Here is a 56,330-nt window from a genome sequence, read left to right on the forward strand (position 1 = left end):
CGCGACCGCATCGACCACGAGCTCGGCTGGACGGCCGTCGTCCCCCGCTCCGGCGAGGCCGTCCTGGTCCGCTGACCCGGGCCCTTCGGCCCTCCCGGTGCCTGCCCGCCGCGCGGGAACCTGTGGGAGAAGGGCGGCAGGCCGGCCGCTTCCGCGTCGGCGCGGAACCCGTGGCCTGCGCCCGGTGAGGATGCAGCGCCATGAGCACACGACCGTTCACCGTCGCCGACCTGATGACCAGGAAGGTCGTCGCCGTCCTGCCCGGCGCGGACTTCAAGGAGATCGTGACCACGATGGAACGGTGGAGGGTGAGCGCCGTACCGGTCGTCGAGGGGGAGGGCCGTGTCGTCGGCATCGTCTCCGAGGGCGATCTGCTCCTCAAGGAGGAGTTCCAGGACCATCGCCTCGGCCTCATCGAACAGATGCGGCGCCTCGACGCCACCGCGAAGGCCGGTGCCCGGCGCGCCCGGGACCTGATGTCGTCGCCCGCCGTGACCGTCGCCCCCGAGGCGTCCCTGTCGCGGGCCGCGCGCCTCATGGCCGCCCACCGCGTCAAGCGTCTGCCGGTCGTCGACGCGAGCGGCACGATCCAGGGGATCGTCAGCCGGGCCGACCTCCTGAAGGTCTTCCTCCGCCCGGACGAGGACCTCGCCGCAGAGGTCCGCGCCGATGTCGTCGAGCCCCTGTTCCCCCTCTCCCACCGGCAGGTCGAGGTCCGGGTCGACGCCGGTGTCGTGACCCTGTCCGGCGCGGTCCACGACGGCGGGCTGATCCCGCTGGCGGCACGCCTGACGCGCGCCGTCGAGGGCGTGGTGGACGTGGAGTGCCGCCTCGCGGTCGGTCCGGGACCGGACGGCCCTCCCCTGCGGGGCTGAAACGGACCATCCTGAGAGACGGGGTCCTTCGAGGAGAGCGCACGGCTCCCGGGCGACGGGCCCGTGCGGGGAAGTGACGATCATGGAGACACAGCACGCCCCCTATCCGCCGGTGTCGGTGACGGCCGACCTCGACGCCCCGCTGTCCCGCTGGCTGTGGCTGGTCAAATGGATCCTGGTCATCCCGCACTGGATCGTGCTGATCTTCCTCTGGATCGCCTTCTTCGTCGTGACGGTGATCGCGTTCTTCGCCATCCTGTTCACCGAGCGCTACCCGCGAGCCCTGTTCGACTTCAACCTCGGCGTCCTCCGGTGGTCGTGGCGCGTGTCGTACTACGCGTACGGCGCCCTCGGCACCGACCGCTACCCGCCCTTCAGCCTCGGCCCGGAACCCGACTACCCGGCCCGACTGGACATCGCCTACCCGGAACGGCTCTCGCGCTCGCTCGTCCTGGTCAAATGGTGGCTGCTCGCCATCCCCCACTACCTGATCATCGCCTTCCTCACCGGCGGCATGCGCGCCGGCTGGTGGAGCGGCGGCCTGATCACCCTGCTCGCCATCATCGCGGGCTTCGCCCTCACCTTCACCGAACGCTATCCGCGCGACCTGTTCGTCCTGATCGTGGGACTGAACCGCTGGGTACTGCGCGTCGCCGCGTACGCGAGCCTGATGACGGACGCCTACCCGCCCTTCCGCCTCGACCAGGGCGGCGAGGAGACGGGCGTCGTCCACTGACGTCGTCACCGGCCCGCCGCAGCCGGTGACGTGCGCGTCGGACCGGGGCGTCGGTCCGGTCAGGCATCGTCGTCGTCCGGGCCGCTTCCCCGCCGGAGCCGGCCGGACCAGACGGGCTCGACCTGCTCCCACTCCCGCTCCCAGGCCGCGAGCCTGTGCGGTCCGACCCGCCGTCGGACGAGGACGACCGCACCGACCTCCAACGCCGCCACGACACTGGCGACGGAGATGCCGCCCGCGAACGAGGTCATCGCGCGTTCCGACGTACTCCCCGGCAGGCGGGCGGGGCTGCCGGTGTCGTCCACCCAGATCGTCACGGTGTGCCCCTTCGGGGTCGCGGGCGGTACCTGGACGGTTCCCGATCTGCGGACGTTGTCGGGGTACTCCCAGACCGCCGCCGCGACGGACCGCGGCCCGGCACCCTGCCGTACGGCGACCGGCGGGTCCTCGGCCCGTCCCGTGGTGACCGCCTGCACCTGGTGCCGGTGGGCGGCGCGTTCACGGTCGGCCCGGACTCCGGCGTTCCACACCATCCCGGTGGCCACGGCACCGAAGAGCAGAGCGACGGCCACGATGACGGTCACGGTGACGCGACCGAAACGCCCACGGTCCGCCGGCTCGCTTGGGGTCATGTCGTACCTCCCGGTGGGCTGGCCCGCCGGACGTCTCGACGACGTCGTTCATGGTGTGGCGCCGAGCTCCCTTCCGATGTGATGCGCCCACTCCTGGATCCGCGCCGGATTGCGGAAGTCTCCGCCCTTGCCATGGTGGACCATGGACCGGGCAATGCGCCCGGGCGTCTCGGCGGTCACGGCACCGCCGAAGGTGATGTGCTCGCGCGCGCCGATCTTCTTCATACGGCGGGCGACGCCGGGCGTCGGCGGAATGTCGTGCTGCTCGGCGGTGCTGTCGACGGGGCCGCTGCTGAAGAACCAGACGGGCCGACGGCGGAGCTGGTCGGCGTTCCGCCGGGCGCACCGACGCGCCTTGCCGTTCCACCGCCCGGCGTACAGGGCGCCGCCGAGAACGACTCCGTCGTAGTCGGTGACGTCCGTGACCTCGTCGGCGGGGAGGACGACGGCGTCGATCCCGTCGTCCCGCAGGGCCTTGCCGATCTCATCGGCGATGCCCGTGGTCGAGCCGTGCCTGCTGCCGTACGCGACCAGGACCCGCTTGGCGTTCATGACCGCTCGCCCCCGGCCTTGTCGCCGGCTCGCCGCACGGGGATGGTCCGTCGGGTCTCGGCCTTCTCCTCGGGCATCGGGACCCGGATGGTGAGGATGCCGTCCTGGTACGAGGCGTCGACGTCGTCCGGGATCATCACCGGCAGTCGTACCGTCCTGCGGAACGATCCGTAGCGGAACTCCGAGTGTTCCTTGTCCTCCGTGCTCTCGCTGTGCTCGGCGCTCACCGTGACGAGGTCGTCGTCGACGGTGATCGCGATGTCCTCGGGGTCCATTCCGGGCAGTTCGGCCCGGAGCACGTACGCGCTCCCGGCACTGGTGACCTCCACCGGGATGGAGTGCGCGGCGGAGCCGGGGCGCCATCCGGGCAGCCCCGGGAACTCGCGGTTGAACCAGTCGTTGAAGTCGGGGAAGCGGCTGCGCCTGCGTTCCACCTTGTCTCCGGTCATCGTTCTGCTCCTCGTCTGCGTGTTCCGGGGAAGCCGCCGGTCGGCGGCGGATCCGCGTGGGCTGTGCTCCTCCTCCCACCGTGCCGCCCGACGCCGCGCGCACCCAGTGCCGAGGGGGTCAGCCCTTCGGGGCCGGTCGGTCCGTCGGGGACCGGGTCCGGTCGGCCCCGGAAGAGGCGTCGTCCGTCTCTCCCCCGCCGGGAAGGGGCACGGTGATCACGGGGCAGGCGGCGTGGTGCAGCAGGCCGTGGACGGTGGAGCCGAGCCGCATGCCGGAGTAGCCGCCTCGTCCCCTGCGTCCGACGACGACCGCGAGGGCCTCGCGGGAGGCGCGGGTGAGTTCCTCGACGGGGTGCCCGCGCATGATCACCTGTTCGATGTCGACGTCCGGGTGGCGCTCGGCGCAACCGGCCACCGATTCGGCGAGCAGCCGGCGGTGTTCGGCCGGGCCCTCGGACTCGTCGCCCCGGGCCAGCAGCGGGCGCGGCCAGACCCAGACCGCCATGAGCCGCGCCTCGCGCAGGCTCGCCTCCGCCGCGGCGAAGGCGACGGCGGCCCGGCAGTCCCTGCTGCCGTCCACGCCGACGACGACCAGTGGCGGGTGGACGGCCGTGTGCTCCGGCTCGCGGATCACGACGACCGGGCAGTGGGCACGTGCGGTGAGGGGGACGACCACGGAGCCCTCGCTGAGGACTTCGGCGGCCCTGCCGAGGCGCCGCGAGCCCACCACGACGAGTGCGGTCCCCCGCGTCCTCTCGTACAGCACGGTGGCGGGGGTCCCGTCGACGAGTTCCGTCGCGGTCCACAGCCCGCTGTGCAGCTCCTGTACGAGGTCTTCGGCGTTGGCGAGCGCCGACTCGCCCCGGATGCGCAGGGAGCTCCGGTGGCCGGTCGCGCCGTACGCGAGCCGGTCGTGGACCGGGGGGGACGGCGGCGACCAGGCGCAGCCGGGCACCTCGGCGTTCGCTTTCGTCGGCGGCCCAGACGAGGGCCGGGACGGACAGGTCGCGGGGGTCGATGCCGACCAGGACGTCGCTCATGGCTCCTCTTCCCGGGAGACGAAGGCGGCCGGGATGATCTCCACCGGGCAGTGGGCGTGGTGGATCAGAGCGTGGGCGACGCGGCCGAGGGACGGGCCGACGCCGAGGGGGCGGCGTCCGCGGCCCATCACGAGCAGGTCCGTGTGGGCGCTGGCCTCGGTCAGGATGCCGGGGGTGCTCGTGCCCGTCTCCACGTGGTGCCCGACGATCAACTGGGGGTAGACCTCGCGGACCCGGTCGGCGAGTGCCTTCGTCTCGTGGACGCGCCGACGGGCGATCGCGTCCAGGTCGTCGAGCATGGTGGCCACGCTGCCGACGTGGGTGAGGACGTTCCACACGCTCACGATGCGCAGCGCCGCCTTGCGCGCGTCGGCTTCCGCCGCGGCGAGCAGCAGCCAGTCCAGGTCGGCGGGCTCGCGCACGGCAGCGGTCACGGAGCCTGTCCGGGGCCGGTCGTCCTCCCCTCGTACGACGACCACGGGCACCTCGGCGCGCGCGGCGACGCCCAGTCCGACGGAGCCGAGCATGAGGGCGGAGAAGCCTCCGAGACCCCGGTTGCCCACCACGATCGTCCCCCGGTCGCCGGCGGCCTCCCGTAGACCCGACACGGCTTCCTTGCGGCCGAGCTCCCTGGTCACGGCGAGGTCCGGATGGCGCTCGTGGACCGCTTCCGCCGTCCTGATCAGCAGGTCGCGGCCCGCCTCGCGCACCGCCTGCATCGTCTCGGCATTGGACCAGTACGCGCGCCGGTCGGTGTCGGCGGCGTGCACGAGCCGCAGGCGACGGCCCCTGCGGTCCGCCTCGGCGGCGGCCCAGAGCACGGCCGTGTGCGCGGAGGGGGACCCGTCGACTCCCACGACCACGTCGCCGAGCTCCGGCCGGACGGAGTTCTCGCTGGTCATGGTTCCTCCTCCTGAGTACGCCCCGGACACCGGCGACGACGTCCCGGGAGCGACATCTCCCACGCTGGCACCGTGGTGGCCCTTCCGGGATGGGCCGTTCGGTCCCCGATCGAGACCTGCCCGGCCCCTCCTGCGCCGGGGCCGCGGGCACCAGCCTGATGTCCTGGAGGCCGTGCGCCTTCCGGCTCCCGGAGCCCATGGCACGGCCCCTGAGGAGGAGGCAGGTCATGACAGCCCAGGTCACCGTCGGTCTCGACGGCTCGGAGGAGAGCATCGCCGCCGCGCGCTGGGCGGCGAGGGAAGCGGTGCTCCGTGAAGTGGCGCTCCGGCTGATCCACGTGGACGAATGGCCGAACGTGCCGGAAGTCCCCCTTCCGGACGCCCTCGCCCGCGCCGAGGCCCTGGTGCGGGACACGGCGGAACAGGCGCGGAAGGAGCACCCCGACCTGGAGGTGTTCGGCGAGGTGGCACACGGCAGGGCCACGGACGTGCTGGCCGCCGCCGCGAACGACTCGGATCTGACGGTTCTCGGCTCGCGCGGGCTGAGTGGGCTCCTCGGTTACCTCGTCGGCTCGGTGTCCCTCGCCGTCGTGGGCGCGGCCTGGATGCCCGTCACCCTGGTGCGCGCGGAGAGCGGGCGGTCGGCGCGATCGCACACCGGGATCGTCGTGGGTGTCGACATCCAGCACCCCTGCGAGGCTCTGCTGGGGTTCGCCTTCACCGAGGCGGCCCGCACGGGCCTGCCCCTCCGGCTCCTGCACACCTGGACGCTCCCCGCCTCGTACGGCTACGCGTCCGTCGTGGACCCCGGGATCGGCGAAGAGCTGGGCGCACAGCTCGCGGGCGGCCTGGACGAACTGCTGCAGCCGTGGGAGAGGCACTACCCGGGTGTGGACGCCACGGCCGAGCAGGTCATGGGCTCCGCCGCGTACCAGCTGGTCGAGGCGTCACGGAACGCCGATCTCGTCATCGTGGGACGCAGGAACCGGAAGGTCCCCCTGGGCCCGCATCTCGGTCACGTGGCCCACGCCGTCATCCACCACAGTCCCGCGCCCGTCACCGTCGTCCCCCTCGGGTAGACCAGCCGGTTCAGCGTCCGGACCGGGCGACTCAGGGCTCCGAACCGGACGGTGTGCCGGGCGCGCCCGGCGTCAGAATGCGCCGTCCGGACACCCGGCGGGGGGACAGCAGCACGACGGAGTCCCGCTCGGCGCCGGCCCACGGCGTCGAGTACGCCGCGTTCTTCAGCCCCCGGGCGGCGTCCCGGTCCGACACCTCTCGTACGGGGCCGACGAGAAGGACGCTCCATCCCTGGCTGAAGGCCTCGTCCACGTGGTCTTCCTCGAACGCGATCTCCGCGCCGGAGGCCGCCGCCCGCGCGAGTGGCGTGTGCTCCGCGGTCATGAAGAGGATCTCCCTGCCCACGACCTGGTAGTTCAGGGGGAAGATCTCGGGCCCGTCGTTCCCGGTGACGGCGACGCGGCCGACGCCGTGGTCGTCGAGCAGAGCCCAGCATTCCGCCTCGTCGATCTCGTGCATCCGGGCGCCACGTCCGGCCCGGGCTGTTCCGGGAGCGACCTCCGCGGTGTACCCGGTCAGGTCCTGGACGGTCGTCTCCAGAGCGTTCGCGAGCCGCACGAGGAACTCGATCCCGGGACTGGGCAGCTGCTCCTCCAGGACTCCGATGTAGCCGGGTGTCGATCCGGCCCGCGCCGCCACCTCCTCGCGGGAGAGGCCGAGACGCGTGCGCCGTGCCTCGATGCGGCGGCCGAGGTCGCTCATGTGGTGCCGGTCGGTGGGGGGCATCACCGGTCTCCTTCCGAGGCGGCGGGGTCGTGCCGTGGGACGACGGCGACCGGGCACGAGGCATGGTGCAGAGCGCGGTGCGCGACCCTGCCGAGCTCCAGGCCGACCAGGCGGCCCTGGCGTCGCGCCCCGACGACCAGCAGGTCGGCGGCGGCGGAGCGCTCGGTCAGCACGCGGTGCGCGGGACCTTCGACCGTGCTTCTGCGCAGCCGGACCCGGGGGTACGCGCGCGCCACCGGTTCCAGGGCTTTGTCGAGGAGCTGCGCGGCTCGTTGCTCAAGGGCCGAGCCGTGCTCACCCGTCAGGGGCTGGTGGCCCACCGGCTCGTGGGCGGGTCGTCGCCAGGTGCTGACGACGTCGAGTTCCGCGTCCCGTGCCGCCGCCTCGCGGAAGGCGAACCGCACGGCCGGCGCGTCCACCTCGTGGTCGCCGACGCCCAGCAGGACCCGCTGATGGCGCGCCTCCAGGGCATGCCGGTCCCCGCGGACGACGACGACCGGCCCGGGGGCCCGGGCCGCCACCACGAGGCCGACGGATCCCAGCAGGAGGTCCTTCAGCTCTCCCCGCCCGCGCGACCCGACGACCAGGACCATGGCCTCCTGCGCCTCGCGGAGCAGCGCACCCGATGCGTCCTCGGCGAGCACGTCCGTGCCGAGGGCGAGTCCGGGTGCACGCCGCCGGGCCCGGTCCGCGGCCGTGCCGACGATGTTCTCGGCGAGGACCTGACCCGAGGGCCGGTCCGTGCTCCAGGCCGGCACGACGCCTTCGTACCGCTCCCAGAGCGAGGCGTGGACGATGCGCAGCGGCGCTCCGTGCCGTACCGCTTCGTCGACCGCCCAGTCCAAGGCCGTGAGACCGGCGTCGGACCCGTCGACGCCCACGACCACGGGACCTGCCACCGCGGGTGATTCCATCGTCCCCACCGCCTTCCGCGTACGAAGTGGCTCCTCGCCACGCCGGCACCGGGGGCGGTGCCGGGTAGGGCCGTCTCCTCCGGGGGCACGATCGCGGAGCTGCGATGCCTCCGCGACGGCTCTTGCCTCCATGGTGCGGGCGAGCGGGTCTGCCTCGTAGGGGCCAACGGTCCCGGAAGGGGACCGTTCGGCACTCCTTCCGGGGAGGGCCCGCACCGCAGGGTGGACACCACGGGGGCCGCCTCTCCCGAGAAGGAGCGCGTGATGCGTCACCGAAAGATCGGCGAGCTGATGACCCGCGAGGTGGTGAGCGTCGGCGGCGACGCTCCCTTCAAGGAGATCGTGCGGATCCTGTCGCAGCACCGTGTCACCGCGGTTCCGGTGGTGGACGGCGAGAACCGGGTGATCGGGGTCGTCTCGGAGGGCGATCTGCTCCGCAAGGCCGCCGACCAGGCCGCCGCACCGGGAGACGTACCGGCCGTGCCCGGGCTCGAGGCGTGGGAGCGGGCGAAGGCCGGGGGCACGCGCGCGGAGGAGTTGATGTCGGCGCCCCCGGTGTGCGCCCGTCCCGACTGGACCGCGGTGGAGGCAGCGCGTCTGATGGAGGTGCAGGGGGTCAAGCGGCTCGTCGTCGTCGACGAAGCGGATCGGCTGGTCGGCATCGCGAGCCGCAGGGACCTGCTGGGGATCTTCCTCCGGGAGGACGAGGACATCAGCCGCGAGATCACCGAGGACATCCTCACCGGAACCCTCGGCCTGGACCCCGCCGGTCTGTCCGTCGAGGTGCGCGACGGCCGTGTGGAGCTCAGCGGCGAAGTCCCGTACCGGGGCATGATCCCCGCGATGGAACGCATGTGCGCGATGGTCGACGGAGTCGTGTCGGTCTCCCGCACCCGGCTCCGCTACGAGAAGGACGACACCCGATCGGGAGGTGGACGGTCATGACACAGGGCGTCGTGGTCGGCATCGACGGTACGAAGCAGGCGGAGGCCGCCGCCGCGTGGGCGGCGGACGAGGCCGTCCTGCGCGGCACCGGGCTGCGTCTGGTGCACGCGAAGGAGCCTTGGCCGGAGTCGGACGAGCCGTGGGCCGAGCAGCTTCTCGCCCGGACCGCCGACGGACTCCATGCACGGCACCCGGGCCTCTCGGTGACCGTCGGGCTCATCCCCTCGGGTCCGGTCCCGGGCCTGGTGGCAGCGGCCGAGGAGGGTGAGCTCCTGGTCCTGGGGTCGCGTGCCCTCGGCAGCGTGGCCGGCTATCTGGTGGGCTCGGTCGGCCTGTCCGTGGCCGGTGTCGTCGAACGGCCCGTCGTCCTCGTACGCGACCACGGCGACGTATCGCCGCGCGGCTCCGTCACGGTCGGGGTCGACGCGCAGCAGCCCGAGGACGCCGTCCTGCAGTTCGCGTTCGAGGAGGCCGAACGACGGCTCGGCTCCGTCCACGTCGTCTACGCCCAGCAGCTCCCGCCGTACGGCACGCTCGGACCGGCCATGGTGTCGGACGTCCGGCTCGCCGTGTCCCCCGAGATCGAGCGCTCCCTCGACGACCTCCTCGAACCGTGGCGGACCAAGCATCCCGACGTGACGGCCACCGCCCGCGTGACGATCGGATCGGCCGGCCTCGAACTGGTGCGGGCCTCCGGCGACGGCGCTCTCGTGGTCGTCGGCCGGCGCACCCGGCGCTCGGTCCTGGGCGCGCGTCTCGGCAGCGTGGCCCACGCGGTGCTCCATCACAGCCGCGCGCCGGTCGCCGTCGTCCCCCACGACTGACCCTCCGGTGGGCCGGGGCTCAGTCGTCGGAGGCCGTCGGCCGCACCCGTACCGCCGTGACCTTGTACTCCGGGCACGAGGTCACGGTGTCGGCGTGCTCCGAGGTGAGGGAGTTGACGCCCTCGTCCGGGAAGTGGAACGCGCAGAAGACCTGCCCGGGGGCGAGGTCCGCGCCGACCCGGGCGATCAGCCGCGCCTGTCCGTGGCGGCTGTCGACGACGACGGGGGCGCCGTCCCGCACCCCGTACCGCACGGCGTCCTCGGGGTGCAGGTCGAGCCGGCCGCGGGTGTCCAGGAGGAGGTTGCCGCCGCGCCGGGTCATGCTGCCGGAGTTGTAGTGGGCCCAGCGGCGTCCCGTGACGAGCAGGAGCGGGTAGTCGGCGTCCGGCTCCTCGCCGGGCGGCAGGTAGGGGGCGGCGGAGAGGTGGGCGCGGCCGTCGGGGGTCGCGAACTCCCGGGCGTACAAGGTCGCCTCGCCGGGCCGGTCCGGTGAGGGGCAGGGCCAGGGAACGGCGCCCTCTCGGTCGAGGCGCGCGTGCGAGAGTCCGGCGAAGACGGGCGCCACCCGCCCGCACTCGGCGAGGGCGTCGGCCGGTGTGGGGCAGCCGAGGTAGGCGCCCGTCGCGGCGGCCACGGCGTGCACGACCTCGAAGTCGGAGCGCGCTGTACCGGGCGGAGTCACCGCTTGCCGCACGCGCTGGAAGCGGCGGTCGAAGTTGACGAAGGTCCCGTCCTTCTCCAGCCAGGAGGCGACGGGCAGGACGACGTCCGCGTGCCGGGCGGTCCCGCTGAGGAAGAGCTCGTCGACGACGACCAGCGGGCAGGCGTCGAGGGCCTCCGCGACGCGCCGGCTGTCGGGGTCGGTCGCGCAGACGTCCTCGCCGATGACCCACAGCGCCCGCAGCCGGCCCTCCCGGGCCGCCGCGAACATCTCGGGTATGCGCAGTCCCGGCGTCGGCGGCACCGGTCGGCCCCAGACCGCCTCGGCGCGAGAGCGGGCCTCGGGGTCGGTGACGTGGCCGTAGCCGGGCAGCAGGTCGGGCAGGGCGCCCATGTCGGAGGCGCCCTGGACGTTGTTCTGGCCGCGCAGCGGGCTGATGCCGAACCCGTGGCCGGTGCCGCCGACGGCGCCCCGGAGGATGGGGAGGTTCGCCAGGGTGCGGACGCCGTCGGTGCCGTGCAGGTGCTCGGTGACCCCGAGACCGTAGAGGACGGCCGGACGCTCGGCCCGGCCGTAGAGGCGGGCGGCCGTCCTGATGTCGTCGGCCGGGACTCCGGTGATCCCGGCGCCCCGCTCGGGCGGGTAGTCGGCCAGGAGCTCGGTGAGTCCGTCCAGTCCGGTGGCGCGGTCACGCAGGAAGCTCGGATCGGTCAGGCCTTCGTCGACGAGGACGTGGGCAAGCCCGTGGAAGAGGGCGACGTTCGTACCGGGCCTGGGTCGCAGGTGCACGTCGGCGTGGCGGGCCAGGCCGACGTTCCTGGGGTCGGCGACGACGAGGGTGGCGCCCGCCAAAGCCCGTTGGAGGAGGCGGGCGCCGACGACGGGGTGCGCCTCGACCGGGTTGGCTCCGACGACGAGGAGGCAGTCGGCGGTCTCCACGTCGTCGAAGGAGTCGGTGCCGCCGGCGTGTCCGAAGGAGGCGGTGAGTCCCGCGGCGGAGGGGGCGTGGCAGAGACGGGAGCAGTTGTCGACGTTGTTGGTGCCGATGACGGTCCGCAGGAACTTCTGGACGAGGTAGTTCTCCTCGTTGGTGGCGCGGGCCGAGGAGATCGCGGCGACCGCGTCGGGACCGCCGTGGCCGACGGCGGCTCGCAGTCCTTCCGCGACGACGGCGATCGCCTCGTCCCAGCTCGCCGGAGTCAGGATCCCGCCGCGGCGGACCAGGGGTTCGGTGAGGCGTTCGGCCGAGGTGAGGTAGCCGTACGAGAAGCGGCCCTTGACGCAGGCGTGCCCGCGGTTGACCGGGCCGTCGCGGGCGGGCAGCACGGCGGCGACCCGTTCGTCACGGACGACGACGTCGAGGGCGCAGCCGACTCCGCAGTACCCGCACGTGGTGCGGACCCGGTCGGGATCCGCTCGCCGGGAGGTGAGTCCCCGGCCGGCCCCGGGCTGGGTGATCGTCCCGGTGGGGCAGGTGTCGACGCAGCCGCCGCAGGCCACGCAGTCGGATGCGGCCCAGGGACCGCCGGTACCGGGGGCGACCACGGTGTCGGCTCCGCGTCCGGTGAGGGTGAGGGCGAAGGTGCCCTGCACGTCGGCGCACATGCGGACGCGGCGGCCGCAGGCGATGCAGAGGTCGCGGTCGAGATGGACGTAGGGGTGGCTCTCGTCGCTCCCGCGCGGCGGTGCCGCGCCGGAGTCCGTCGGAGCGATCCCCGACTCGTGGCAGGCTTCGGCCAGTTCGCTGGGCGAGTCGTCGGCGAGCGCGCGCGGTGGGAGCACCGAGGCGATGAGGGCGACGGCGTCCCGGCGCAGCTCGCGCACCTCCTCGCCGACGGTGTCCACCGCCATGCCGGGCTCGGCGGGTGTGACGCAGGCGGCGACGGTCCGGCCGTCGGCGTGGACGAGGCACGTCCGGCAGGAGCCGGCGGGCCGGAGCCGGTCGTCGTGGCAGAGGGTCGGCAGCTCGGCGCCGGCGGCCCGCACTGCGTCGAGCAGGGTTGCTCCGGCGGGCAGTTCGACCGTGACGCCGTCGACCTGGAGGCGGGTCATCGGTCCCACCCGGCCAGGGCGGTGCCGTAGGCGCGGGCGAGGCTGCGGACGGCGGCCGGCACGCGACGGCCGAAGGCGCACAGGCTCGCCTCGCCCATGAGCCGCGCCAGCCGTTCGTACGCCTCCCCCGGCGCGCCCCGGTCGTGGGCGAGCCGGAGCCCCCGCCGGGTGCCGAGCCGGCAGGGCGAGCAGGCTCCGCAGCTCTCGTCGGCGGCGAACTCCCATACGTGCCGCAGGAGTTCCCGGGGATCGGTGTCGGCGTCGAAGGCGACGAGGCCGGCGTGGCCGAGTGCGGCGCCGCGGTCGGCGAGCGCGCGGGAGGTGAGCGGCACGTCGAGTGCGTTCCCGGCGAGGAAGCCTCCGAGGGGGCCGCCGATCTGGAGGGCGACGAGGTCCCGGCCGTCCTTGAGACCGTCTCCGTATCGTGTGACGATCTCCCGTACGGTGGTGCCGAGTTCGATCTCGTAGGCGCCCGGCCGGGCGAACCGCTCGGAGAGGCAGACCAGCTTCGTACCGCTCTCGCCCGGTACGCCGCGCCGGGCGTGGGCCGCGCCGCCGTGGCGGATGATCCAGGGCACGGCGGCGAGCGTCTCCACGTTGTTCACCACGGTGGGCGCGTCCCACAGCCCGTGGTCGGTGGGGTACGGGGGCCGGGGGCGAGCGACGCCACGGGCGCCCTCGAGGCGGCGGGCGATGAGCGCGGTCTCCTCCCCCGCCACGTACGAGCCCGCCCCTTAGAGGACCTCGACGAACGGCTGCGGCCCGGCGTCCTCGACCGAGGAGGCGAGATCCCCTGCCGCCACCGCGTCCCTGACGGCCCGCCGCAACCGGGCCGTCGCCCTGGGGTACTCGGAGCGCACCAGGACGATCCCGTGCCGGGCGCCGCAGGCGGAGCAGGCCAGCGCCAGCCCGGCGAGAACCCGCGCGGGGTCCTCCTCCATGAGCAGCCGGTCGGCGTACGAGCCCGGGTCGCCCTCGTCGCCGTTGGCGACGACGAACGGGTCCTGCCCGCCCGCCACCGCGGTCCACTTGGCCGCCACGGGGAACCCTGCGCCGCCTCGTCCACGCAGCCCGGAGGCGGCGACCTCCTCGCGCACGTCGTCGGGGCGCACCCCGGTCACCGCGCGACGCCGCACGTCCCACGCGGGCTCCCCGAGGACGACCCCGGCGAGGAGGACGGGCGCGCCGGTGGTGTCCGCGGCGGGGATGCCAGGCGCGCGAGGCTCCGCACGTCCGACGAGCTGGTCGGCCAGGTCGTGACCCGCGCGGGCACGGGTGCCGTCGAGGGCGGCCGGGCCCGCGTAGCAGTAGCCGAGGCAGCGCACGCCCTGCAGCGAGGTCCGGCCGGCGGCGTCGACGTGTCCGACCGCCACGCCGAGCGCTTCCTCGGTCTCCCCCAGGTGCCGTACGCCCCGTGCGGCGAAGCACGCCGTCGCGGTGCACACGCGCACGTGCCGCTCGCCGTGCGGGGCGGCGAGGTCGGCGAAGTACGTGGCGGAACCGAGCCCCGCGGCGCCGGGCAGTCCGGCCGCCCCCGCGACCTGCGGCGCCCATTCCTCGGGCCCGGCGGCGGTCGAGGCCCTGATCCGATCCAGTGCGGCCGGCAACGGGCCACCGCGCTCTCCGTGCCGTGCGGTCAGCTCACGGAGCGCGTCGCGGTGCCCACCCGACTCCGCGGGCATCCGACCGGCCATGGTCCCAGCGTGGCCGCGTGCGCCTGCCCCCGCATCCCGGCGGCACGCCATGGCGGAGAGGCTACGAGTCCCCGCGTCTCAGGGCGCTCAGGCGCCTGCGGTACTCCTCCTCGTCGATCTCGCCGCGGGCCAGCCGCTCGCCGAGGATCTGTTCGGCCGCCGCGGTCCCCTGACGCGGGGGCGGTCCCGCGGCACGGTCGAGGGTGCGGAAGATCAACACGACGGCGGTGATGAGGAGGCCCCAGAACAGCACCATCCCTGCCGACACAGCGAACCAGCCCCATCCGTTCATGCCGTTTCCGTACCAGAACATCATGGCCGTTCACGCTCCCGGCGGCCGGACCGCACGAGTGGGGGCGTCCCCGCTCCGGGTCGGGCCGGACACCCTCACGGTCCCGCGGCCGGGGCACGGCGCACAGGGCCTTCCGGACCCCCGATCGGGACCGGTCGGCCGTGGAAGGGGACGGGTGGCCCCTGGCACCGGGACGGGCGCTTGCCGAGGGTGGACGCGCAGGGCTCCGTGCCGAAGGCGCGGGCTGCCGACGGGAGGCGCCATGTTCCCCGGCACCGGGAGAGCGCGCGCCGCGGACGGCACGCTCCGGCCTTGGCAGATGCTGGTCCTGACCACGACCGGGTCCGCCCCCTGTTTCTGGGCCTGGGCGCTGCTCGCACCGCTGGGTCCGCGGCTGCGGGACGAGCTCGATCTCAGTTCGTTCGAGCAGTCCGTGGTGGTCGCCGTGCCCGTGGTCGTCGGCGCGCTCGGCCGGATCCCGGCCGGATCCCGGCCGGAGCGCTGACGGACCGGTGGGGTGCTCGCCGGGTCTTCCCCCTCGTCGCCCTGCTGACGACTCTGCCGGTGCTCTATCTGGGGCACCTGGCCGACTCGACGGCGGAGGTGCTGGCGGGCGGCTTCCTGCTCGGGCTCGGAGGAACGGCCTTCGCGGTCGGCGTCCCGTTCGTCAACGCCTGGTACCCGCCGGCGCGCAGGGGTGTCGCCCTCGGGATCTTCGGCATCGGCACGGGCGGCACCGCCCTCTCGGCGTTCACCACCGTTCAGCTGACGGACGCCGTCGGGCGCGCCTTCCCGTTCGGTCTCGTGGCCGGCTGCCTCGCCGTGTACGCCGTGGTGGCCTGGTTCCTGCTGCGCGACCGACCGGGACGCGCGACGGCGACGGGGTCGCTGCTCTCCCGTACCGCACTGGCCGTGCGCACGCCGGCGACCTGGCATCTGGCGTTCCTGTACGCCGTGTCCTTCGGCGGGTTCGTCGCCTTCAGCGTCTACCTGCCGACCTACCTGACCCGGGCCTACGAGCTCGGCCGTTCGGATGCCGCGCTCCGCACCGCCGGGTTCGTCGTCCTCGCGGTCGCGATGCGGCCCCTGGGCGGCTGGCTCTCGGACCGCACGCATCCCGTGCCCGTCCTGACGGGGTCGTACGGGCTCGTCGCCGTGTGCGCGCTGGTCGCCTCGTTCGAGGCGGATCTGGTTCCGGTCGGGACGGCGGCGTTCCTCGGCATGGCCGCCGGTCTGGGGGCCGGCTCAGCGGCGGTCTTCGCCCTCGTCGCGCGTCTCGTCCCGGCGGAGCGTGTCGGCTCGGTGACGGGCGTGGTCGGGACCGCCGGCGGCCTCGGCGGCTTCTTCCCACCGCTGGTGATGGGGGCCGTCGACAGCGTCGCGCACGACTACACGGGGGGGATTCGTCCTCCTCGCCGTCACCGCGGTGATCGCCCGCGCCCTGACCCCCACGGTCGTCCGCCGACGTGCGCGTGCCGCGGGCGTATGGCCTGTCCCGGTTCCGGATGGGGCCGGTTGTCCCCTCGCACGGACCCGGATGGCCGTCGCCACGGCTTCCTTCCGGGTTTCGTATGGGAGACATGGACAGCGACCGCCCTCTTCTGGTCGCCACGGGAGTCCGCAAGACCTACCGGACGGGCTCGGTGGCGGTCACCGCCCTGGACGGCCTTGACCTCGTCGTACGCCGGGGAGAGCTCGTCGGGGTCATGGGACCGTCCGGATCGGGGAAGACCACTCTCCTGAACTGTCTGTCCGGGCTCGACGACATCGACGGCGGCCGGGTGGAGATCGACGGCCACGATCTCTTCGCGATGTCGGACGCCGCGCGTACGGAGCACCGTGCGCGGACGATGGGCTTCGTCTTCCAGTCGTTCAACCTCATCCCGGTCTTCTCCGCCGTGGAGAACGTCGAACTCCCCCTGCTGCTCGTCGGCACCCGGCCGCGCGAGGCACGGCGCAGGGCCCTGGCCATGCTCGACCGGGTCGGCCTCGCCCACCGGGTCGAGCACCGGCCCAGCGAGCTGTCCGGCGGCGAACAGCAGCGGGTGACCATCGCCCGCGCCCTCGCCGGACGGCCCGCCATCGTCTGGGCGGACGAACCGACGGGCAACCTCGACACCACGATGGCCGACCAGGTCATGGACCTGCTGTGCGAACTCAACGCGCGGGAGGGCCAGACCATCGTCCTGGTCACCCATGACAGCGCCATCGGAGCCCGCGTCCCCAGGCTGGTCCGGATGCGCGACGGACGGCTGGTGGAGGACCTCCGCCGGCGCGTCCCGGACCCGGCCACCGATCTCTCCCGGGGCCGGTGATGTATCCGAACCTCCTCGCCCCGCTGCTCGTCGCACTCGCCGTCGCCTGGTCATGGGCGAGCAGAGCATGCGCCTGCTCTTCGACGGCCAGGCCCAGAACGCCTCCGCCCTGGTCAGCACGAGCCCGGGGACCTCTCCCGACGCCCTGGCGACCCAGTTGCAGGGCGAGCAGCTGTCGTCCAGCCTGGTCGCCACCCCGATCGCCTCCGAGATCCGGCACCAGTTCGACTCCAGCACCGCCTTCTTCTGCCTCATGCAGGGTTTCCTCGCCCTGGGCCTCGGCGTGGGCATCACCGGCCTCGGCGTCGTCATGGTCCGCGCCGTACGCGAACGCCGGCGCACCATCGGCATCCTGCGGGCCCTCGGCTTCCGGGCGCGCACGGTGCGACGTTCCTTCCTCTGGGAGAGCGCCTTCGTCGCCTCGGAGGGAATCGTGCTGGGATCCGTGCTCGGCGTCCTCACGACCTGGCTCATGTACCGCAACAGCGTGGCGTTCGAGGGCCTCGAAGGCAGTTTCCCCGTCGAGTGGACCAGCATCTGCGTCCTGGCCGCGGCCACCTTCGCCGCCTCCCTCCTGGCCACGCCGGGCCCGGCCCGCCGCGCCGCCGCGATCCGCCCCGCGCAGGCGGTCCGCGTCGCGGACTGACCGATCACGAGCGGGGCGCTCGGGAAGGTCGCCGGGGCCTCCGGCGCCCGCCTCTGGTCGAGTCCTGCGCATGGCACGGGCATCAGCGGCGACACCGCGCCCCGCTCCAGCTCCGTTGAGGTGACAGAGCGTTCACCCGACAGGGTTGAACTGGGGCAAATGCGTCTGAAACGCCTAAGGTCCGAGCATGCACACGGTGAACTCCCCCGTCAGCAGCGCCCCGCCCCGGTACGTCCCGGACGGTGACCGCACTCCCCCGCCCACCGTCCCGCCGAGCCGCCTCGCCACGGCGGGCGCGGTCCTCGTGCCCGCCGCCGTCATGCTCGGCATCGCACTGTGGGGCCTGAACCGCGGCACGATGTGGCGCGACGAGTCCGCGACGTTCCAGATCGCCCGGCGCTCGGTGCCGGACATCTGGCGTCTTCTCGGCGAGCTCGACGCCGTCCACGGCCTCTACTACCTCCTGATGCACGCCGTCCTCGCCGTCCGGGCCGACGAGGTGATGCTGCGGCTCCCGTCGGCGCTCGGCGCGGCGTGCTCCGCCGGACTGGTCGCCGCGATCGGCTGCCGGCTGGCCCGTCCCCGGGTGGGCCTGTGGGCCGGACTGCTGTACGCGGCCACCCCGTTCACCTCCTTCTACGCGCAGGAGGGCCGCTCGTACGCCCTCGTGGCGGCCGGCGCCGCGCTCGCCACCTGGTGCCTGGTGAGCGCCGTCGAGCACGACTCGGCCGGGCGCTGGGCCGGGTACGCGGCCGCCGTCGCCGGCACGGCCCTGCTGCACGAGTTCGCCGTGCTGATGTTGGTCGCCCACGGGGCCACGGTGCTGGCGGCCGGGTCCCGTCCCGGGGCCTGGCGGCGGTGGGCGACGGCCGCGGGCGCGGCGGTCGTGCCGCTGGTGCCGCTCGCGCTGGTCTCCTCGCGCCAGGGCGGTCAGACCTCGTGGATCCAGGAGCCGGGAGTGGAGGAACTGAGGCTGCTCGCCCTGCAGTTCGCCGGCCCGGACGTCCGGGTGCTGACGGTCGCGGCGTTGCTCGCCGGGCTCGCCGCGCTGTCGCCTCTGCGGCGCACCGGCCGTGTCGGCCTGACCGCGGTGGCGCTGCCGCTCGTCGTCCTGCCGGTGGCGGTGCTGTTCGCGGTCTCGCTCGTGAAGCCGCTGTTCGTCGACCGCTACCTGTTGTTCGCGTTCGCCGGATTCCCTCTGCTGGTCGCCGCGGGCCTGGAACGCCTCCTGGGCACGCTGCGCTCCGCGCCCTGGCGGCCGGTGGTGACGGCGGCCGGCGTCGTGGCGGTCGCGGCCGCGTTCTGGTGCCAGCTCCCGTTCCAGGAGCAGGAGCGCGGCAAGGACGGCCGCGTCGACGACCTCCGGGAGGTCGCCGCGTACGTGGCCGCGCAGACGCGCCCGAACGACGCGGTGCTGTTCGTCCCCTCGTACCAGCGGCACATCTTCCTCACCTACGACCGGGAGTTCGCCGGCCGCCGTGACATCGCCCTCGATGCGGGCGCGGCCGCGTCGGGCACGTTCTACGGCCAGGAGTTCGACGCGGCCCGGATCCGAGCGCGCATCGGCGCGGAACGGCGGGTCTGGGTGGTGGCCTGGCCGAGCGCCTGGAGCGAGCAGTGGTTCGACGAGGACCCGAAGATCATCGCCCTGCGCAAGGGATTCGAACTCGCCCGCAGCACGCGGCTGAAGAGCGGCCTGGTCCAGTTGTACGTACGGGAGTGAGCAGGCGGCCGCGCGCGGCCGGTCTCCGGGCGCGCGCAGCCCGCACTCACACATGCGGGTGACGGTGACCCGCAGGCCGTACGACAGCGGCGGCCCTGGAACTGGGGAACTTCCCGGGGAGACGGTCACCGAAGAGATCGGCCGAACAGCCGAGCCGCCGGAATTGCCTCCGAAACAATGACTATGTACGGCCATACGCTTTTCCTTACTTTTCCCGAGAGTGCTGCGTTTATCGGCTCGCCCGATCAGCATTTCTCCGGCCGTCACGCCAGCGGGGCGTGAGGCCGTTTCCGCTTCTCATTCCTGGAGAAACACATGCGCGTGGCCGTGACCGGTGGCGGTGGTTTCCTTGGGTCGCATCTCTGCGAAGCGCTCTTGCGGCGCGGTGACTCGGTGGTGTGCCTGGACGACTTCTCGACGGGTGATCCCGAGAACATCGCTCCGCTCCTCTCCCACCCGGGTTTCGTCTTCCAGCACGCCGACGTGAGCGTGTCGGCGGAGGTCGCCGGCCGCGTCGACGCCGTGGCCCATCTCGCGTCCCCCGCCTCGCCGCCCGACTACCTGCGCCGGCCGCTGGAGACCCTCAGGGTCGGCAGCCGCGGCACGGAGAACGCCCTGCGCCTCGCCCTACGCAATGACGCGCGTTTCGTCCTCGCGTCGACCAGCGAGATCTACGGCGATCCGCTGGTCCATCCACAGGAGGAGGCGTACTGGGGAAATGTGAATTCCATCGGCCCGCGCAGCGTCTATGACGAGGCGAAACGATACGCCGAGGCGGTCTCCGCGGCGTACCGCCGTACCCACGGCCTCAACGTCGGCATCGCGCGCATCTTCAACACCTACGGGCCGCGGATGCGCCCGCACGACGGGCGGGTGGTGTCCAGCTTCATCACCCAGGCCCTCACCGGTGAGCCCCTGACGATCTACGGCGACGGCAAGCAGACCCGCAGCTTCTGCTACGTCGACGACCTGGTCCGCGGTCTCCTGGCGCTCCTCGACTCCTCCGAGATGGGCCCGTTCAACCTGGGCAACCCGGTCGAACGGACCGTCGCCGAGCTCGCCGAGGCGGTCCTGGCCATGACCGGGTCGACCTCCGAGGTGAAGCACCACCCGCTGCCGGTCGACGATCCGGTCCGCCGCCGCCCGGTGATCACCCGGGCCCAGGAGGTACTGGGCTGGCAGCCGGAGATCGACATCACCGAGGGCCTGCGCAGGACCGTCGCGTACTTCGCCGCCCGGCCGGACCGGCTCGGCGCCTCGGCCGCGGCGATCCGCGGCGGCCAGGACGAGACGGTGCCGCTGACCGCGGTGACCGGCGCCACCCCGGCGGCGCAGACGATCCCCGGCCCGGCGGCCGAGACCACCGGTGCGACGCCCGCGACGGCCGGCCCGTCCGGCTCGGGCGGCTGATCCGCGCGACGCCCGCGCCTCCCCCGCCGCACCGTCCAGGGGCCTCCCGCCCTTCCGCCGCCGGCTCTTTCCCCGACTCCCCCTCCTCCGTATCCCACGGCCCGCTCACGCACCGCCTGGAGAACTCGCTGCCATGACGTCGTTGGAGCAAGGTCCCACCCTCGCCACCGGGACCGTCCCGGATCCCCCGCTCCTCTCCCCCGTCCCCGGCTCCCCGGAGGAATGGGAGGCGCTGGGCGCGGAGATCCGAACCCTGTCCGGCGGATCCGTGGCCTCCATCAGCCCGGACGGCCCGGTCCTCGCCGGGCCGCCGCGCCGGCTCGACACGCTCCCGTCGAGCTTCGTACGCGCCTTCTCGCGCTTCGACCGCTTCCTCGTCGTCCTGCTGTCCCTCGGCTGGGCGGCCTGCCTGGTCTGGTTCTGGGTCTGGTGGCTCCAGCCGTCGCACCGCATCGGCTGGCTCGGCCTCGTCGTCAACAGCGCCCTGCTGCTCTATCTGACCTACCTGCCGGTGCACTTCCTCGTCGCGCTGCTCCGGATGCGCCGCTTCGATCCGGCCGTCGGCGTGCCGGCGCTCCACACCGCGTTCGTGGTCACCCGTGCCCCTTCCGAGAGCTGGGACATCGCCCGCACCACCCTGGAGGCGATGCTCGCCCAGGACTTCCCGTACGACTACGACGTGTGGCTGTGCGACGAGGACCCGACCGAGGAGATCCTCGACTGGTGCGAGGGCCACGGTGTCCACGTCTCCTGCCGGCGCGGCCGCGCCGACTACCACCGGGCCGAGTGGCCACGTCGCACCCGCTGCAAGGAGGGCAACCTCGCCTTCTTCTACGACCACTGGGGATACGCCCACTACGACGTGGTCGCCCAGCTCGACTGCGACCACGTGCCCGGCCCCCGGTACCTCTCCGAGGTCGTGCGCCCCTTCGCCGACCCGGCCATCGGCTACGTCGCTGCTCCCAGCGTGTGCGACTCCAACGCCGCCGAGTCCTGGGCGGCCCGCGGCCGGCTGCAGCGCGAGGCCATGTTCCACGGGCCCGTGCAGCTGGGCCACTCGGCCGGCCTGGCGCCCGTGTGCATCGGCTCCCACTACGCCGTCCGCACCCAGGCCCTGCGGGACATCGGCGGCCTCGGACCCGAGCTCGCCGAGGACTTCTCGACCACGTTCCTGCTCAACTCGGCCGGCTGGCACGGCGCGTTCGCGATCGACGCGGAGGCGCACGGCGAAGGACCGCTCACCTTCGGCGCGATGATCACGCAGGAGTTCCAGTGGTCCCGCAGCCTCGCGGTGATGCTCCTGGGGATACTGCCCCGCCACCTCGGCCGGATGCCGCTCAAGCTGCGCGTGCGCTTCGCCACGGCGCTGATGTTCTACCCGCTGCTCGCCGCGGCCACCGTCATGGGCATCGCCCTGCCGCCGATCGCCGCGATCACCGGCGTGCCCTGGATCAACGTCGACTACGGGGAGTTCCTGGCGCACTTCTGGAGCATGTCCGTCTGGCTGATCCTGCTGACACTGCTCTGCCGCCGCCGCGGGCTGCTGCGCCCCCGGGACTCCGCCGTCCTCAGCTGGGAGATCTGGCTGTTCGGCCTGTCCCGTTGGCCCTATGTGGCCTGGGGCGTGCTCGCCGCGGTGCTGCAGAAGCTGCGGCCCCGTCAGGTCACCTTCAAGGTCACGCCGAAGAAGCGCGACGGCCTGGAGCCGCTCCCGCTGCGCACCGTCGCCCCGTACCTGCTGATCACCACGGTCCTGTCGGGCTCGGCGCTCGTCGGCCAGTTCACCGGCCCCGCCGTGGGCTACGTCTTCCTCTGCCTGCTCGGCGCCGCCTCGTACGCCGCCGTGACCTTCGCGATCGGCGTGCTGCACGTCAAGGAGACCGCCCGCGCCACCGGCGTCTCCGTGTTCCGGGCACTGCGCACGGCCGCGCTGCCGCTCTCCTGCGGCCTGCTGTGCGCGGTTCCCCTGGCGCTCGCGGTCTCCGTCTTCCCCACCTATCTCACCGGCTACTACGCCTGGTGACGACCCGGCCGGCCCGCACGGCCGGCCGAGAAATGAGGTTCCCCGTGCCCCGTACGGTCCTTGTCACCGGCGGCGCCGGTTTCATCGGCAGCCACACCTGCGTCGAACTGCTCGCGTCCGGCCACGAGGTCGTCGTCCTCGACGACCACTCCAACAGCTCCCCCGAGGCCCTCGAACGCGTCGCCAAGATCGCGGGCCGTCCGATCGCGGCGGCCCATGTCGGGGACGTACGCGACCGCCGGGCCCTGGACGCCGTCTTCACCGCCCACCCGATCGACGCGGTGATCCACTTCGCCGCGAAGAAGGCCGTCGGCGAGTCGGTGCAGATCCCGCTCACGTACTACGACATCAACGTCGGCGGCACCACGGCCCTGGTCGCGGCCATGCACGACCACGGGGTGCACCGGCTGGTGTTCTCGTCGTCCTGCTCGGTCTACGGCGACACGACGACCGTCCCGCTGACCGAGGCGTCCCCGGCCGCGCCGACGAACCCGTACGCCGCCGGCAAATGGACCTGCGAGCGGATCCTGGCGGACGTCTGCCGGCACGTGCCCGAACTGCGGGTCCTGGCACTGCGGTACTTCAACCCGGCCGGGGCCCACCCCACCGGGCTGCTCGGCGAGGACCCGCACGGCGTGCCCGGCAACATCATGCCGTACCTCGCCCAGATCGCCGTGGGCCGCCGGGAGGAGCTGAGCGTCTTCGGCGACGACTACCCGACGCCCGACGGCACCGGGATCCGCGACTACATCCACGTCGTCGACGTCGCCGAGGGGCACCGCGTGGCCCTCGACCACATCGACGACGAACCCGGCATGCGGATCCTCAACCTCGGTACCGGGCGCGGCGCGTCGGTCCTGGAACTCGTGCGCGCTTTCCAGGAGGTGTCCGGCCGGCCGATCCCGTACCGCGTCACCGGGCGCCGCCCCGGCGACGTCGCGGAGCTCGTCGCCGATCCCTCGAAGGTCGCCGCGGCCTGGGGCTGGACCGCCCGCCACGACCTGACCGCGATGTGCCGCGACGCCTGGAACTTCCAGCAGCAGAACCCGTACGGCTATGCCCCCTGAGCCTCCCCCCATCCTCAGCTCTCCCTCACCTCCCCCGCGCAGACAGGAGCACAACGCATGCGGTTGACCGTCATCGGTACGGGATATCTGGGAGCCGTGCACGCCGCTTGCATGGCCGAGATCGGACACGACGTCCTCGGTGTGGACGTCGACCCCGAGAAGGTGGCCGACCTCGCCGAAGGCCGGCCCCCCTTCTACGAGCCGGGATTCGAGGAGGTCCTGACCCGGGCACTCGACTCCGGCCGACTGCGCTTCACCACCGATCTGCGGGAGGCGGCGGCGCACGGCGAGGTCCACTTCATCTGCGTCGGCACCCCGCAGCAGGCCGGCTCCCGGGCCGCCGACCTGCGGTACGTGGACGCCGTCGTCGACGGACTGGTCCCGAACCTGTCCGCGCCCTGTCTGCTCGTCGGCAAGTCCACGGTCCCCGTGGGCACGACCACCCGGCTGGCCGCCCGCGTCGCACGGCTCGCGCCTCCGGGCGCGCGCGTGGAACTCGCCTGGAACCCCGAGTTCCTGCGCGAGGGCTTCGCCGTCGACGACACGCTGCGGCCGGACCGGATCGTCGCCGGTGTGACCGGCAAGGCGGCGGACGAGACGCTGCGCCGCGTGTACGCCCCGATGCTGGCGGCGGACGTCCCGTACCTCGTCACCGACCCGAACACGGCGGAGCTGGTCAAGTCCGCGGCCAACGCCTTCCTGGCCACGAAGATCTCCTTCATCAACGCGATGGCCGAGGTCTGCGACGCCACCGGCGCGGACGTCGCCACCCTCGCCGACGCGATCGGCCACGACACCCGGATCGGGCGGCAGTTCCTGAACGCGGGGGTCGGCTTCGGCGGCGGCTGCCTGCCCAAGGACATCCGGGCGTTCACCGCCCGCGCCCAGGAGCTCGGCGTCGGGCCCGCGGTGGCGTTCCTCGGCCAGGTCGACGAGATCAACCAGCGGCAGCGGAGCCGGACCGTCGCGCTCGCCCGGCGACTGCTCGGCGGCGACCTCACGGGCCGGCGGGTCACGGTGCTGGGCGCCACGTTCAAGCCGAACAGCGACGACGTACGGGACTCGCCGGCGCTGGCCGTCGCGGCGGAGCTGCACCGGCAGGGCGCGCGGGTCCGGGTCCACGACCCCGAGGGCGCGGCGAAGGCCGTGCTCGCTCAGCCGGAACTGCGCTGCGGAGCTGACCTGCTGACGGCGTGCCAGGACGCCGAGCTCGTGCTGCACCTCACCGAGTGGAGCGAGTACCGCGAGCTGGATCCGGTCAAGCTGGCCCGCGTGGTCCGTACCCCGGTGCTGATCGACGGGCGCAACGCGCTCCCGCACGACGCGTGGCGCGCCGCAGGCTGGACCGTGAAGGCGCTGGGCCGTCCGGCACCGCCGCCGGAGGAGCCGCGGCAGGCCGGCGACCGGCCCGTGGAGACCCTGCGCACCCTCATCGCGTCCCCGGCGGCGTCCGGTTCGCAGGCATCCGGAGTGCCGTCCCCCGCGCTTCCCGTCAGTGGGACGTAGCGAGCCGGCGGTGACCAGCGGCGCGCTGCCCGGACCGGTCTCGGCCGGCCGGGCGGCGCGCCGCACGGTACCGGGGCAGGCTCAGTCCGTGGCCCCGGGCTGGACGGCCCCGACCACCGGAGTCTGCGGAACCGGGTGGCCGAAGTAGTCGACGGGACCCGGGTCGATGCCGAGGGCCCGCGGATCCACGCCGAGGGGCACCAGGCCCTCGCAGCGGGGCGCCAGGTTCTCCGGACCGGCGGCACCGTCCGTGACCGGCGCGGTCAGGCCGCTCAGACACGGGTCGTCGCTGAGACCGGTCGGACCGCCGTCCAGCGTCTCCTGGCCGGACGCGACACGCCAGCCGTCCAGGGACGTGTAGCGGTGCACGCCCCACTCCAGGGCCCAGTCGCCGGTGCTGTAGTAGTCGTTGCCCGCGAGCCTGACGGTGCTCTGGCCGTACGCCGACTGGGTGTCGATCAGGGGGCCGCCGTCGGTCGCGAAGACGTTGTTGGCGACGCGCACGCCGACCATGCCGTCGCGCAGCCGCAGGGCAGGGGGGCGGATGCCCGCGGCCGCCGCGGAGGCGAGGCCCTCGGTGCGCATCACGACCGTGTTGTGGTGGATGTCCAGGTTCTTCATGCGGGTGCCGTAGGCGACGATGCCGCCGTACTCGGGCAGCTTCCTGGCGTCGTCCCAGCTCATGTTGAAGCGGACGACGTTGTCGTGGTGGGCGCCGGTCGGCTGACCCGAGTAGACGAGGAAGCCGGGACCGTCGTTGCCATGGGCGAGGTTGTACTGCATGACGGAGGAGGACACGTTGTTGTCGAGGCCGAACCCGCCGCCGTCGACGCGTGATCCGGTGCGGTTGCGGTACGACCTGTTGTGCTCCAGGACGACGCGGGAGGAGTCGTAGACCCAGATGCCCTCGGGGCCCTCCTCGGCGTCGGTGGCCGACCTCGTGCCGTTGTCGTGGGCCACCGAGCCCACCACCTTCGCGTCCAGCACGCTGCCGAGCGAGATGCCGCTGCCGGTGTTGCGCTGGTCGCTCTCCGGATCGCCGGTGTTGGCGTACGCTTTGACGCCTTCGATCCTGAGTCCGGAGTGCGCGTAGGCGGGGCGCGCGGCCTGGAACGCGGGTCCGTAGACGACGAGTCCGGTCTCGAGGTTGTCGTGCACGGAGACGTCGGCGATCCGTACGTCGCCGAAGCCGGCGCGCGCCTCGCCCTCGGCGCCGACGCTGATCCCGTTCTGGAATCCACTGGCCTCCACGTTCGTGATCCTGACGTGGCTGAGCCGACGGGTGCCCGGCAGGTTGTTGCGCAACGCGATGCCGACGCCCTCGCGCCGTGACTTCCTGTCGCCGACGAGGGCGATGTTCCTCACCTCCACGCCGGCGGTGTCGCGCACGGTGATGCCCGACGTCCCGCGTGGGGCGATCGTCGCGCGCCCGGAGCCGTACGACTCGATCACGACCGGCTTCGTCGCGCTGCCCGCCTCGTCCTCGTCCAGGGTGATGCTGCCGGCGAACCGCTCGCCGCCCTTGAGCCGGAGACGGTCGCCCGGCTGGAACCGCACGGTGTTCGCGTGGTCGAGGGTCCGCCACGCCGCCGCCGGCGACATGCCGTCGTTCTCGTCGTCACCGTCGCGGCTCACGTAGAACGTGAACGGACCGCCCGTGGCGGGGCGGGCCGGCCGGTAGACACCGGGTACGTCGCACCCCGTCAGCAGCAGAAGCACCACGGCCGAGGCTCCGGCGGCGGCCCTCGACGTCCGGCTTCGGTTCTCCGCGTTCACGCACACCCCTTATGGACTGTTTTCACATGACATACCCCCATGCGCGAACAGAGTGCCAGAAGGCGGACGCACGAAACGCCGACGACGCACGGAAACCGCGCCATGCACCGGGCGATCACCGACGACACCCCGGACCCGGCGCGGCAGCCGCGGAGGCCGCACGCCGGCCTTCGGCAAGCGGCCCAGGCACTTCACCCGCTTGAAACAGTGGCGCGGCATGGCGACCCGCCACGACAGGACAGCCGACCCCTACCAGGCAGCCGCCACCCTCGCGCCGCTGCCGATGCAGGCCTGAACGAGGACGCCGAGGGCGCACCGGGCGAGCTCGCGCCCAGCGTGGAAGACGGGACGTCCGGCGCGCACTGCTGCACACCGACCGCCCCCGAGGCCCTCGACCGGGGTATCTGCACACGCCGGCCTCCCAGTGCTGAAGTCCTCATGGCGGCGATGTCGACGACGCCCCTCCGTCCACAGCAGCACCGAGCAGCGGGCGTCACGCCCGGACCGGATTCACCTGCGGCCCCCGCCACCCCGAGCGCACGGACCATCCGCGCTCGCACTCCTCGCCCTGGCCGTCGGCGCCTTCGCGACGATTCCGCAGGTAGGGCACTCATCAGGCTGCCGATACGGTGCCGATAGAGCCATCGGCCGATTCCGCCATCCCGTTCCTCGAGCGCCTGCGACTTCCGGTGCCTCCGCCGGATGCGCCCGTCAGGGCCCGGAGGAAGTCGGCACGGGTCCGCAGCCGGCGGGGATGCGGACCGCAGCTCGATCGTTCCCTGGATCCAGGATCCGGGCCGTACCCGGGCCGGGTACGGGAACGCGCTGCTGGTGCAGTTCGGGGTGGCGGTGACGGGGCTGCTGAATCCGCCGCTGCCCTGGGTGGTCGGCCGAGAGCCGAGCGGGACCGAACGCGCCCAGTACGGCGGGCCGAGTCCCGATACGGAAAGGGGCCCGGACCGCGCATCGCGGTCCGGGCCCCTCTTGCGGTGCCGCCCTGCGGCGGTGCGTCAGCTCTGTGCGGTGTCGTCGCCCGTCTGCCCGGTGCTCTCGGCCACGCCTGTCTTCTCGCGCATCTTGCGCACCAGCTCCGCCTTCTTGTCGGCTGCACCCTGGCGGTCGAGGTTGCGGTGCGGACCGTTGTTCTGCCGTTCGGCGCGGGACAGCCTCTTCCGCTGGCCGCCGCCCTGGCCCACGGGGTTGTTGATGTTCTTGCTGTCGGTCACGGGTTCTCCCGGTGGTGATGTGAAGTGGTCTACGGATTCATCGGTGGGGGACGGGCGGCGACGTCGAAGGACGTCCGCAGGGGCCCGTCACTCTCTCACTCGTAAATCGGCGTCTGGAAGAACATGACAAGGACGTTACCCTGTCCCGCCGGCCTCGCACGCCAGCCTCTTCGCCGCCCCGGTGCCGACCGGGCCTTCGGCGAGCAGCCGGGGTCAGCCCTTTCCTTCTGGGCGTCTCAGCACCGTCAGTACCCGCCGGTGGTCCGCCGCCCGCCCTGGGCAGGTCCGGACGGGCGTTCCCGGGCCGCCGCGGGCGCTGTCGGAGGTCATCTCATTCGGCTGCCGGCAGCATGGATTATCGCTGGTAGAGACGTCTCGATCGTTGTTGAATGCCCTGGTGAGCGACTTCTGGACACCAGCCCATCACGCGGTCGAGCACGAGGATGCGGAAGCCCTGGCCCGCTTGCTCGCCAGCGGTTCCGATCCCGATGAGGTCTTCAGCAACATGACGCTGCTGACGCACGCGATCGACACCGAGGGGGACAGCACACTGCAGAGTGGCCGGCCGTTGACTGTGCACACCACTGCCGTGCTGCTGGCCTTTGGCGCGGATCCTGAACTCGCAGATCCCGACGGTCGCACCCCCTTGGGCGTGGCCGCTCACTACGCCCATGACCTGGCGGTACAGCTGCTGCGTGCCCACATCAGCAGGCGAGTCGGCGGTAGCAGATGAGAGTGCAGGCGATGCCGGTGAAGGCGAGGAAGTGGATGGCGTTGCGCTCGTAGCGTCGACACAGGCGCCGGCAACCGGCGAGCCAGGCCCTGGTGCGTTCGATGGTCCGGCGATGACGGCCCAACCGCTGCGAGGACTCGACGCCCTTGCGGGCGATGCGGTGCGTGATACCGCGCTCGCGTCACCATCGCCGCAGGTGGGAATGGTCGTAGCCCTTGTCGCCGTGAAGCTTTCCCGGCTTGCGCCGCCGGGGCCCGCGGCGGGACCGGATCGGAGGCATGCCCTTCACCCGCGGTATCGTCGATCGCGCAGCGCGACCAGTCCAGCTCGGCGCGGGATTTCAGCCCGTCGAGGACCAGGCGGTAGAACTTGGCCCACACCCTGGCCTTCGAGCACTCCGAGAAACGCCGGTGAGCCGTCGCTCCCGACGGCCCGAACGACGCAGACGGCAACTGCCGCCACGTGCAGCCCGACGTGGCCACGACCACGATCGCGGCCCGATCGCGGCCCTGCCGGGTCAGCTCGCGGCGCTTCGCGACTTCTTGACCTTGTTGCCGCAGGTGTTCATGGAGCACCAGCGGCGGTTGGCTCCGCGGCTGGTGTCGAGAAAAAGCCCCGCGCATCCGGGGCCTTCGCAGTTCTTGACGCGTCCGCGGTCGGGGCCCCCGAGGACGCGGATGGCATCCATGGCCAGAACCCCGAGGGCGTCAGTGACGGGGGTCGTCTCCGTCAGGTGCCATCCTGCGCGTTCGTGTTCCAGGGCAGCCTTCGCGTGCCCAGCGGCAGCGATCGTGTTGAGGGTACGGACATCCTTGGATTCCGGCTGTTCACCTGCGGCGATCGCCGACCCTATTCGGTAGATCGCCTCGCGCAGTTCGACGGCGTCTTTCAGATCGGTCGGCGACACATCTGTGACGTCGAGCTCCGTGGCCCCCAGCCACATCTTCAGTCGTGCGGGATCGGTCAGCCGCTCCCTCGGTGTCCGGCTGGCGCGATCGCTGACGGTGGCGGTGAACCGGAACGCCAGGACCTCGTTGTCCATCCGGAACACACGACGTACGTCCTCGGCCATTCCAACCTCCGCAGGGAGCAGCAACACGCACCGAACCGCTTCAGACGGTTCGCTGTGATCGTAACTCCATGGCATCCTTGAACCGCCTTAGACGGTTCAAGGAAAGGGGTGCTCGGCGTGAACAGCATTGCGGTCATCGGTCTGGGAGCCATGGGGAAACCCATGGCACGCAACCTCCTGAAGGCCGGCCACGACGTCGTGGTGTGGAACCGCTCCGACGAGCCCGCGGTCGAACTGGTCGCAGCGGGTGCCCGTCGTGCCGCCTCGGTCGCAGAGGCCATGCAGGCGCCAGTGGTCTTCTCGGTCCTGTCCGACGACCGGGCCGTCGCTGAGACGTTCATCGACTCCGGTGCCCTCGCTCAGACCCCGGACGGGACTGTTCACGTCAACCTCGCCACGGTGAGTGCGGGTCTGGCTCGCCGGATCGGCGCAGCGCACGCCGAGCATGGTGTCGGATACGTCGCGGCACCGGTCTTCGGCCGTGTTCCGGTCGCCGAGGCCGGGGAACTCGACGTCCTTGCGGCCGGTGAGCATGCACTGCTCGACCGCGTGCAGCCGTTCTTCGACGTGATCGGCTCGCGGACCTGGAGACTGGGCGACCGTCCGGAGCAGGCCAACATCGTGAAGATCCTCGGGAACTACCTGATCGCGTGCGCGATCCAGTCGCTGGGCGAGGCCGTCAGCCTCGCGGAGGGCGCCGGCGTCGACTCCGGGCAGTTGGTCGAGCTGCTGACTTCAACGCTCTTCCCGGGACCCGTCTACACCGGCTACGGGTCGATGATTGCTGAACGGCGCTACCAGCCGGCCGGATTCACCACAGTCCTGGGCCGCAAGGACCTCCACCTCGCGCTCGACGCAGCGACCGACCAAGGCATTCCTCTCCCGATCGGTCAACTGCTGCGTGCCGTCTTCGACGAGGCCATCGCCGACGGTCGCGGGGCGGATGACTGGGCGGTCATTACGGAACAGCAGCCGCGGTGACCGCCGACGACCAACGGCGCGGGTCAGGCCCCGGGCAAGCTCGCCCTCGATCCCTGGCGCCAGGGCCGCCTGTGCTTCACCGCAACGCTCCGCTGTCCCCGAGGGGCGGCTGCGCCTCGTGAGCGTTGTCAGCACCGCCCGATCGCCCATGTGGCGGCCGAGACGGGCGTCTCCCGCGCCTGCGCGTCGAAATGGGTCAACCGCTGCCGTCGGCACGGTGAACTCGGCCTCCTGGACCGTTCGTCAACACCCCGATGCCAGCCGACGGCGACGGGCTCTGACGTGGTGGCCTGGATCGAGGCACTCCGCCGTGCCGAGAAATGATCGGCAACCCGGATCGCATGCGAGCTCCAGGCCGAAGGGATCTCGCTCAGTCGCCGCACCGTGTCGCGGCATCTGCTCGCCCTCGGCCTGAACCGGCGCCGGTTCATCGGTCCCAGCGGCGACACGAACCGGGAACCGCGGAAGATCACCGCTCGCCGTCCGGGACACATGGTCCACATCGACCTGCCTGCTGCCCCCGGTCCGATACCCCGACTGCAGGTGGTACGTGAGGATGGGGCCGGCGATGCAGCCCTTCGTGAAGGAACTGCCGACGGCACGGGAGACACTCGACCGGTGCGCACGGCAGAGGGTCACACCGGCGCAGTCGGACGCCTCGCCTCGACTGTCGTCCTGGACCAGGAAGGGGACTTCCCCCTCCCGCCGGAGACGTTCGCTCCTGCCGTGGAGTCCCTGGCACGACCGGATCGCCCCTGCTGTCTGAAGCCGCCCTTCGGCCTGTGCCGAGCTCTCGGCGAGAACGCGCGTGACCGGTGGCGGCGGGACGACCCGGTCGGCCCCGCGTGGGCCCTGGCCGAGTTCCGCGATGCTGTGCAGAGGTCAGGTACGGAGCGGGAGGGTCAGGCCACGCCGTCCTGCCACCACCAGGACTGCGACCCGTAGGGGTACTCGACTCGGGAGTCGACGTGCTGCCACGAGACCGTGTAGGTCTCCAGGCCCGAGTAGCCGCAGGTCTCGGCCTTCTGGTAAACGGTCTTCGTGGACAGGCCGGAGACGGCGACATCCGCGGCGATTCCGTACAGGTGCATGGAGTTGGCGGCACCACCCACCGACGCGTTGTGGGAGATGCTGCGGAAGCCGGAGTTGACCGTGACGGCCAGGTCGCCGCACTTCTTGCGAAGCGCCTCCAGCTTGTACATGTTGCGGCGCACGTTCTCCTTGACGGTCGTGGCGCCCACCTTGCCGCCCGAGAAGCCGGAGCCGTCCTTGCTCTCGAACTCGGAGAAGTCGAAGTGCGCGGTCGATCCGTCGGAGCTCTCCAGGGCGTCCAGCCGGCTGAACGTCTGCGCCCCGGCCACACCGTCCACGGTGAGTCCGTACGCGGCCTGGAACCGGCGGAGCGCCGCCTCGGTGCCGGGACCGAAGTCGCCGTCCAGGGAGACGAAGGTCTGCTGGGCCGAGCCGGCGGCCCAGCCGGCGATCCGTATCTGGAGCTCCTTGACGGCCGCACCGCTGGAGCCCTGGGAGAGCTGTGAGGGCCAGCTGTAGGCGGCGGCCGGGCCGGCGAGGGTCAGACCGGTGCCGACGGCCAGACCGGTGGCGGCCACCGCGCCGGCACCGTAGCGCAGCAGCGAGCGTCGGGAGAGGTCGGATGTCATGGTCAAGTCCTCGTTCTCTAGTACCAGTTGTGGGACTGCCAGAAGGACCACGCGGCGCACGGGGTGCCGTACCGCGACTTGATGTAGTCGAGGCCCCACTCGATCTGGGTGGCCGGGTTGGTCTGCCAGTCCGCTCCCGCTACGGACATCTTGTCGCCGGGCAGGGCCTGCGGGATGCCGTAGGCACCGGACGAGGGATTGGTCGCGTACACCTTCCAGCTGCTCTCGCGGATCCAGAGGTTGTCCAGGCAGTCGAACTGGCTGCTCACGGACCAGCCGTGCTCAGTGATCTTCCACTGACCGGTGATCTTCACGGTGCGGGCGATGCGCATCGCGTTCATGGTCGCGGGGCCCGTGACGCCGTCGGCGGACAGGCCGTTCGCCTGCTGCCAGGCCGTCACCTTGGACTTGGTGCCGTCGCCGTAGGCGCCGTCGGCGGTGGTGCCGACCTTGCGCTGCACCTCCATCACCTTGTTGTGCAGCGCGAGTTCGGTGCGACTGCCGTAGTCGCCGTCCTCGGCCAGCCCGTTGTCGTGCTGGAAGGAACGGACCGCGGTGCTGGTCTGGGAGCCGTAGACGCCGTCGATGCCGCTGTACGGCAGGTAACCGATTCCCGCGAGATTGCGCTGGAGCCAGGTGGTGGAGTCCAGGGCGTGTGCGGGGGCAGAGAGCGCCAGCATGGCGAGCAGGGTGGCGAACAGCACGAGTGCCGCGCGGGCGACGGGCAGCCGGGGGGCCGGCACCCGGGAGGCCGGAAGGGCCGTACCGATGGGTATCACTCCGAGTCCTTGTCTTCGCGGGTCGATGCCGATGTCTCGACGGATGCACGCCGAGAGGGCCAAGTCGCATGTGTACAAGCGACTTGGTGACTGAAGCCATGGTGCCGTCGGGGTCCGCGGTACGGGAGCCCCTTGGGAGCGATGCGGGACGGGACGGGACGCGCGGGACGCGCGGTGCGCATGGGACGGGAAGGTGTGGGACGGATTCCCTCAACAGCCGCCGCCCATGGCGTACATCACTCGGGCGTGCTTCGAGGGTCTGTGACTCTTCCGTGTCGCCGGTGCGCGGGTGAGACGAAGTCCTGCCCGGCAGGTAGCGAGAAGTCGTCGGTGAACTCCCTTACTGATGGCGGGGGTTCATGACGGGATGTGCTTCGAACGGCTGCTGTCGTGAAGCAGGCCCGGGACGAGCAGGGGCGGGACGCCGAGCTCGACTCAGGGCGACCCGCTGGGCCTGCCCGCCGGACAACTGCTCCGGCCCGCGACACCCATGCGACCACCCGTCGCCGCTGCGGAGTCAGGGCGGTGACATCGGTGCCGCCGAGAGGGATCCGCGTGGGCCCCAGGAGCGCCCGCAGAAGAGTGGTCTTCCCGGCCTTGTCGGGGCCGCCGACGGCGATGGTGGTGTCGGGCTCGGCCTCACGAGTGAGCCGGGTGGAGCCGGTGACCTCGGCGTGCAGGGCCCAGCGTTCGCCGGGTGCCGCCATCGGCACGGCTCCGAAGATGTGGAACGGCAGAGTGATGCCGAAGGTGTGCTCCAGCCACGGCCCGAGGAGTCCGCGATGCCCGAAGGCGAGGAGCAGCGCGACACCACCGGCCGTCGGCGGCAGGACGAGTGAACGGACGAACGCCTTGCCGGGGAAGGGCAACCCGGGCGAGCAGCCGGGCCAGCGGGACACCGAGCAGCAGAGACAGCCCCAGCACCCGGAACGAGGGCGCAGGCTCCCTCCAGGCCGCGGCCGCACTGCGGCGTCACGCAGGGGTGTCGGCATGTGCGAACCTGGGCCGCCGATTCGACTGGCGCATATGCCCTTCGAGGCGGGAGGCCGGCCCCTGTGAGGCCGCGGCGGGTCTTCTCGACTGCTCGCTCGACCGGGCGATCGCGCGCCGGACCGCCCCGTACGCGCCGCCACCACGGGGGCGTGATTGGCCAAATGCGCTGGGACCGCGCCCCTTGACGGACGCCGTCGCAGTCCCCCTCGCGCCTCGCGACGGTGCCGCTCCGGACCCGGACGCGCAGGGGGCCGACACCGCCCGCCACCATGGCCTGCACCCGCGGCGCACCGACCGGCGGCCATCGTTCCGGCCGCGCGGCGGCGGCCTCCGGACCGGGCCGGGCACCCCCGGAATCCCGCTCGACGATTGGCCGGTTCCGGTAGATCCCGGACGGACCGCCTCCGGTGGATTCTGTAGCCCCGTGCACTTCCGACGAATCGTAGGAGGTACCGCATGTCCATCATGTCCACCACCCGCGCGGATGAGATCGTCACCGCCTGGCTCCAGGGCGCCGAGACGGCCTTCGGCGCCGACAACCCGGCCGGCCCGCTCTACGTGGGCGGTGCGGCCGGAGAGGCCGCGCTGACCGACGGCACCGAGGCGCTGCTCACCGGATGCAGCAGCTGTACGGGCTCGCTGCACAGCTACTGCTGCTGACGAACCGCCGTACGGCACCGGACGCACCACCCGGGGAGCCCTCAGGGGCTCCCCGGCCCGACGAGGCCCGACCAGGCCCGGCCACGCGCAGGCCGGCCCCCGTGTGCGGAAACCCGACCCAGGCGTCAGGAGAGGACTCAGCATGGTGGAACCGGTGGCAGCGGCCCGCGCGGCCGACGGACCGCCGCCCGAGGGATGGTTCGCGGGCCCCGTGGACGCCTTCGCGGCCCCGCTGTTCGCGGATCTGGACGACCGGATCCCAGGGATGACCGGGCTGGCCTCCGACGAGCGGGAAGTCCTGCGCGAGGCGACGCGCGAGGCTCTCCGCCGTACCCTCCAGCTCCGGCTCAACCGGGTGCTCCTGCTGGAGCTGCGGGCTGCCGCCCTCACCGGCGACCTGCCCGGCACGGACCCTTCCGCGCGATGGGACGCCTTCCTCCGGCAGGCCTCCGCGCCCGGCTTCTCCGAGACCCTGCACCGGCGCTACCCGGCGCTGCGCCGACGGGCCTTCGCCTCCGGACGCCTGCTGACCGAAGGCGCCCTGGAGCTGGGCGCGCGGCTCGCCGAGGACCGGCGGGCCGTCGCCGGCCTGCTCGGGGGCGATCCCGGACCGCTGCGCGCCCTGGAGCTCGCCCGAGGGGACACCCACCACGGTGGCCGGGCGGTGGCGCTGCTGGTCTTCGAGACCGCCTGCGTCATGTACAAGCCGCGACCGGTGGAGGTGGACGCCGCGCTGCGCTCCTTCGTCGCCGCCGTCCCCGGCGCCGAGGACCTGGGCGTGCCGAGGGTGGTGGTACGGGACGGCTACGGCTGGGCCGAGCACCTCGGTCACCGCCACTGCCAAGGCGAGGCGGAACTCGCCCGCTTCTACCGTGCCCTGGGCGGCTGGCTGGCGGTGATGCGGCTCCTCGGCGGGACCGACCTGCACGCCGAGAACCTGGTGGCCCACGGCCCGGTACCCGCCGTCGTCGACGCCGAGGCCCTGTTCACCCCCGATGTCGAGGTTCCGCCGAGCGGACGCGGCGACGCCGTGGACCGGGCGGCCCGGACGATCCGCAACACCGTGCTGCGCACCGGCATCCTCCCGCTGCGCACCGACGGCTACGCCCTCGCCGGCGTGGACCTCTCGGCCGCCGGTGGTCTGCCCGGTCAGCAGCCGCAGATCCGCGTCCCGGTCATCACGGACGGAGGACGGGACACCGCCCGAATGGAGATCGCCGCGGTGGACCTGCCGCCGGCCCGCAACCACCCCAGCCCCGAGCCGGTGCTGATCCGCCACTGGAACCAGGTGCTGACCGGCTTCGACGGGCTCACCGCGGCCCTGGCGGAGCTCGACGCGGGCGGTGGACTCGACGCACTGTTGCGGGTGTTCGAAGGCTGCCGGGTCCGCAGGATCCGGCGGCCCACGCAGACGTACACGGACATCGGCCGGATGCTCTGGCACCCGGCTTCGCTGCACGACCCCGACGCCGCCCTGGCCCGGGCCCGGGACATCCTCCACCGCAACGCCCTCGCCGCCCCGGGCGCGCCCCGCGAACCGGCCGTGATCGACCAGGAGATAGCGGACCTCCTGGTCGGAGACATCCCCGCGTTCGGCGAACGGGTGGACGGACAGCGGCTGGACGCCTTCCTCGCCGGGTGGCGGCGGGCGGACCTCACCCGTGAGCGCGACACCATCCGCAGCGCCCTGGTCGGCGCCTACCTGAACGAGCGCAGGCTTCCCGACCGGGTACGGACGCCCGCCCGAGCACCGCACGCCGAGGACCTGGACCGGCGGCGCCGCACGCTGGCGGCCGAGGCCGTGCGGACGGTCTGCGAGGCGGCCGTGCGCGGCGCCGACGCCACCGCGACCTGGATCAGTCCCGTGCTCACGGACTACGGCTGGGCCGTCCGCCCGCTGGGCGCGGACCTTTACACCGGGCAGGGCGGCGTCGCCCTCGCCCTCGCGGAGTACCAGCGGGAGCAGCGGGCCGGTCGAGCCGATCCGGTGGCCGGTGTCGAGTCCGTGCTGGCCGGCACCCTGGAGGTGCTGTCCGCCACCGAGGACACCACGCCGACCCGTCAGCTCGGCGGGTTCACCGGCATCGCCTCGCAGGTGTGGACCTGGGCCGCGCTGCACCGCCTCCTCGGTACGCCCGGGCTGCTCGACCGCGCTCGCGCCAGGGCCGCGCTGCTGACCCCGGAGGCCATCGCCGAGGACCGTGCCCTTGACGTGCTCAGCGGCGTGGCCGGCGCGGTCGTCCCACTGCTCGACCTCGCCGAACTCACCGGCGAGGAGCGGTGGTCGGAAGCTGCCGCGGAGGCCGGTCGGCATCTGGAGCGGACCGCGGTCGTCGACGACCGCGGAGCACGGTGGTCCACGGTGATGTTCCCCGAGGGCATCGGCGGATTCGCCCATGGCGCCACCGGCGCCGGGTGGGCGCTCACCAGGCTCGCCCTCTCGTCCGCCGGGAGCCCGGCCGACCGACGCCGGTGGTACGAACTCGGCACTCTGGCGCACGACTTCGAGGAGTCGCTGTACACGCCGGAGGCAGGCGCCTGGGTCGATGCGCGGATCGGAGGTGACGTCGACCATCCCACCGCATGGTGCCACGGCAGCACGGGCATCGGCCTGGCCGCCCTCGACCTCTACCGGCGCACGGGCGATCCCCGCCACCTGGACACCGCGCTCCGCTCGGGGCCGGCCGGACTGCGCGAGGGGTTCGGCTGGAGCCACACCCTCTGTCACGGCGACCTCGGACTCTGGGAGCTCCTGCACCACCTGCGCGGCCTGAAGGGGTACGAGGGACCGTCCGCCGCACAGGCCGACGCAGAGTTGATCACCGGCATCGAGCAGCGCGGTCCGGTCGGTGGCCTCGCCAAGGAGGCGTTCGCACCGGGTCTGCTCCCCGGGCTGTCCGGGGTGGTGCACCACCTGCTCCGGATGCACCCCGACGCACGCCTGAGCTCGCCTCTCCTCCTGGCCCACCCCGAGAGGCCGGACACCGCCTGACGCGATCTCCCGCCTCGGATGTCGAACGGCGGCGGACTCCGCGAGCGGGTCCGCCGCCGGCGCACGGGAGTGACCCGCTCCCGGATCGGCCGTCGTTCGACAGAGCCGTAGTCGGTCGGTGGCCTCGCCGTACCATCGGCATGGAACCCTTCCGCCGTCGGCGCGGCAGGCCGAGCTCCGTACCCTGTCCGACACTCCTGCTGCTTCGCCGAGGGAGGGGACCATGAAAGGGAGACGCTCGGCGGGGACGCGGCCCGTGGAGACGGGGCCGGTGAGGATGGGGCCGTGGCGGTTCGTGCTGTGGTTCGGCACGGTCAGCCTGCTCGCCGACGTCGTGTACGAGGGGGCCCGCTCGGTCACCGGGCCGCTGCTGGCGTCGCTGGGGGCCTCGGCGCTGGTCGTCGGCGTGGTCACGGGCGCCGGTGAGGCGGCGGCGCTCGGGCTGCGGCTGGTGTCGGGCCCGCTGGCGGACCGCACCCGCCGCTTCTGGGGCCTGACCATCGCCGGATACGCCCTGACCGTCGCCTCCGTGCCGCTGCTGGGTGCGGCCGGGGTGCTGTGGGTGGCGTGTGCCCTCGTGATCGCCGAGAGGGTCGGCAAGGCCGTCCGCTCCCCGGCGAAGGACACCCTCTTGTCCCACGCCGCGGCGGCGACGGGACGGGGGCGAGGCTTCGCCGTGCACGAGGCGATGGACCAGGTCGGCGCCCTGATCGGTCCCCTGCTCGTGGCCGGAGTGCTGGCGCTGACCGGCGGCGATTACGGTCCGGCGCTCGGCGTGCTCGCCCTGCCCGGCCTCGCGGTGCTGGGACTCCTGTATCGGCTGCGGGCCCGGGTGCCGGAGCCGGAAGCCTACGAGCGCGAGGCGGCCGCCACGGCCGTACCGGCGTCGGATCATCAGGCGGGGGACCGACGTCTGCCGAGGGAGTTCTGGACGTACGCCGCGTTCACGGCCACCACCACGACCGGGCTCGCCACCTTCGGCGTCCTCTCCTTCCACCTGGTTCAACGGCACCTGCTGTCCGCCGCGTGGGTGCCGGTGCTGTACGCGGCGGCGATGGCCGTGGACGCCCTGGCGGCGCTGGCCACCGGATGGCTGTACGACCGCCGCGGCCCCCGCGTTCTGATCGCCCTGCCGGTGCTCACGGCGGGTGTGGGGATGCTGGCGTTCACCGACACGCTGGGGATCGCGGTCGCCGGATCGCTGGCGTGGGGTGCGGCCATGGGCATCCAGGAGTCCACCCTGCGCGCCACGGTCGCGGACCTGGTGCCCAGCGGCCGGCGGGCGACCGCGTACGGCCTGTTCGCCGGTGTGGTCGGCGCTGCGAGCCTGGTCGGCGGCGCACTGATCGGCGGCTTGTACGGCTACTCGGTTCCCCTGCTGATCACCGTGGTCGTCTCCGTCCAGGTGCTCGCCGTGGTGTTGCTGATCGTCACCCGCGCTCCGCGGCGTTGACTGCGTCGACGCCGCGGGGCCCGCGTCCGCCGGGAGCCCGACAGCCGTGCTCGTCCATCCGGCACACGCCATCGCCCAGGCGGCCTCATCCGCGTCCCCCGTCACGCTGACCCTGCGGCGCGCCGCAGGGTCAGCGCCGGGCGGCACCGGTCCTAGTGAGGGGGACAGGAAGTCCCCGATCCGTCGGAGAACACCATGCATCAGCGCGGCCTCGCAGCCGTCTCGCTCGCCGCCGTCACCCTGTGCACCGCGGTGTGCGGCGGCTGCTCCAGCAGCACGAAGACCACCGGTCAGGCCAGCTCGTCCCCCGCGACCACGCAGTCCGCGAGCTCGTCGCCCAGCGCCTCCACCACGGCGGGCGGAGGGACGAGCGTCGCGGTGGCATCCGTCGGCAAGTTCGGCGACATCCTGGTCGACTCCCAGGGCAAGACCCTCTACCTCTTCGAGAAGGACACCTCGACCACCTCCACTTGCTACGACGCCTGCGCCACGGCCTGGCCACCCGCCCTCACCACGGGCGCACCCACCGCCGTCAACGGCGCCGACCAGGCCAAGCTGTCCACCACCACACGCACCGACGGCAAGACCCAGATCGTCTACAACGGACACCCGCTGTACTACTTCGAGGGCGACAAGGCCAAGGGGGACACCAACGGCGAGGAATCCAGCGCCTTCGGCGCCAAGTGGTACGTGGTCGACCCGGCCGGTGACAAGGTCGAGGGCGACTGATCCGCATGGCCGGCGACGAACGCCCGATGCGAGGAGGGACGCGGCGCGGGCAGGCGGTACGGGTCGTGCTCTGGGCGCTTCTGCCGGTCGCGACGGTGGTCGGCGTGTACTGGTTCGGACGCGCGCACACTCCGGCCTACGCCACCAGCCTCTTCGGCACCCGCTTCGGCGACGTCCAGCAGCTGAAGGCCGAGCTCGGTACCGCCCTCCTCGGCCTCGCGCTGATCCAGCTGCTGCTCGCGCTCTGGCTGTACGGCCGGCTGCCCGGCCTGGGGACGGCGCCACGACCGGTCGGACGGATCCACCGACTCGTCGGCCTCGCGGCCTTCCTGCTCTCCCTGCCGATCGCCCGGCACTGCCTGGTCGCCTACGGGGTGGAGCTGACCGATGCCCGCACCGCCCTGCACTCGCTGAGCGGCTGCTTCCTCTACGGAGCCTTCGTCGCCAAGGTGATCGTCGTCCGGCACCGTCGGCTGCCGGGCTGGGTCCTGCCCGTGACCGGCGGCGCCCTGGTCCTGACGATCGCACTGCTCTGGTACTCGGCGGCCTTCTGGTACCTCAACACCTTCAACGCGCCGGGCCTCTAGCCGGCCACCCGCCATGCCCAAGCGGGACTTCCTGCCGGGCCGTGCTTCCGAACCGTCCGGTCCCTGCGCGAACGTGGCCGGGCTCGCCCTGTTCCGCTGCACCACCCGGTGCGGCGTCGTTTTCGGCCACACCGGCAACACGCCCGGTCATACCCAGTTCGCCGCGGCCACCCCCGACGGCCGCCGAACCGTCACGGCCTCCGTGACCAGCCAGGTCCCGGTCGGGCTACGGCTGGGAAGTTTCGACGACGGTGCAGGGCGCGATTACGGCTGAAAGCAGCGCGGGCTGGGGTGAACCAGGAGATACGCGCTGGTAACTTACGTGAGTTGATCAAGGTCGAGGCCCCCTCCGCGGAGCCTTCAGCCCGAGCCACCCCCAAGCAAGGAACCGCATTGGCCCGCACCATCCGCACGACAGCCCTTCCACTCGCCCTCTCCACCCTCCTGCTGTCCGCCGTCCCGGCGTTCGCCGACGCGCCCACTCCGCACCTGGACGCGGTGGAGCAGTCCCTGCGTCAGGTCTCTCCGGGCCTGGAGGGCTCCGTCTGGGAGCGCACGGCGGGGAACAGGCTGGGCGCCTCCGCCCCCGGCGCCTCCGACTGGCTGCTCCAGACCCCCGGCTGCTGGGGCGATCCCACCTGCGCCGACCGCTCGGGCTCCCGGCGCCTGCTGGAGAAGGTGCGCGAGGACATCGCGAACGCCCGTTACAGCGTGGACATATCCACTCTGGCCCCGTTCCCCAACGGAGCCTTCCAGGACGCGATCGTGGCCGGCCTGAAGGAGGCCGCGCAGAAGGGCAACCGGCTTCAGGTCCGCATCCTGGTCGGCGCCGCACCCGTCTACCACGCCAACGTGATTCCGTCCGCCTACCGCGACGAGCTGGTGGACAAGCTCGGTCCGGCGGCCGCGAGCGTCACTCTCGACGTGGCCTCGATGACGACGTCGAAGACCGGTTTCTCCTGGAACCACTCCAAGCTGGTGGTGGTGGACGGGAACTCGGTGATCACCGGCGGCATCAACAGCTGGAAGGACGACTACCTCGACACCACCCACCCGGTGAACGACGTCGACCTCGCGCTGTCCGGCCCGGCGGCGGGCTCCGCCGGACGCTACCTCGACACGCTGTGGGACTGGACCTGCCACAACAAGAGCAGCTGGACCAGCGTCTGGTTCGCCTCCTCCAACGGCGCGGGCTGCCTGCCCACGCTGCCCCGGCCTGCCGCCCCGCCCGCCGACGGTGACATTCCCGCCCTCGCGGTGGGCGGCCTCGGCGTCGGGATCCGGCAGAGCGACCCGTCCTCGTCGTTCCGGCCCGTCCTGCCGACGGCCTCGGACACCACCTGCGGCTTCGGGGTGCACGACTACACCAACGCCGACCGCGACTACGACACGGCCAACCCGGAGGAGAGCGCGCTGCGCGCCCTGGTCGCCAGCGCGACCGAGCACGTCGAGATCTCGCAGCAGGACCTGAACGCGACCTGCCCGCCGCTGCCCCGCTACGACATCCGGCTCTACGACACCCTCGCCGCGAAACTCGCCGCCGGCGTGAAGGTGCGCATCGTCGTCAGCGACCCGGCCAACCGCGGCGCCATCGGCAGCGGCGGCTACTCGCAGATCAAGTCGCTGTCCGAGGTGAGCGACGTGCTGCGCGGCCGCCTCAAGGTCTTGACCGGCGACGAGCCGAAGGCGCGGGCCGCGATGTGCCGGAACCTGCAGCTCGCGACCTTCCGCGCCTCGGACAAGCCGACGTGGGCGGACGGCAAGCCGTACGCCCAGCACCACAAGCTGGTCTCGGTGGACGACTCGGCCTTCTACATCGGCTCGAAGAACCTGTACCCCTCCTGGCTCCAGGACTTCGGCTACGTGATCGAAAGCCCCGCCGCCGCACGCCAGCTGGCCGACGGGCTGCTCGCGCCGCAGTGGAAGTACTCGCAGGCGACGGCGACGTACGACTACACGCGCGGCGTCTGCCAGGGCTGACACCCGCCCGCCCGGCACCTGGGCGCACCTCGGGTCAGCGTGTCCGCTGACCCGAGGTGCACACCCGGCACCGCGCACGTCGTCGCTGCAGTCGCGGGCCCGGTTCCGTACAAGCTCGGGCAGTGTGCCCGTCGCCGGATTCGCGAGGGTCGCGCTCTCCCGACTCTCCATCAGCCCCGTCCGGCTCGCGTCTCCACGAAGTACTCGCCCCGGCCGCCGGTACGCCGTCGTCGTACTCGACCGCACCGAACACGGAGGCTGGTGGGACTGGGGCGCGGAGGCCATCAGGCCAATGAGTGACCGGCCGTCGCCGAGCGGGGACGGCCAAGCGGAGACGGCTTCGGCAGCAAAGTCGGCGGCAGCGTCCGGAACGGTCGCTGCGCGCCGTTTCGATGCCACTTGTGTCGGACGAGGACTGCGGCCGATTGTCTTTCGCCGGGAGGTCCGACTGTGGTCGGTCCGTTCTCCCGTACATCTCCATGGCCGTGCGATGCCGCTGGGCTTTTGTATCCGGTGCTTGGTGCTTCGGGCACACTCCACCCCCGGATACCGACCGCTTCGTCGATGCCGACCGCTGCCGTCGGTCGCGGAAGGGCTTGCCCAGGTACGGCTCGACTTCGGAGGCCGCGTGGGCGTTGAGGCCGGCGGAGCTCTACGGGCGTTCGAAGAATTGGAGGACGCCTCCCGATGGAGAAGCACAGGGCGCCGGTGAGGGTGCTCCAGTTGGCGATGTCGATGCTGACCGGGCTGCCGGTGACCGGCCGGGTATACGCGGCGAGAGCCGAGACCGTGAACAGGACGGACCCGAGCTGGTTCACCGCGTGGCGGGGCGCGTTGATCACCTGCAGTAGCGAGGCATAGCCGCCGGTGTTGAAGAACAGGACGCCGGCGAAGTAGATCGAGGCGATCTCGGTGGCGTCGCCGGAGCCGAACCGAGGCTACGCCGGCACCGGCCGCGAAGAGGGCCCCGCCGATGACGAAGGCCGTCGCGGCTACGGCGTTGAGCCTGCGCAGGCGGCGGACCGCCACCTCGTCGGCACGAGCATGGTGGCCGGCCTCCGAGCCCGGCGCCCGGACGGTGAGAACTCCGCGGCGCCGAGCGAGTCGCGACTCCCCGACCGCCTCCCCACCACCGGGCAGACGCCAGGTGACCCGGGTGGTGAACGGTCCCGCACCTTCGGTGCGTTGCTCGGCATGTCTCACGACCTGAGATCAGGTCGCCGATCAGGCCTCCTCTCGGTGCACGCCGATCCGCCCCACACGCAGAGGCACATCCCCGGGCCGGCCAAGCGGCTTTACGATTTCCGGCACGCCGGCATCTCGTTCTGGCCGTACTTCCTTTCCGGCTGCGCCAAGCTCCCGGACGGCGTCCGGGGTGGGCCAACCGCCTCGTCGAGCAGTCCGTGGAGAAGCGGCACCACGTCGCCAGGAGCACGACCCGTCCGTCTGAGTCGAAGATCGGCGTGCTCCCGGGCTCCGGTACCGCTCCTCCCGCTCGCCCGGTCGCTCTGTGGACTCCACTTCGTAGTGCTGCAGTGCCATCGCGTCGGTCGTCTAGCAGACCGACCACCTCGGCTGCGCCCACCGCCCGCGCCCTCCCGTGCTCGGCGAGGGTGGTGCGGTCAGTCGGGAGCGGTGGCGTAGCGGGTGGGGGACACGGTGACGACCGCGGGATCGAGAGCCGGGGCTGACGCGGCCCTCACCTGGTGCCACGATGGAGAGGAGGGGTTGCCAGGTGCTTCAGGGAGGCGATCATGAGCCGGGAGTATCACTTTCATTGCGAGCACGCCGGCTGCTCGGTCACCGTGGACCTGCGGATGGGGCGAACGCGGGAACTGGAGCTCCTCGTGGACGGGAAGCAGGTCGCCGCCGCCCGCGCCCATGGCCACCATGCGCAGACGACGGTGATGACCACGATCCTGCCCACCGACCCCCCTCGCGGCATCGAGGTCGAAGTGACGCTCCCTGGCGCTCTCGGCGGTGATCCGGCAAGCACCCTGCTCGCGGGTGGCGAACGCGGGCCCATGCCTGCCCGGGAGGTGCCCCGGCGGGCGCGGCCGGCGGAGGCCGACTGGTACTCCTGACCGTGTCGGGGCGCCCGTCACGGCACGTGCTCGGCCAGTTCGAAGCCGCCGTCGGGGGCGGACGGGTCGGCCTGCGGGTCGTGGACGGGCGAGGCCTGTTCTCCGGCGAACACCCGGCGGAACCAGTTCCGCTCCACCTCTGCCATGTGCTGGACGAGGCCGGTCAACGTGAAGTCGGACGGTGGCACGGACGCGACGGCGGCCTGCCCGTCGTCCAGGCCCTCGCACTTCATGGCGAGGGTGGCGCGGTGAAAGTCGAGCCGGCTTTCGAGCGTGGTGCGCTCGTCGGCGTTCAGGGGCGGCAAGGGCGTTCGATGGCGCTCATCGGCCGATCATCGCCAGCGGCCGAAGCTGTCGACAGGCAGGGCCTCCGGCAGGGTGAACGCTGCCTGATGCGGCATCAGCAGGAGTCGGTCCTACCGCGCCTCTGGTGAATCCTCGATTCCGGGGACGCGTACACCCACACCAAGCCTTGTGCGAAGGGACGTTCGTCATACCCGCATGGCCGCGCAAGACTTGCCCCGTCTGCAGGCGCCCCGTCGCGGTGAACCCGGACAGTCGGCGGATCGCCGGCCCCAAGCCCCCCGCGACCCAGCGAGCGCGCCTGGATCTCGTTCCCGTGCCACAGATCCGAACACATGTTCGAGTTGGGTGGGTGACGCTCCCGACCTGCGAGGAAGGTGGTCCGGCGAAGGAGGAGATGCTCTTCTGAGGTGCCTACCGGCATCGCGCCCCTTACGCCGGTGAAACGGAACGGTCGGACCTCCACCGTCCCCCTCACTTGAGGCGGCGACTCCATCGCCGGACCGCTGTTCCAGACCTTCGAACCTCGGGGAGCGCTCTGGGGTCCGCCTCGCTTCCGGCGGCCACCGCGTGCAACACCCGCAAGGCGACCAGGAGCACACCGATGTCGTCGAGGTAGACCGGGTCCGGGATCAGGTCGATCGGCGAGACGATGTAGACCACCGCCGCCCAGAACAGGGCCTTGGACCGCAGCGGGAGACCGGCGTCGAGCAGCAGCCTCCGAGCCTGGAAGACGCGGACGAGCAGCACGGCCGCGAATCCCGCCACGACGAGCACGAGAACCACGGCCACGATGAGCCAGAAGGAGCTGTCCATGCTTCTCTCCTGCCCAGTAACGGTCGAGGCGCGCCGGTCGTCTGCGGCTGTTACAAGGCTACGATGTCGGGCCCGCTGCTCTGCTCATCGGCCGTTCCCGTCGTCGGGACTTTCTCCCCACCGTGACCGGTGACGCCGGCCCGCTACGGGTCGGCTGCCCGAGAAGCGGCCCTCGAGTCCGGTCCATCACGTTCAGCAACAGGGCCGCGAGCACGCCGGGCCTGCGCTCTTCACGTGCCAGTGCCCCGCCACCGGCCCCGAGCGCCGCACGGCGCCCCGCCGAGGGACTGGCGCGATCACTGCTCGTCGATGGGCGGCGACTCAGCGGTACCGGGGCCGGGCTCGTCGCGCGGGGGCGGGCTTGCGGTGGCCGGGGGCGCCCACCGCGCTCCGGTGCGCAGGCGGAATGCGGCGACCGCGGCTTCCACGGTCGGGAAGAAGTGCCGGGGGTCGATGGTGCGGGTGAGCTCGTACCGCTCGATCTTGCGGCGCACGGGGTCCTTGAGCCCGGCGAACACGAGGTGGACGCCGTCCGCGTTGAGCGTCTCATCGAGCTCTTCTAGGACATCGGCGGCGGTGGTGTCCACGTCGGTCATGGGTTCAGCCGCGATCACGATCCAGCTCGGCCGCGGGTCCGCCTCGGCCAGGCGCCTGATGTCGTCGCGGAAGGCCTTGGCGTTGGCGAAGAGGAGCGGGGCGTCGAACCGGTAGATGACCAGGCCCGGAAGCTGCCGGACCTGTGGGTACGAGCGGATGTCGTGGTAGCCCTCCAGTCCCTGCACCAGCCCCAGCACGGTGTGGTAGGGCCACCAGACACGGCGGAAGACGTTCAGCACGGACAGGGCGACGGCGATGCCGATCCCGGGCAGCACACCGAGCAGGGCCACGCCGAGGAACGCCGCGCAGCACAGCAGGAAGTCCGTCCGGCGCTGCCGCCAGAGCCGCACGGCCCCCGGGATGTCGGCCAGCGACAGCGACGCGGTGATGACAACGGCTGCAAGGGCCGGTTGGGGGAGATTGCGGAACAGGCCAGGAGCCAGCACGAGCATGAGGACGATGAGTACCGCTCCGACGACCCCGGTGAGCTGGCTCCTGGCCCCCGCCCGCTCCGCCACCGCCGTACGGGAACCGCTCGTACTGACCGGGAAGCCCTGGAAGAGACCGGCCGCCAGGTTGGCCACACCGATGGCCGCCATCTCCTGGTTGCCGCGGACCTCCTGTCCGGTCCGGGCCGCGAAGGCCGACGCGTTGGAGATCGTGTCCGCCAGGGACACCAGGGCGATGCCCAGCGCACCGCCGAGCAGCGGCGGCAGGTCGGCGAGCCGCACATCGGGGATCGTGAACGGAGGAAAGCCCTCGGGCAGTTCTCCGACCAGGCCGACGCCGTGCCCGCCCAGATCGAAGACCGTGGCCGCGGCGATCGCCAGGACCACCATCACGAGCACGGCGGGGACCTTCGGCAGCAGGCGTTGCAGGACCAGGATCAAGGCGATCCCGCCGATGCCGACCGCTGCGGCGGCCGGCACCACCGCCCCGTCAGCGAGGCCCCGCACGAAGCCGACGCACTCGCCGATCAGGTCGTCCGCATCGACCTTGAAGCCGAGCAACTTGGGCAGCTGACCGACGAGAATGGTCAGGGCCAGACCGTTCATGTAGCCGATCATCGTCGGTTTGGAGATCAGGTCGGCGATGAAGCCCAGCTTCGCCACCGAGGCCAGGATCATCACGGCCGCCACCATGAGCGCGAGGACCGACGCCAGCGCGACAGCCCGGTCGGGGTCCCCGTCGGCCGCCACCAGGGGCAGCACCGTGGCGGCGATCATCGGCCCCAGCGAGGAGTCGGGGCCCAGCACCAGGATCCGGGACGGCCCGCACACCGCATAGCCGAGCAGGCAGAGAACCGTCGTGTACAGGCCGGTGATGGGCGGCAGCCCCGCCAGCTCGGCGTACGCCATCCCCTGTGGCACCAGCAGCGTGGTCAGGACGACTCCTGCCACCAGGTCCTTGACCAGCCACTCGCGTCGGTACGACGACATGGCACGCACCCCGGGAACAGCACGCAGCCGACGGAGAGGCCTGCGGCTCTTGCGGTGGATGGTCACAGACCGTCCTTCCGATCAGGCCCCCCTTTTCCCGGTCCTGTCCGGCCGGGACCACTGAGAGCCGGAGCGCGCGCACGGCAGAGGCCCGCAGGTGAACGGTGAGGCCCGTGCGAGGGCGGCGAACCGTTGAGACAACGCCTGTCTCTCGCCCGGCGCGCCGGGAGCTTGCCGAGTTCCCACAGGCACAGGAGCGCGAGGGCCACCAGCAGCGCCCAGCCGAACTGCCGCGCATCGAAATCCGTCGTCCCGAGGAAGCGGCGGAAGCCGTCCCTCTGGATCGTCACCGGCACCCGCGAGCACGAGCCGGGTCGGCGCCACCCAGTTCATCTGCCTGCTGTCGACGGTGGACACGGTCGGCACCGTGTCCGTCTCGCTGTGGCACTCAGCCCGCCGATTCCTGCCGTGACCGGTACGGGCCGAGTGAGCACCGGCTCCCCGCGCGGCTGAGGTCTGCGCGGCATGAGACGGATCGTCCCCTGGTCGAAGCCCAACGCGAAGCCGAAGGAGGCGATGACCACGAAGTGGATCCACAGCGCCTGCGGCGGGGGGAACGGCTCGCCCGCCGTGATGCCGAGAACGGTGGCCCCGAGGACTGTCGGAACGAAGGTCGCCAGACGTCATGACCGCGCCATTGACGAGGCACCGGACCACCTGCCGCCCGGCGGCATCGACAGTTGAACGCAGGACTGATCGAGGAACCGGCGCCAGGCCGGAGCTCGCTGCTGCCTGGGCAGCGTGTTCGGGTCGTGCGCGGTCGGGCTCTCCACGGACCATGCCGCGGAGAGCCCGACCGCCGGATCGACGCCGAACGCGGCTGTGACATCCTCGGGGGCACGGGCGTACCACAGGCCTTCCGAATTCCGAGGCCGTTCACCCGCGGAGCCCGACCGCACCGTCATCGCTCTGCCTCCGATCCGTGGCCGCGGAGCGGCGGACAGGTCGCCCGCCGCTCCGGCAGGCCGGCCCTGTCCGCGCTTTCCGTCCGGCCGCGCGGTCTCAGTCCCTTTCCGGTCCGGGGTGAGCGCCGAGCGTCTCGGGGTTCGCCCGGCCGTCGACGACCTGGCAGAGAGCCACGCGGCAGGCGGCTTGGAGCGCCCTCCGGGACCTGCGCTCGACCAGGATCGGGACGTAGGCTCTGACCCTGGCCTGGCGGAACGACTCGTACGCTGTCCTGACTGCCGCCTCTACATCGACCGGGTCCAGCCAGGGGTAGGCAGCCCCCAATCGGGCCACCGTGTCCCGGAGGGACGCGAGTTCGTCCTGCGATCCGTGTGACAGGAGGTTCGGTGGACCTTCCGGGTCAGCGCGCTCGACCGGCCCGGAGTAGCCGGTCGAGCCCTCGACGGGAAGGTTCGCGTCGGCTTGAGGGGGTTGCTCATCGACCGTCATGGGGGGCACTGATCCCATGTTCCACGACCTCCTGACCGCAGAACCGCACATCTCGCGAACGCCACGAGAAGGTCAGCCACGGTCATTGTCTGCCCGCCCGGGCAAGATCGCCCTCCGAAGCCGGGCCCGGGAAGCGGTGGAAAGAGGCGCCGGTAGGTCCGCCGCGGCGCCGCTCGATGGAACTCGTCGTCCCGTGCAACGAACGAACAATTCCGGACGAGGCAGGGTTCAGTCCGAAAGTCGGTGGAGCGGGTGTGGCGCCGCTTCCCGGGAGTCCGTACATGCCTCGGGGGGTTCCCGCCTTCCACGGGCTTGCGATGGCCTCCCGGGTCGGTCCTGCGTCAGCCTTCTGCGTCGATCTCGGCGACGGCGATGGCGACGCCGAGCGCAGCGGTGATGTTGACCGACCTCGACTCCCGCACCCTCGCGGCCGGCGAGGCCGCCGGTTTCGGCGGCGAAGGCGTCCACGGCTACAACGCCTCGAAGGCACCTTCCTCGGTGGCGGCCTCCTCACCGGCAGCCCGGCCGGCCGCGCTGCCGCACAGGCCGTCGGATCACGACCCGTCCGGCCGGACAAGCCCGAGGCCGTCAGCCTCCTCGGCCAGGTGCTCCTCGATCCGCTCGATGATCGCTTCGGAGAGAGCCGGAGCCCGCCGTAACCGGTGATCGAGTCACTCCACGTCCGTCGTCACGCCCGGGTCAGCCTCTCTCCTCGTTTACGGAGTTTCATCAAACTCCGGACACAGTGCTTTCGGAGGAACTGACGAGTTGGTGACCTCCAGGATGTTGATCTCCACGCAGCTGCCGTGGCCGGAGCAGCTCGTAGAGATTTCGCCGGTCTCGCGGTGAACCGCGGTCGTCCAGGTTCCCGCCTTGACCGCGCCCGTGGCCTTCCCCCTTCCCTGTCGCGGGGAGCGGAGGGATCGCCGAGGCGTTGTTCGAGGGTCCAACCACCGGATGCCTGCTTGTGCTCGACGTTAGGAATGGAACCCGTTCGGGGTCCCCGAGTGCCGGTCTTGGCATCGCCACAGCGGTAACCGTGCGAACCGCACTGTGGGTCGGACGTTCCGGAGGCGCCGGTCGCAGGAGCATCCGTTCCCTTCGATAACCGCCAAGGTTCAACGGCGTCACCTCACAGCCGACCGTGGACCGGATCGGCCAGCATCAACGGCTCGCTCCGGTCCCACATTGCATCAGCGATCATTGAGCGCACACGCACCAAAGAACTCGGCCGGCAGCGTCCCCCCGTACCCTGCATGGGCCTCGCCCGCCCGCACACCACCGCAGGTGCGCAGACGGCCGTCCCACTCCCCACCTCACCTCACCTCACCTCACCTGCCAAGGGCATGGCCTGGGGCGTAGAACTCGGCGTCGTCCTCTCCCACCACGCCCACCATGTCCCCGCGGCCACAACCCTCCGCCACGTCGCCGGGTACCTCGTCGTCACACGCCTGCGCGCCGCTGACAGCCAGGCGGGACGGGCCGAGTCCGCATCGGCCCTGCTTCTCGACCCGACCCTGGTCACCCCCGACCACCTGCCCCAGGAGGACGAGTACTGACACTGACACCCCCCTCGACGGCCGACCAGTCCAGAAGGTCAACACCTCCGAGCTGTGCTTCGACGTCGCCACCCTCATCGCACACGCCAGCACCCTGATCCGCTTGAAGCCCGGCGACCTCGTCACCACCGGAAACACAGGATGACGCCCGCAACCATCCCCTCGCGCCTGGACAGAACCTCCATGTCTCCCTCAAAGGCTTGGGCAGCATCGACACCACCTCCATCACGGCTCCTATCTCGGAGAAGCGCGTGTGAGCGCACCGAACTCGACTGGCCGCGTGCGGCACCGAATCCTGAAGAAGTTCGCGGAAGAACGAGCTGCCAGAGGCCGCCCCAAGGCTCACACCGGGGGCGACCTCCCGGTTTCGACGAGTAGCGGTTCGCTCCGGCAAGCACGGCTACTGTCCAACCTCGGCTCGGCCACCACCGCCCCCATCACCAATGGGCTCCGCGCGTGATCTGGTCGGTCGGGCAAGCCCTGGCCACTGACGCAAGACCAAGATCCTGCTGGTGTCCTACTCGCCGAAGAAGCTCGGCTTCTTCCAGTGACACGAATAGAGGCGTCTGGCCTGGGATTTTGCTGGTCAGACTCCTCTCGCTTGCCCAGCAGACGCCTCACCCCGGCTGACGCGGTCCCATTCCTCCGTGGACTGCTCGACGAGACGGTTGGCCTGCCTCCGGACGCCGTCCAGGAGCTTGGCGTAGTAGCGGAAGAGGACCTCGATGCTCTGAGCCGCGTGACGAGCACATTCCGTCGGGTCCACATGGCCTGGCCCTCACCTGCGGGTGCCCGCGGCGTTGGTCGCGGAGCCTTCACGACGTGCGCGGGCAACAAGTCGATGTCATCCACCGGCTCAGGGGACACGAGCACCAAGCCGCCCGGCGATCCGGCCGAGGTCCATGGGCTGCCGGGCTGCGGGCCGGGCGGGTGCCTCCTCGGCCCGGTCCGTGCCCACCCGGGCGGATGGGCTCGTCGCCGACCGCGCCCACGGTCATGTTGCCGCTCAGCAGGAAGGACGGCCTGCCGCCCATCGGCTTTCAGTGCGGCCCGGTCGCTCGCCGAGCTGCTCCCTGATCCGCCGGGCGTCCGCAGGCCTGACGCAGCTGAAAGGACACTCCTGGCACTCGGTGACACCGTCCGTGACCTGTTCCTACGAGTCAGTGACCCGCCCTCGCGAGCGGGCAGGCGCGCTCTGTCACACGCGGAGCCCACTCGTCACATCGCTGAGCGGGCCCCTCGCGGATACTCTGGGATTCATGATCGAGTCCGGACGGCCGGAGCTCCGTCGGAGCTACGGCTACGGCAGGCTCGTGCGGCTGTCGCCGGTGATTCTGACCGTCGTGATCGCCGGCCTGGCCTACGCCACTCCGCCGGAGCTGGCCTTCAGCCGCCTCCTGCCCGCGGCTCCGGCTCTGGCCGCCGCGATGTGGCCGGTCCTACCGACCGTCCTCCTCGGGACCGTCTGCCTCCTTCTGATGATCGGCCTCAGCCTCGTCTTCCCCGATCTCGGGACGTGGTGGACGTGCGGGGGGATCATCGCGGTCACCGTGGCCGCCGCATACGGGAGCCATGTCCGGCTTCAACGGGAGCGCACCCTCTTTCAGGTACGGCTCGTGGCCGACGCAGCCCAGCAGGTGGTACTGCGGCCCCTACCGCACCGTTTCCGGAACGTCGAGATCGAATCGCTGTACCTCGCGGCCGCTGCAGAAGCCCGCATCGGCGGGGACTTCTACGAGGTCGTCGACACCGCGTACGGGGTGCGGCTGCTCATCGGCGACGTGCGGGGCAAAGGCCTGCCGGCAGTGGGGGCGGCCGCGGCGATCGTCAACGCCTTCCGAGAGGCGGCACACAGCGAGGCCTCCATGGCCGACGTCGCCCGCAGGCTCGACGCCAGCTGTGCCCGGCACAACGCCGACCATCCACCCGAGGCACCGATGGAACGCTTCGCCACCGCACTGCTCGTCGAGATCCCGCATCGGGGCAGCCGCATCACCATCGTCAACTGCGGACACCCCCCGCCCTTGATCCACAGCCTCAAGAACGTGCGCATCCTCGAGCCGTCCGTCCCATCGCCTTTGCTCAGCCTCGCGGAATTGATCGGCGACCAGTACCGTGCGGACGCCTTCGGCTTCGCTCCCGGCGAGCTCCTCCTCCTCTATACGGACGGGGTCGCCGAAACCCGCGCCCGGGACGGTGAGTTCTTCCCGTTGACAGCATGGATGCGCAGACAGCCCCCCACACCTCCCCGCGATCTGCTCACGGCCCTGCACCACGACCTCCTCCGTCACAGCAGAGGAAGCCTCGACGACGACATCGCCGCCTTGGCCGTACTCCTGCACACGCCATGAGCCGTTCCCATGGGCGAGGTGTGCCCCACGAGCCCTGGAGACTCGCACCGACTGCGCCGTCGCCGTCTTCCGAGGCGACGGCCTGGAATGCCTCGAACCCCTCCGCCCACGGTGGGCGGCGCGTGACCGTCAAGGCACGGGCAGGGCCTGTTCCGCCCAGATCGTCTTGCCTGTCGGCATGTAACGCGTACCCCAGTGCTCGGTGAGCTGGGCGACCATGAACAGTCCACGTCCGCCCTCCTCGTCGTTGCCGGCGTAACGGGCATGCGGTGAGGTGTGCTGCGAGTCGGAGACCTCACAGATGAGAGAACGGTCCCGGATCAAGCGCAGGCCGATCGGGCCGGAGGCGTGACGGATCGCGTTGGTGACCAGCTCACTGACGACCAGTTCCGTGGTGAAGGCCAGATCGTCCAGTCCCCACCGCTCAAGCTGTTCCGCAGCCATCGAACGTGCGCGTGCGACGAGCGCGGGGTCCGAGGGCAGCTCCCAGGCCGCCACCTGGCGTGCGTCCAGCGCATGGGTGCGCGCGACGAGGAGCGTCGCGTCGTCCCGCACGTGGTCCGACACCAGCTCCGCGACGATCTGGGCGCACAACAGGTCGGACGACGATCCTCGCTGCTCCCCGAGTACAGTCGCCAAGCGGCCCAACCCCACGTCGATCCCTTGCCCCCGGGCCTCCACGAGGCCGTCGGTGAACAGGACGACCAGGCTTCCCTCGGCGAGTGCCACTTCCGTTCCCTCGTACGGAAGCCGTCCCACACCCAGAGGAGGCCCCGGTGGCAGACGAAGGAAGCCGACGGGGCCGTGCGGCTGCACCACAGCGGGCGGCAAGTGTCCCGCCGCCGCCCAGGTGCTCGTCCGGGAAGCCGGATCGTAGATCCCGTAGACGCACGTCGCTCCGACGGCGCCACTGCCGTCCGAGCCTCTCACGTTCTGGTCCGACGCGTCCTTGCCGACTTGATCGTTCAGCCGGGCCAGGAGTTCGTCGGGCGCGAGGTCCAGCTCAGCCAGGGTGCGCACCATCGCGCGCAAGCGCCCCATGGTGGCAGCGGCTCCCAGCCCGTGGCCGACCACGTCCCCCACGACGAGTCCGACACGTGCGCCGGACAGCGGGATGACGTCGAACCAGTCGCCGCCGGCGCCGAGGTGGCTGTCGGCGGGCAGGTAGCGACTCGCCGCCTCGACCGCGCTCAGCCCGGGCAGCGATCGTGGCAGCAGACTGCGCTGGAGCATCAACGCGGCGGAGCGCTCTCGTCGGTACCGCCGGGCGTTGTCGATGCACACAGCGGTCCGCGACGCCAGCTCCTCTGCCACCGCCCGATCGCCGTCGTCGAAGGGTTCCGAGTCGTCGCCCCGCACGAAGGTGACAAGGCCCAATGGCGTCCCCCGCACGATCAGCGGGACGTACAGTCGTGTCGGCGCGACCACGGCGTCCACGGTTGTACGGCCCCCGGCCAGACCCTCGGCCTGCGACGATCCGGCGGCGTACGCGACCCGCTCGCCCACCCGGGAGGACTCTCCGTCGGAATCGGCCACGCGTACCAGGTCCCATGCCGTGACAGGCTTCGGTTCCTCTCCCTCGATCACCTCTGCCGCCACGTCGACCAGCACAGCATCGGCGTACTGCGGCACGGCGATCTTGGCGAGCTCCGCTGCCGTTCCGGACGGGTCGAGCGTCGCCCCGATCCGTGCACCGGCCTCCGCGAGGAGCGCGAGGCGCTGCTGCGCACGATAGTGCTCGGTGACGTCAATGGACTGTTCGCACACGCCCACGGGCTCTCCCCGGCCGTCCAGCAGTCGGAAATAGGACGAGGACCAGACACGCTCACGCCGCGGGTCGGCGGGGGCGCGCCCTCGGAAATGCACGTCGATGACCGGCTCACCGGTCTCGAGGATCTGTCGGACGAAGTCCTCGGGCGGCGCCAGATGCTGGGTGGTGAGGACATCGCCGGGAAAGAGTTCGGTCATGGAGCGGCCCAGCAATGCTGTGAGGTCGCCGCCGAGCTCCCGGACACTGGATGCGTTGGCCCACAGGAGGCGCGCACCGGGGCCGTAGATGGTCAGTGTCACCGGCGACTGGGTCACGAGCCCCTGCAGCATCGCCTGTCGGGTCTCCCACCAGCGAAGCTCCTCCAGCTCGGCCGCCATGAGGACGGCGGAGGGGGCCCGGCCGGTGGAGTCCCCGTCGAGGGCGGGGGTCAGGGGACGCAGAGTCACTGCCACACGTACGGTGTGTCCGCTGCGGTGGCGCACGTCCACGACGGCACTGCGTGTCCCGTCGAACCGCAGCCGCTGATCCGGCCGCCGTTCTTCCGATCCGTCGCGATCGGCGTGCGAGGTGACGAGCAGGTCCGCCGCCCGGCGTCCCAGTACCTGCGAAGCGGGATAGCCCAGCAGGGCCTCGGCCTCACGACTCCACCCGACGAGTACTCCATCTGCGGCAAGCAGGGCGAAAGCGGCCGGGGGCGGACCGAGGTGCCCACCTTCGTCCGCCCCGGCGGGAGGAGTGAAGGGTAGCCCTTCCATGGTCCCATCATCCTTCCGAGCGGTCGCGACCGCAGTGCACTCGGTCCAGTCCGGCGGCCACCACGCAGGGGCGGGGCGTTGCCCGCAGTGCTTTCGCTTCTGAATTCCGGTGGCACGGGGCGTGGCAGCGTTGCGAACGCTCTCGCGCTGAGGGCAGGACTTCGCGGGAGCCCTCCGGTGGCCGGTGATCAACCGGCGGTGACACGTGCCGCATCGGTGAGCGAGGCCCCCAGGTCAAACCCGTGGCGGACCAGCGGATCTCCGTCGCCGTCCCCACCGGTGGCAACGACAAGGACGCCCGGGGGCACGCGCAGTTGCGGGACGTCTCTTCCCCGGAATGGGAACCAGCGGCTGGGATCCGGACCGCGTCCGGCGGCCTCCCGCCGCTTCTGCGCGACGCGGCGGCTCCACCCCCTCACCCGGTCCCCGCCGCTCCCAGGTACCGCGCGCACCAAGATCCGGACCATTCCCGGACCGACTCCCCGCAAGATGCGGCAGATGTCATCTCTTACGC

At 71.9% G+C, this 56,330-nt stretch carries 48 protein-coding genes and 6 pseudogenes; 28 read left to right on the forward strand and 26 right to left on the reverse strand.

The window, feature by feature from the left end; genetic code table 11:
* Positions 1-200 precede the first annotated feature (200 nt).
* Both ACFYX3_RS29945 and ACFYX3_RS29950 read left to right on the forward strand, forming a co-directional pair.
* Positions 201-875 (forward strand): CBS domain-containing protein, encoded by a 675-nt coding sequence (locus ACFYX3_RS29945; protein ID WP_389019793.1) that lies wholly within the window; start codon positions 201-203, stop codon positions 873-875.
* Positions 876-957: 82 nt separating this feature from the next.
* On the forward strand, positions 958-1,611 hold the full coding sequence (locus tag ACFYX3_RS29950; RefSeq protein ID WP_389019796.1) for a DUF4389 domain-containing protein: 654 nt from the start codon (positions 958-960) through the stop codon (positions 1,609-1,611).
* A gap of 59 nt (positions 1,612-1,670) precedes the next feature.
* Here ACFYX3_RS29950 and ACFYX3_RS29955 read toward each other — a convergent pair whose 3' ends face one another.
* The 5 genes from ACFYX3_RS29955 to ACFYX3_RS29975 form a co-directional block, all read right to left on the reverse strand.
* Positions 1,671-2,243: a hypothetical protein gene (locus tag ACFYX3_RS29955; RefSeq protein ID WP_389019799.1), complete on the reverse strand. Its 573-nt coding sequence runs from the start codon at positions 2,241-2,243 to the stop codon at positions 1,671-1,673.
* A gap of 48 nt (positions 2,244-2,291) precedes the next feature.
* Positions 2,292-2,795, reverse strand: a complete 504-nt coding sequence (locus tag ACFYX3_RS29960; protein WP_389019802.1) for a flavodoxin domain-containing protein — start codon at positions 2,793-2,795, stop codon at positions 2,292-2,294.
* Positions 2,792-3,244, reverse strand: coding sequence for an Hsp20/alpha crystallin family protein (locus tag ACFYX3_RS29965; RefSeq protein WP_389019805.1), 453 nt, complete (start codon positions 3,242-3,244; stop codon positions 2,792-2,794). Before ACFYX3_RS29965 ends, ACFYX3_RS29960 begins: the two co-directional genes overlap by 4 nt.
* 118 nt (positions 3,245-3,362) lie before the next feature.
* Entirely contained in the window at positions 3,363-4,199 is an 837-nt protein-coding gene (locus ACFYX3_RS29970) for a universal stress protein (protein ID WP_389019809.1), read from the reverse strand.
* Between the two features lie 81 nt (positions 4,200-4,280).
* Positions 4,281-5,186 carry a universal stress protein gene (locus ACFYX3_RS29975; RefSeq protein WP_389019813.1) on the reverse strand — a complete coding sequence of 302 codons (906 nt, stop codon included), beginning with the start codon at positions 5,184-5,186 and terminating at the stop codon, positions 4,281-4,283.
* Between the two features lie 227 nt (positions 5,187-5,413).
* On the opposite strand from ACFYX3_RS29975, the gene ACFYX3_RS29980 reads away from it, so the two are divergent.
* Positions 5,414-6,265 carry a universal stress protein gene (locus tag ACFYX3_RS29980; protein WP_389019815.1) on the forward strand — a complete coding sequence of 284 codons (852 nt, stop codon included), beginning with the start codon at positions 5,414-5,416 and terminating at the stop codon, positions 6,263-6,265.
* Positions 6,266-6,296: 31 nt separating this feature from the next.
* Here the strand turns inward: ACFYX3_RS29980 and ACFYX3_RS29985 are convergent, their stop codons facing one another.
* Together ACFYX3_RS29985 and ACFYX3_RS29990 are read right to left on the reverse strand one after the other, a co-directional pair.
* The gene (locus ACFYX3_RS29985; protein ID WP_389019818.1) at positions 6,297-6,992 is read right to left on the reverse strand and encodes a helix-turn-helix domain-containing protein; all 696 of its coding nucleotides are present in this window, start codon (positions 6,990-6,992) and stop codon (positions 6,297-6,299) included.
* On the reverse strand, positions 6,992-7,906 hold the full coding sequence (locus tag ACFYX3_RS29990; protein ID WP_389019821.1) for a universal stress protein: 915 nt from the start codon (positions 7,904-7,906) through the stop codon (positions 6,992-6,994). Before ACFYX3_RS29990 ends, ACFYX3_RS29985 begins: the two co-directional genes overlap by 1 nt.
* A 264-nt stretch (positions 7,907-8,170) precedes the next feature.
* On the opposite strand from ACFYX3_RS29990, the gene ACFYX3_RS29995 reads away from it, so the two are divergent.
* Together ACFYX3_RS29995 and ACFYX3_RS30000 are read left to right on the forward strand one after the other, a co-directional pair.
* A complete protein-coding gene (locus ACFYX3_RS29995; RefSeq protein WP_389019824.1) occupies positions 8,171-8,851 on the forward strand; it encodes a CBS domain-containing protein in 681 nt (226 codons plus the stop codon).
* Positions 8,848-9,675 carry a universal stress protein gene (locus tag ACFYX3_RS30000; RefSeq protein ID WP_389019827.1) on the forward strand — a complete coding sequence of 276 codons (828 nt, stop codon included), beginning with the start codon at positions 8,848-8,850 and terminating at the stop codon, positions 9,673-9,675. The genes ACFYX3_RS29995 and ACFYX3_RS30000 overlap by 4 nt, the downstream gene beginning before the upstream one ends.
* A gap of 19 nt (positions 9,676-9,694) precedes the next feature.
* Here ACFYX3_RS30000 and fdhF read toward each other — a convergent pair whose 3' ends face one another.
* The 4 genes from fdhF to ACFYX3_RS30020 form a co-directional block, all read right to left on the reverse strand.
* Positions 9,695-12,388, reverse strand: a complete 2,694-nt coding sequence (gene fdhF / locus ACFYX3_RS30005) for a formate dehydrogenase subunit alpha (protein ID WP_389019830.1) — start codon at positions 12,386-12,388, stop codon at positions 9,695-9,697.
* Positions 12,385-13,107, reverse strand: coding sequence for an NADH-ubiquinone oxidoreductase-F iron-sulfur binding region domain-containing protein (locus tag ACFYX3_RS30010; protein WP_389019833.1), 723 nt, complete (start codon positions 13,105-13,107; stop codon positions 12,385-12,387). Before ACFYX3_RS30010 ends, fdhF begins: the two co-directional genes overlap by 4 nt.
* Before the next feature lie 15 nt (positions 13,108-13,122).
* Positions 13,123-14,082, reverse strand: coding sequence for an NAD(P)H-dependent oxidoreductase subunit E (locus ACFYX3_RS30015; RefSeq protein ID WP_389019836.1), 960 nt, complete (start codon positions 14,080-14,082; stop codon positions 13,123-13,125).
* Between the two features lie 61 nt (positions 14,083-14,143).
* Positions 14,144-14,374 (reverse strand): SHOCT domain-containing protein, encoded by a 231-nt coding sequence (locus ACFYX3_RS30020; protein ID WP_389019840.1) that lies wholly within the window; start codon positions 14,372-14,374, stop codon positions 14,144-14,146.
* Positions 14,375-14,636: 262 nt separating this feature from the next.
* Between ACFYX3_RS30020 and ACFYX3_RS30025 the strand changes: the two genes are divergently transcribed.
* The 9 genes from ACFYX3_RS30025 (at position 14,637) to ACFYX3_RS30065 (ending at position 25,064) form a co-directional block, all read left to right on the forward strand.
* Positions 14,637-14,879, forward strand: a complete 243-nt coding sequence (locus ACFYX3_RS30025) for a hypothetical protein (RefSeq protein WP_389020233.1) — start codon at positions 14,637-14,639, stop codon at positions 14,877-14,879.
* Positions 14,876-16,117 carry a nitrate/nitrite transporter gene (locus ACFYX3_RS30030; RefSeq protein WP_389020198.1) on the forward strand — a complete coding sequence of 414 codons (1,242 nt, stop codon included), beginning with the start codon at positions 14,876-14,878 and terminating at the stop codon, positions 16,115-16,117. The genes ACFYX3_RS30025 and ACFYX3_RS30030 overlap by 4 nt, the downstream gene beginning before the upstream one ends.
* Positions 16,081-16,689: an ABC transporter ATP-binding protein gene (locus tag ACFYX3_RS30035; RefSeq protein ID WP_389019843.1), complete on the forward strand. Its 609-nt coding sequence runs from the start codon at positions 16,081-16,083 to the stop codon at positions 16,687-16,689. The genes ACFYX3_RS30030 and ACFYX3_RS30035 overlap by 37 nt, the downstream gene beginning before the upstream one ends.
* Before the next feature lie 52 nt (positions 16,690-16,741).
* Entirely contained in the window at positions 16,742-17,335 is a 594-nt protein-coding gene (locus ACFYX3_RS30040) for an ABC transporter permease (RefSeq protein ID WP_389019846.1), read from the forward strand.
* 187 nt (positions 17,336-17,522) lie between these two features.
* Entirely contained in the window at positions 17,523-19,058 is a 1,536-nt protein-coding gene (locus tag ACFYX3_RS30045; protein WP_389019849.1) for a glycosyltransferase family 39 protein, read from the forward strand.
* A gap of 315 nt (positions 19,059-19,373) precedes the next feature.
* Positions 19,374-20,468, forward strand: a complete 1,095-nt coding sequence (locus ACFYX3_RS30050; RefSeq protein WP_389019853.1) for a UDP-glucuronic acid decarboxylase family protein — start codon at positions 19,374-19,376, stop codon at positions 20,466-20,468.
* A 133-nt stretch (positions 20,469-20,601) separates the two neighbouring features.
* Positions 20,602-22,491 (forward strand): glycosyltransferase family 2 protein, encoded by a 1,890-nt coding sequence (locus ACFYX3_RS30055; RefSeq protein WP_389019858.1) that lies wholly within the window; start codon positions 20,602-20,604, stop codon positions 22,489-22,491.
* A 44-nt stretch (positions 22,492-22,535) separates the two neighbouring features.
* Complete coding sequence (gene galE / locus ACFYX3_RS30060; RefSeq protein WP_389019862.1) at positions 22,536-23,558, forward strand: UDP-glucose 4-epimerase GalE; 1,023 nt, start codon at positions 22,536-22,538, stop codon at positions 23,556-23,558.
* A gap of 57 nt (positions 23,559-23,615) precedes the next feature.
* Positions 23,616-25,064 (forward strand): UDP-glucose dehydrogenase family protein, encoded by a 1,449-nt coding sequence (locus ACFYX3_RS30065; protein WP_389019866.1) that lies wholly within the window; start codon positions 23,616-23,618, stop codon positions 25,062-25,064.
* 81 nt (positions 25,065-25,145) lie between these two features.
* On the opposite strand, the gene ACFYX3_RS30070 is transcribed toward ACFYX3_RS30065, so the two are convergent.
* Entirely contained in the window at positions 25,146-26,840 is a 1,695-nt protein-coding gene (locus tag ACFYX3_RS30070; protein ID WP_389019869.1) for a right-handed parallel beta-helix repeat-containing protein, read from the reverse strand.
* Positions 26,841-27,850: 1,010 nt separating this feature from the next.
* Positions 27,851-28,066 carry a DUF6243 family protein gene (locus ACFYX3_RS30075; RefSeq protein WP_376592248.1) on the reverse strand — a complete coding sequence of 72 codons (216 nt, stop codon included), beginning with the start codon at positions 28,064-28,066 and terminating at the stop codon, positions 27,851-27,853.
* Between the two features lie 397 nt (positions 28,067-28,463).
* On the opposite strand from ACFYX3_RS30075, the gene ACFYX3_RS30080 reads away from it, so the two are divergent.
* Positions 28,464-28,799, forward strand: coding sequence for an ankyrin repeat domain-containing protein (locus tag ACFYX3_RS30080; protein ID WP_389019873.1), 336 nt, complete (start codon positions 28,464-28,466; stop codon positions 28,797-28,799).
* Here the strand turns inward: ACFYX3_RS30080 and ACFYX3_RS30085 are convergent.
* Positions 28,771-29,296, reverse strand: a pseudogene (locus tag ACFYX3_RS30085) (transposase); the annotation flags it as partial. The gene ACFYX3_RS30080 and the pseudogene ACFYX3_RS30085 sit on opposite strands and share 29 nt — an antisense overlap.
* Positions 29,297-29,316: 20 nt before the next feature.
* Entirely contained in the window at positions 29,317-29,871 is a 555-nt protein-coding gene (locus ACFYX3_RS30090) for a CGNR zinc finger domain-containing protein (protein WP_389019876.1), read from the reverse strand.
* A 117-nt stretch (positions 29,872-29,988) separates the two neighbouring features.
* On the opposite strand from ACFYX3_RS30090, the gene ACFYX3_RS30095 reads away from it, so the two are divergent.
* Both ACFYX3_RS30095 and ACFYX3_RS30100 read left to right on the forward strand, forming a co-directional pair.
* Complete coding sequence (locus ACFYX3_RS30095) at positions 29,989-30,852, forward strand: NAD(P)-dependent oxidoreductase (protein ID WP_389019879.1); 864 nt, start codon at positions 29,989-29,991, stop codon at positions 30,850-30,852.
* 71 nt (positions 30,853-30,923) lie between these two features.
* Positions 30,924-31,386, forward strand: a pseudogene (locus tag ACFYX3_RS30100) (helix-turn-helix domain-containing protein); the annotation flags it as partial.
* Positions 31,387-31,754: 368 nt separating this feature from the next.
* Here the strand turns inward: ACFYX3_RS30100 and ACFYX3_RS30105 are convergent.
* From ACFYX3_RS30105 to ACFYX3_RS30115, 3 genes and pseudogenes are all read right to left on the reverse strand, one after another.
* Positions 31,755-32,513, reverse strand: coding sequence for a D-Ala-D-Ala carboxypeptidase family metallohydrolase (locus ACFYX3_RS30105; protein ID WP_389019882.1), 759 nt, complete (start codon positions 32,511-32,513; stop codon positions 31,755-31,757).
* A 17-nt stretch (positions 32,514-32,530) separates the two neighbouring features.
* Positions 32,531-33,292: a peptidoglycan-binding protein gene (locus ACFYX3_RS30110; RefSeq protein WP_389019885.1), complete on the reverse strand. Its 762-nt coding sequence runs from the start codon at positions 33,290-33,292 to the stop codon at positions 32,531-32,533.
* 467 nt (positions 33,293-33,759) lie between these two features.
* Positions 33,760-34,213 (reverse strand): annotated as a pseudogene (locus ACFYX3_RS30115) (hypothetical protein); the annotation flags it as partial.
* Between the two features lie 528 nt (positions 34,214-34,741).
* Here ACFYX3_RS30115 and ACFYX3_RS30120 point away from each other — a divergent pair.
* The 7 genes and pseudogenes from ACFYX3_RS30120 to ACFYX3_RS30150 all read left to right on the forward strand — a co-directional run bounded on the left by ACFYX3_RS30120 (position 34,742) and on the right by ACFYX3_RS30150 (position 42,686).
* Positions 34,742-34,945 carry a DUF6229 family protein gene (locus tag ACFYX3_RS30120; protein ID WP_086827200.1) on the forward strand — a complete coding sequence of 68 codons (204 nt, stop codon included), beginning with the start codon at positions 34,742-34,744 and terminating at the stop codon, positions 34,943-34,945.
* A 142-nt stretch (positions 34,946-35,087) separates the two neighbouring features.
* Positions 35,088-37,937 (forward strand): type 2 lanthipeptide synthetase LanM family protein, encoded by a 2,850-nt coding sequence (locus tag ACFYX3_RS30125; protein WP_389019889.1) that lies wholly within the window; start codon positions 35,088-35,090, stop codon positions 37,935-37,937.
* A 223-nt stretch (positions 37,938-38,160) separates the two neighbouring features.
* Positions 38,161-39,390 (forward strand): MFS transporter, encoded by a 1,230-nt coding sequence (locus ACFYX3_RS30130; protein ID WP_389019892.1) that lies wholly within the window; start codon positions 38,161-38,163, stop codon positions 39,388-39,390.
* A gap of 195 nt (positions 39,391-39,585) precedes the next feature.
* A complete protein-coding gene (locus tag ACFYX3_RS30135) occupies positions 39,586-40,119 on the forward strand; it encodes a hypothetical protein (RefSeq protein ID WP_389019895.1) in 534 nt (177 codons plus the stop codon).
* A gap of 26 nt (positions 40,120-40,145) precedes the next feature.
* The gene (locus ACFYX3_RS30140) at positions 40,146-40,706 is read left to right on the forward strand and encodes a DUF6529 family protein (RefSeq protein ID WP_389019898.1); all 561 of its coding nucleotides are present in this window, start codon (positions 40,146-40,148) and stop codon (positions 40,704-40,706) included.
* A 28-nt stretch (positions 40,707-40,734) separates the two neighbouring features.
* A pseudogene (locus tag ACFYX3_RS30145) lies at positions 40,735-40,980 on the forward strand (hypothetical protein); the annotation flags it as partial.
* A gap of 119 nt (positions 40,981-41,099) precedes the next feature.
* Positions 41,100-42,686 (forward strand): phospholipase D-like domain-containing protein, encoded by a 1,587-nt coding sequence (locus tag ACFYX3_RS30150; RefSeq protein WP_389019901.1) that lies wholly within the window; start codon positions 41,100-41,102, stop codon positions 42,684-42,686.
* Between the two features lie 652 nt (positions 42,687-43,338).
* Here ACFYX3_RS30150 and ACFYX3_RS30155 read toward each other — a convergent pair.
* A pseudogene (locus ACFYX3_RS30155) lies at positions 43,339-43,889 on the reverse strand (hypothetical protein).
* Between the two features lie 551 nt (positions 43,890-44,440).
* Here ACFYX3_RS30155 and ACFYX3_RS30160 point away from each other — a divergent pair.
* Positions 44,441-44,770, forward strand: coding sequence for a hypothetical protein (locus tag ACFYX3_RS30160; protein WP_389019904.1), 330 nt, complete (start codon positions 44,441-44,443; stop codon positions 44,768-44,770).
* A 29-nt stretch (positions 44,771-44,799) separates the two neighbouring features.
* Here the strand turns inward: ACFYX3_RS30160 and ACFYX3_RS30165 are convergent.
* The 6 genes and pseudogenes from ACFYX3_RS30165 to ACFYX3_RS30190 form a co-directional block, all read right to left on the reverse strand.
* Positions 44,800-45,075, reverse strand: a pseudogene (locus ACFYX3_RS30165) (DUF664 domain-containing protein); the annotation flags it as partial.
* A gap of 472 nt (positions 45,076-45,547) precedes the next feature.
* Positions 45,548-45,889 carry a YkvA family protein gene (locus ACFYX3_RS30170; protein WP_389019907.1) on the reverse strand — a complete coding sequence of 114 codons (342 nt, stop codon included), beginning with the start codon at positions 45,887-45,889 and terminating at the stop codon, positions 45,548-45,550.
* A 296-nt stretch (positions 45,890-46,185) separates the two neighbouring features.
* Positions 46,186-47,991 (reverse strand): SulP family inorganic anion transporter, encoded by a 1,806-nt coding sequence (locus ACFYX3_RS30175; RefSeq protein ID WP_389019909.1) that lies wholly within the window; start codon positions 47,989-47,991, stop codon positions 46,186-46,188.
* Positions 47,992-48,314: 323 nt separating this feature from the next.
* Positions 48,315-48,605 (reverse strand): cation transporting ATPase C-terminal domain-containing protein, encoded by a 291-nt coding sequence (locus ACFYX3_RS30180; RefSeq protein ID WP_389020201.1) that lies wholly within the window; start codon positions 48,603-48,605, stop codon positions 48,315-48,317.
* Positions 48,606-48,608: 3 nt separating this feature from the next.
* The gene (locus ACFYX3_RS30185; RefSeq protein ID WP_389019912.1) at positions 48,609-48,890 is read right to left on the reverse strand and encodes a cation-transporting P-type ATPase; all 282 of its coding nucleotides are present in this window, start codon (positions 48,888-48,890) and stop codon (positions 48,609-48,611) included.
* 97 nt (positions 48,891-48,987) lie between these two features.
* On the reverse strand, positions 48,988-49,380 hold the full coding sequence (locus ACFYX3_RS30190; RefSeq protein WP_389019915.1) for a three-helix bundle dimerization domain-containing protein: 393 nt from the start codon (positions 49,378-49,380) through the stop codon (positions 48,988-48,990).
* Positions 49,381-50,582: 1,202 nt separating this feature from the next.
* Between ACFYX3_RS30190 and ACFYX3_RS30195 the strand changes: the two genes are divergently transcribed.
* From ACFYX3_RS30195 to ACFYX3_RS30205, 3 genes are all read left to right on the forward strand, one after another.
* Entirely contained in the window at positions 50,583-50,939 is a 357-nt protein-coding gene (locus ACFYX3_RS30195) for a fumarylacetoacetate hydrolase family protein (protein WP_389020204.1), read from the forward strand.
* Positions 50,842-51,084, forward strand: coding sequence for a fumarylacetoacetate hydrolase family protein (locus ACFYX3_RS30200; protein ID WP_389020208.1), 243 nt, complete (start codon positions 50,842-50,844; stop codon positions 51,082-51,084). Before ACFYX3_RS30195 ends, ACFYX3_RS30200 begins: the two co-directional genes overlap by 98 nt.
* Before the next feature lie 1,114 nt (positions 51,085-52,198).
* Positions 52,199-53,290, forward strand: a complete 1,092-nt coding sequence (locus tag ACFYX3_RS30205; RefSeq protein WP_389019918.1) for a PP2C family protein-serine/threonine phosphatase — start codon at positions 52,199-52,201, stop codon at positions 53,288-53,290.
* A 129-nt stretch (positions 53,291-53,419) separates the two neighbouring features.
* Here the strand turns inward: ACFYX3_RS30205 and ACFYX3_RS30210 are convergent, their stop codons facing one another.
* Positions 53,420-55,816, reverse strand: coding sequence for a SpoIIE family protein phosphatase (locus tag ACFYX3_RS30210; protein WP_389019921.1), 2,397 nt, complete (start codon positions 55,814-55,816; stop codon positions 53,420-53,422).
* Positions 55,817-56,330: the final 514 nt, after the last annotated feature.

Source organism: Streptomyces sp. NPDC002463, from assembly GCF_042889835.1.
Classification (GTDB): Bacteria; Actinomycetota; Actinomycetes; order Streptomycetales; family Streptomycetaceae; genus Streptomyces; species Streptomyces nymphaeiformis.

What these genes read in the sequence shown, in the direction of transcription:
- ACFYX3_RS29945 (WP_389019793.1), top strand. Translation starts at nt 201, where the DNA reads ATGAGCACACGACCGTTCACCGTCGCCGACCTGATGACCAGGAAGGTC.
- ACFYX3_RS29950 (WP_389019796.1), top strand. Translation starts at nt 958, where the DNA reads ATGGAGACACAGCACGCCCCCTATCCGCCGGTGTCGGTGACGGCCGAC.
- ACFYX3_RS29955 (WP_389019799.1), bottom strand. Translation starts at nt 2,243, where the DNA reads ATGACCCCAAGCGAGCCGGCGGACCGTGGGCGTTTCGGTCGCGTCACC.
- ACFYX3_RS29960 (WP_389019802.1), bottom strand. Translation starts at nt 2,795, where the DNA reads ATGAACGCCAAGCGGGTCCTGGTCGCGTACGGCAGCAGGCACGGCTCG.
- ACFYX3_RS29965 (WP_389019805.1), bottom strand. Translation starts at nt 3,244, where the DNA reads ATGACCGGAGACAAGGTGGAACGCAGGCGCAGCCGCTTCCCCGACTTC.
- ACFYX3_RS29975 (WP_389019813.1), bottom strand. Translation starts at nt 5,186, where the DNA reads ATGACCAGCGAGAACTCCGTCCGGCCGGAGCTCGGCGACGTGGTCGTG.
- ACFYX3_RS29980 (WP_389019815.1), top strand. Translation starts at nt 5,414, where the DNA reads ATGACAGCCCAGGTCACCGTCGGTCTCGACGGCTCGGAGGAGAGCATC.
- ACFYX3_RS29985 (WP_389019818.1), bottom strand. Translation starts at nt 6,992, where the DNA reads ATGCCCCCCACCGACCGGCACCACATGAGCGACCTCGGCCGCCGCATC.
- ACFYX3_RS29990 (WP_389019821.1), bottom strand. Translation starts at nt 7,906, where the DNA reads ATGGAATCACCCGCGGTGGCAGGTCCCGTGGTCGTGGGCGTCGACGGG.
- ACFYX3_RS29995 (WP_389019824.1), top strand. Translation starts at nt 8,171, where the DNA reads ATGCGTCACCGAAAGATCGGCGAGCTGATGACCCGCGAGGTGGTGAGC.
- ACFYX3_RS30000 (WP_389019827.1), top strand. Translation starts at nt 8,848, where the DNA reads ATGACACAGGGCGTCGTGGTCGGCATCGACGGTACGAAGCAGGCGGAG.
- fdhF (WP_389019830.1), bottom strand. Translation starts at nt 12,388, where the DNA reads ATGACCCGCCTCCAGGTCGACGGCGTCACGGTCGAACTGCCCGCCGGA.
- ACFYX3_RS30015 (WP_389019836.1), bottom strand. Translation starts at nt 14,082, where the DNA reads ATGGCCGGTCGGATGCCCGCGGAGTCGGGTGGGCACCGCGACGCGCTC.
- ACFYX3_RS30020 (WP_389019840.1), bottom strand. Translation starts at nt 14,374, where the DNA reads ATGAACGGATGGGGCTGGTTCGCTGTGTCGGCAGGGATGGTGCTGTTC.
- ACFYX3_RS30025 (WP_389020233.1), top strand. Translation starts at nt 14,637, where the DNA reads ATGTTCCCCGGCACCGGGAGAGCGCGCGCCGCGGACGGCACGCTCCGG.
- ACFYX3_RS30035 (WP_389019843.1), top strand. Translation starts at nt 16,081, where the DNA reads ATGGGACCGTCCGGATCGGGGAAGACCACTCTCCTGAACTGTCTGTCC.
- ACFYX3_RS30040 (WP_389019846.1), top strand. Translation starts at nt 16,742, where the DNA reads ATGGGCGAGCAGAGCATGCGCCTGCTCTTCGACGGCCAGGCCCAGAAC.
- ACFYX3_RS30045 (WP_389019849.1), top strand. Translation starts at nt 17,523, where the DNA reads ATGCACACGGTGAACTCCCCCGTCAGCAGCGCCCCGCCCCGGTACGTC.
- ACFYX3_RS30050 (WP_389019853.1), top strand. Translation starts at nt 19,374, where the DNA reads ATGCGCGTGGCCGTGACCGGTGGCGGTGGTTTCCTTGGGTCGCATCTC.
- ACFYX3_RS30055 (WP_389019858.1), top strand. Translation starts at nt 20,602, where the DNA reads ATGACGTCGTTGGAGCAAGGTCCCACCCTCGCCACCGGGACCGTCCCG.
- ACFYX3_RS30065 (WP_389019866.1), top strand. Translation starts at nt 23,616, where the DNA reads ATGCGGTTGACCGTCATCGGTACGGGATATCTGGGAGCCGTGCACGCC.
- ACFYX3_RS30090 (WP_389019876.1), bottom strand. Translation starts at nt 29,871, where the DNA reads ATGGCCGAGGACGTACGTCGTGTGTTCCGGATGGACAACGAGGTCCTG.
- ACFYX3_RS30105 (WP_389019882.1), bottom strand. Translation starts at nt 32,513, where the DNA reads ATGACATCCGACCTCTCCCGACGCTCGCTGCTGCGCTACGGTGCCGGC.
- ACFYX3_RS30120 (WP_086827200.1), top strand. Translation starts at nt 34,742, where the DNA reads ATGTCCATCATGTCCACCACCCGCGCGGATGAGATCGTCACCGCCTGG.
- ACFYX3_RS30125 (WP_389019889.1), top strand. Translation starts at nt 35,088, where the DNA reads ATGGTGGAACCGGTGGCAGCGGCCCGCGCGGCCGACGGACCGCCGCCC.
- ACFYX3_RS30130 (WP_389019892.1), top strand. Translation starts at nt 38,161, where the DNA reads ATGAAAGGGAGACGCTCGGCGGGGACGCGGCCCGTGGAGACGGGGCCG.
- ACFYX3_RS30135 (WP_389019895.1), top strand. Translation starts at nt 39,586, where the DNA reads ATGCATCAGCGCGGCCTCGCAGCCGTCTCGCTCGCCGCCGTCACCCTG.
- ACFYX3_RS30140 (WP_389019898.1), top strand. Translation starts at nt 40,146, where the DNA reads ATGCGAGGAGGGACGCGGCGCGGGCAGGCGGTACGGGTCGTGCTCTGG.
- ACFYX3_RS30160 (WP_389019904.1), top strand. Translation starts at nt 44,441, where the DNA reads ATGAGCCGGGAGTATCACTTTCATTGCGAGCACGCCGGCTGCTCGGTC.
- ACFYX3_RS30170 (WP_389019907.1), bottom strand. Translation starts at nt 45,889, where the DNA reads ATGGACAGCTCCTTCTGGCTCATCGTGGCCGTGGTTCTCGTGCTCGTC.
- ACFYX3_RS30185 (WP_389019912.1), bottom strand. Translation starts at nt 48,890, where the DNA reads ATGACGGTGCGGTCGGGCTCCGCGGGTGAACGGCCTCGGAATTCGGAA.
- ACFYX3_RS30190 (WP_389019915.1), bottom strand. Translation starts at nt 49,380, where the DNA reads ATGACGGTCGATGAGCAACCCCCTCAAGCCGACGCGAACCTTCCCGTC.
- ACFYX3_RS30205 (WP_389019918.1), top strand. Translation starts at nt 52,199, where the DNA reads ATGATCGAGTCCGGACGGCCGGAGCTCCGTCGGAGCTACGGCTACGGC.
- ACFYX3_RS30210 (WP_389019921.1), bottom strand. Translation starts at nt 55,816, where the DNA reads ATGGAAGGGCTACCCTTCACTCCTCCCGCCGGGGCGGACGAAGGTGGG.